This window comes from Cupriavidus sp. 2KB_3, assembly GCF_052115685.1.
Taxonomy (GTDB): Bacteria; Pseudomonadota; Gammaproteobacteria; order Burkholderiales; family Burkholderiaceae; genus Cupriavidus; species Cupriavidus campinensis.
In genome coordinates, this window is sequence record NZ_JBFRHD010000025.1 from 1 (window position 1) to 56,605 (window position 56,605).

Genomic DNA, 56,605 nt, shown 5'->3' on the forward strand with positions numbered 1-56,605 from the left:
CAACACTGACTCAGCAGGGCGCCGCCAAGCTCGCCGAAACCATGCGGGCGCCGCCGGACATGGCCGGCAATATCGGGCTGTCGCTGGATATTGGCGTGGGATTCGGCCTCGCTGGCATGCTGAAGGCCGCGCGGGTGGCGAGTATTACCGCCGGGCGGATTTACTTGGTGCAGCACGAGGCGAAATCGCTGAAAGGTCCCGGTGGGCACACGATTGTGAAGCACGTGGGGAAAACGGAGGCGCAATTGCGAGCGAGGTTGATGCAGGAGCCCCGGTTAACGGCGGCATCATCGTTCACGGACCTGCGCACAGCCGAGTTCGCCATCTCGGAGGCGTTGCGCGCCCATAGTGGCCAGATAAAGACATGGGCGGCGGGCTACGGGGCGGCAAAGCTGCGCTTCGATGCCGCTACGATCAAACCTGTTGGCAAGGTTGTTTTGCGGACGACGGGCAGATTGGAGGATGCTCGCAAAGTTCGCGTGGTGCTATTGCGAGAGCAATACAATGGAATGCCCTACTTCGTACTGACAGCATTTCCGATAAGCTGATTTTATGACTGATTCCCGATACCCGGAGCTATGGCAGTTGATTGGGGCCTATTTCAATCAGGACTTCGATATGGTTGGGAACAGCATCGAGGATCTGATCGCGGTATATATCTCGGAATCCGATCCCGCTACGCGGAAGAGGGTGATTCAGGATATTGAGAGGTTCATGGCTGAAAACCGTGGCGCGATCGAAGAAGCCTATCGCAGGGAGTTTGGTGAAGAGATCGACTGGGGAATCAGCCACGAGGCGTTCCTCCGGAAAGTCGAGCATCTCATTCACATCAGCCTATAAAAAAAGGGCGCCCTTTTCATTCATGGCCATCCAGATTCCGATGGCTCAGGCAGACGAGATGGACGGCGTGCGCGTGGTCATGAGCGCGCCGCAACTGGCGGCGGTGCTGGCGCACCGGTCGATCAGTCCGAGTGAGATGATGTCCAATCGCATATGGGGCGGGTGGGACATCGTCGGCGGCGAGCTGGAGATGGTGGGTGCCGGGGTGCTGTGCATTGCGCCGGAACCGACTGGCGTGACGAAAGCTGGCTGTATCGCGTTCGGCATGCATGGCGCGGACACGGCCTGGCGCGGCATGCGACAAGCCTGGACCGGGCACGACACTGCAACACTGACCCAGCAGGGCGCAACGAAGCTCGCAGAGACCATGCAGGCGCCGCCGGACATGGCCGGCAATATCGGGCTGTCGCTGGATATTGGTGTGGGGTTCGGCCTCGCTGGCATGCTGAAGGCCGCGCGGGTGGCGAGTATTACCGCCGGGCGGATTGATCTAGCGCAGCATGAGGCGAAATCGCTGAAAGGTCCCGGTGGGCACACGATTGCGAAGCACGTGGGGAAAACGGCGGAGGAATTGCGGGCGAGGTTAGTAATGGAGCGACACTTGATCAGTGCCTCATCATTCACCGATTTACGGACAGCAGAAAAAGCGATTTCCGACATGTTGAGTGCCAATCGTAGTCGGATAATGGCATGGTCATTGACTGGGGATCCACGTCTGGAACTACGTCAGAAGTTTTCAAGACCGCTCGGGAAAGTACTGATGCGCAATTCCGGCAAGCTGGACGATGCACGTACCGTTACGGTACGTGCTTCGGAGCGAAGAATATAACCAGATGCCATACTATATTCTGACCGCCTGCGTTGGAGTCTGAGCTTAATGATGAACCGATCGCCTTATCCCCACTTGCAACAGTTTATAGGGTGTTATTTTCATGAGGATTGTGAGGGAGGCAATGCCCATGAAGTTATTCAGGCCTATATTAGGGAGTCAGGGCCGACAGCCCGCGAATTAGTAATGCGGGATATCGATAAATTAAAGGGAAACAACCCGGGCAGGGTGGAAGAGGTCTATAGAAAAGAATTCAGCGACAATATCGACCTGTCATGCTGGGGCTTCACCTACGAAACCTTTCTCGACGAAATTCAAAGATTTCTGAAAAACAGTCTGTAGAAAAGCACTGGCAGTTCCCCTCCATGAGATGGGTGTACCTGACGACGGTCTGACATTTGATTTATGACTGAATCTCAATGCCCGGAGCTGTGGCAGTTGTTTGGGGCCTATTTCAATCGGGATTCCTGATGAAAGCTTTGATGCTCCATGATCGCACTTTTTAGTTATCTGGCTAAAGTGGATAGGACGCGCTACCCTGCACTTCAGCAGCTTATCGGCGGGTATTTTCATGAGGACTACGATCTCATTGGTGATACCTTTAATGAAATTATCCAGGTCTAAATTGAGGGGGCGGACCCGGCAACGCGGAAGCTGGTCGTGAAGGAGATTGAGCGATTCAAGCGGAACGGCGGAGGTGATTTCGATACGGCCTACCGGAAGGAATTTATCGACCACATAAACTTCTCATACTGGGGATTCACCTATGTGATCTTCATTAATGAAGTTAGAAAATCGCTGAAGCGAAGCCTGCGAAAAAAAAGGGCGCCACCCAGGCGCCCTTCCGTTATCCAACCCGGCAGATTCAGGCGGCCAGCCGCTTGGCCAGCTTGTCCTTCGTTTCCACCAGGTCCTGCGGCAGGTTGTGCTGCAGCTGGGTGAACAGTTCGTCGTGCAGTGCCAGTTCCTGCTGCCAGGCGGCGTGGTCGATCGAGGTGACTTGCTGGAATTGCGCTTCCGAGAAGTCCACGCCGCTCCAGTTCAGGTCTGCGTAGCGCGGCGAGGTGCCGAAGACGTGCTCGGCGCCCTGGCCGCGGCCTTCCACGCGGTCGATCATCCACGACAGGACGCGCATGTTCTCGCCGAAGCCCGGCCACACGAAGTTGCCGTCGGCGTCCTTGCGGAACCAGTTCACGCAGTAGAACTTCGGCAGCCTGGCGCCGGCGGCTTCGAGCTTCTTGCCCAGTGCCAGCCAGTGGCCGAAGTAGTCGCTCATGTTGTAGCCGCAGAACGGCAGCATGGCGAACGGGTCGCGGCGTACCACGCCCTGCTGGCCGGCGGCCGCGGCGGTGGTTTCGGAACCCATCGTGGCGGCCATGTAGACGCCTTCGGTCCAGTTGCGGGCCTCGGTCACCAGCGGCACTGTGGTGCTGCGGCGACCGCCGAAGATGAAGGCATCGATGGCCACGCCGGCCGGGTTGTCCCAGTTCTCGTCGATTGACGGGCACTGCGAGGCCGGCGCCGTGAAGCGCGCGTTCGGGTGGGCGGCCTTGGCGCCGGTTTCCTTGGCGATGGCCGGCGTCCAGTCCTTGCCCTGCCAGTCGATCAGGTGCGCCGGGGCTTCCTTGGTCATGCCTTCCCACCACACGTCGCCGTCATCGGTCAGCGCCACGTTGGTGAAGATCACCTTCTCCTTGAGCGTGGCCATGGCGTTGTAGTTGGTCTTCTCGCTCGTGCCCGGGGCCACGCCGAAGTAGCCGGCTTCCGGGTTGATGGCGTAGAGACGGCCGTCCTGGCCCGGCTTGATCCAGGCGATGTCGTCGCCGATGGTGGTGACCTTCCAGCCCTCGAAGCCCTTGGGCGGGATCAGCATGGCGAAGTTGGTCTTGCCGCAGGCCGACGGGAACGCGGCGGCCACGTGGTACTTCTTGCCCTCGGGCGAGGTCACGCCGAGGATCAGCATGTGCTCGGCCAGCCAGCCTTCGTCGCGGCCCATGGTCGAGGCAATGCGCAGCGCAAAGCATTTCTTGCCCAGCAGCGCGTTGCCGCCGTAGCCGGAGCCGAACGACCAGATCTCGCGCGTCTCGGGGAAGTGGACGATGTACTTGGTGGGGTTGCACGGCCACGGCACATCCTTCTCGCCGGCGGCGAGCGGCTTGCCAACCGTGTGCACGCACGGCACGAACTCGCCGTCGGCGCCCAGCACGTCATACACGGCGCGACCCATGCGGGTCATGATGCGCATGTTGACGGCCACGTACGGGGAATCGGACAGTTCCACGCCGATATGGGCGATCGGCGAGCCCAGCGGGCCCATCGAGAACGGCACCACGTACAGCGTGCGGCCGCGCATGCAGCCGTCGAACAGGCCGGACAGCGTCTGGCGCATCTCGCGCGGCGCGGTCCAGTTGTTGGTCGGGCCGGCGTCTTCTTTCTTTTCGGAGCAGATGAAGGTGCGATCCTCCACACGCGCCACATCGGACGGATCGGACAGGGCCAGGAATGAGTTCTTGCGCTTGGCGGGATTCAGGCGGCGCATGGTACCGGCAGCGACCATCTGTTCACACAGGCGGTCGTACTCCTCCTGGGAACCGTCGCACCAGTAGATGCTGTCCGGTTTGGTCAGTGTGGCGATGTCGGTAACCCATGCGACCAGTTTCTGGTTCTTGACCCAGGCCGGTACGTTCAGTGCCGGGGTGCCTTGCATTGTGGGGTGGTTCATACAGCAACTCCAAAGCGAGAAAGAAACCTTGGCAAAGCCCTGCCGGGTACCGCGTCAGGCTCCCGGGGCGGCGCCGTCCATAGCGTGCGGAAATGAGATGTCCCGTGCGCCATGTTCGATATGGGGCACTCGGACACGCAATCGTCACATCCCGTTACAACTACGCAACAAGCAAATCCGCCCAGGGGTCGCAGCGGTCCCTGCGGCTGCGCTACAGTTGCGCTTCGCCCGCATATGGCGGGCGGCAGGGGCCGGTGGGGCTTTGTCCGGCGGCGCGGGGCGGTGGGCGGGAGCGTGGCTCTACCGTCGCATCCGGCCTGCCGCGTCGCAGGAGCGGGCAAGGATACCACCGCAAACTCCGCCTGTTTTTTGCTGCGCAACATTGTGCCGAGGCATCTGGCGCCCCGTTTTGGCGGGTCGGCAAGGGCGCACACGGATGCGGAACGAGCCATGTCTGGATTCAATGTTGCGTCAGGTCGGCCCACAATACTGTCGGGCGCGCGCTGATTCTGTTGCCGTGCGCACCAAGGCGCCGCCCCGATGTCGCTCCTCAAGCCAAAGAGTCACCGATGAAGATTGCCGTACTCGACGATTACCAGGACGCGGTGCGCAAGCTGCCGTGCTTCGCCCTGCTGGAAGGCCACGACGTCAAGGTGTTCAACAACACCGTCAAGGGCGTGGGCCAGCTGGCCGCGCGCCTCTCCGATGTGGAGGCCGTAGTCCTGATCCGCGAGCGCACCCGTGTGACGCGTCAGTTACTTGAAAAGCTGCCGCGGCTGAAGATCATCAGCCAGACCGGTCGTGCCGGCGGCCATGTGGATATCGACGCCTGCACCGACCGCGGCGTGGCGGTGCTGCAAGGGGTGGGCTCGCCCGTGGCCCCGGCCGAGCTGACCTGGGCGCTGATCATGGCGGCCCAGCGCCGTATTCCCCAGTACGTGGCCAGCCTGAAGCACGGCGCCTGGCAGCAGTCGGGGCTGAAATCGACGACGATGCCGCCCAACTTCGGCCTCGGGCAGGTGCTGCGCGGGCAGACGCTGGGCGTCTGGGGCTACGGCAAGATCGGCCGGCTGCTGGCCGGGTACGGCCGGGCGTTCGGCATGAACGTGCTGGTCTGGGGCCGCGAGGCCTCCCAGCAGGCTGCGCGCGAGGACGGCCTGAACGTGGCCGCGTCCGCCGAGCAGCTGTTTGCCGAGAGCGACGTGCTGTCGCTGCACCTGCGCCTGAACGACGAGACGCGCGGCATCGTCAAGCTGGCCGACCTCCAGCGCATGAAGCCCACGGCGCTGTTCGTCAACACCAGCCGGGCCGAGCTGATCGAGGATGGCGCGCTGGTGGCCGCGCTGAACCGGGGCCGCCCCGGCATGGCGGCCGTGGACGTGTTCGAGTCCGAGCCGATCCTGCAGGGCCACGCGCTGCTGCGCATGGAGAACTGCATCTGCACGCCGCACCTGGGCTATGTGGAGCGCGACAGCTACGAGCTGTACTTCCGCACCGCATTCCAGAACATCCTCGACGTGCTGGACGGCAACCACGAGAGCGTGGCCAACCCCAAGGCGCTGACGCCCACCCTGTCGCGCTAATGTCCCGCTGAGTGCCCCCCAGGAGACGCTCCACGAGCGTCTCCTTCCCCACATTGGCGCCGGTCCGAATTGCGCCAAAGCCGCTACACTCGGGGCAATCTGTCGCCCCATCCCCTCACATTTCATGGATCCCAGGCTCCTGGCGCTGTGCGTCGGCAACTTCGTCATCGGCACCGGCGCGATGATCGTCACCGGCATGCTCAACGACATTGCCGCCGATTTCGCGCTCAGCGCCGCCACGGCTGGCCAGCTGATCTCGGTGTTTGCCATCGCCACCTGCGTGGGCGCGCCGCTGTTCGCCACGCTCGGGTCCCGCATCGACCGCCGCCTGCTGCTGGCCGGGGCGCTGCTGGTATACGGGGCGATGCACCTGGCTGCCGCGCTGGCGCCCAGCTTCGCCACGCTGATGGCAATCCGCTTCGTCACCGCCATCGGCGCCGCCATCTATACCCCGCAGGCCGCCGCCACGCTGCCGCTGCTGGTGGATGCCCGCACGCGCGGGCGGGCCATCAGCTTCGTCTTCCTGGGCTGGAGCGTGGCCAGCGTGGTGGGCGTGCCGCTGGGCACCTTCATCTCCAGCACGCTGGGCTGGCGCGTCAGCATGGGGCTGGTGGGCGGGCTGTCCTTGATGGTGTCGATGGCGGTCTGGCGCGCGCTGCCCGCCGGGCTCCAGGTGGCGCCGGTGGGCCGCAAGGCATGGGCCGCCGTGCTGCGCCACAAGCCGATCATGCTGGTGGTGACCACCACGATGATCCAGTCGGCCGGCATGTTTACGATGTTTACCTACATCGCCCCGCTGATGCGGGACCGTTTCGGTATCAGTGGCGGCGCGCTGAGCCTGATGTTCCTGGCCTACGGGATCTGCGGCGTGACCGGCAACGTGGTGGCCGCCGCGCGCATGGACCGCGTGACGCCGAGCCGCATCGTGCAGGTAGCGCTGACCACCTCGCTGGCCGCCATGCTGCTGTGGCCGCTGGCCGGCTGGCATGTCGGGGCGCTGGTGGCGCTGTTCATGCTCTGGGGCGTGGGTGGATTTGCCACCAACAGCGCCCAGCAGGCCCGGCTGGTGCTGCTGGGGCCGGACCAGGCCGCGGCGTCCATCTCGCTCAATTCCTCTTCGATTTACCTGGGCCAGGCGCTGGGCGCCATGGCCGGGGCGGCCATCTACACCGTGGCCGGGCCCGATGCGCTGCACTGGGGTGCGGCGCTGCTGATCGCGCTCGGACTGGCGATTTCGCAGCGGGCGCGGGCGCTTGGCTGCCACTGGACACCGCGCAGCGCGTAGCAGATGTCGTAGCAGTCTCCCAAAGCAGCGCGGGACCACGAGCCCGCGCGGCCCCGCACACGCAAGGAGGGCGTACCGTGGCCGAGACCGATCCCCGTCCCAACCCAGCCGCCTCGGGCGGTGGCGCCACCGGCCGTGTGCTGGCCGTCAATGTCGGCATCCGCCTGCCGCTGGTGGTGGCCGGGGCCGGCACCGAAGCCGTGGTGCTCTCCGCCATCCGCAAGCATCCGCTCAGTACCCTGCACCATCCGATTGCCGTCGGCGTGCACCTGCGCGGGCTGGCGGGCGACGAGCAGGCCGACCTGACCGTCCACGGCGGGCGGGACCGGGCGGTCTACGCCTACCCGATCGAGCATTACACCTGGTGGAACGCACGGCGCCGCGAGGCCGGCGTGGAGGAGGCCGAGCGCCCGCTGGCCTTCGGCGCCATGGGCGAGAACCTGACCCTGCAGGGGCTGCTGGAGTCGTCCCTGTGGATTGGCGACCAGTTGCACGTGGGCGAGGTGGAACTGGTGGTGCGCGCGCCGCGCCAGCCCTGCTACAAGCTCAACGCCATCCTCGGCTATGCCCACGCGGTGCGCGACATGGTGCGCAGCGGCTATTCGGGCGTGTACCTGAGCGTGGCCACGCCGGGGGTGATCCGGGCCGGGGATGCCGCCGTGGTGATCCCGGGGCCGCGCGAAGTGTCGGTGGAAAACATCAATCGGCCCCCCAATCCGTAACGAAATCGACGTTCTGCCCCCCTCAGGCGTTAGTCCCGAGTGGCCCGATCGTGCTTTTCTGCTAATGTTTTAAGTCAGATACAAGCGTCTTCGGGCCAGATCCTCCCTCCTCCGGCCCAACCATCCCCCTGGCGCTGTAACAGGTTGTAATACGACGCGCTGGCCTCGACGGCCAAGGCGCGGTACTAGTAGTGGTTTGCGCGGGCAAACCGGCTCCAAGAAGCCGGTGCCGGGGAGCGGGCGCGCGCCATGCGGAGTTTGAGGGTCCTCACATGAAAACAGACGGGATCGACCGGCCCAAGGGCTTCGTCGATGGCAACTGGAGCGCGTCCACCAGCACGGGGCGCGGCCGCACTTCGCCCTGGATCGCCATCGTGGCGGTGATCGTCATTGCCGGGGCAGGCTGGTTTGGCTACAAGACGTGGTTCGCGCCCAAGCCCACACCCAAGGGCCCCGTTGCCACGACGGTGGCCACGGCCATCGTCCAGCAGGGCGACGTGCCGCTGGAGGTGACCGCCAACGGCACGGTCACCGCCATGCAGACCGTGGAGGTGCGGCCGCAGGTGTCCAGCACCGTCCAGACCGTGCATATCAAGGAAGGCCAGACCGTGAAGCCGGGCGACCTGCTGTTCACGCTCGACACCCGCATGGACGAGGCCAACCTGGCCAAGGCCCGCGCCCAGCTGATGCGCGACCAGGCCGACCTGGCCGATGCGCGCCGCACGCTCTCGCGCAGCCAGGAGCTGCTGGCGCGCAATTTCGTCTCCAAGAGTGCCGTGGATACGGCCCAGGCCAAGCTGGACGGCTTCGAGGCCACCATCCGTGCCGACCAGGCCGCGATCGAGGCCAACCGCGTGGCCATCAGCTACGGCACCATCCGCGCGACGATTGGCGGCCGCACCGGCGTGATCAACGTCTTCCCGGGCTCGCTCGTCACCCCCGCCACGGCGACGCCGATGGTGACCGTGGCGCAGATCTCGCCGGTCACCGTCAGCTTCACCCTGCCCGAGCGCCAGCTCGCCGCGCTGCGCGAGGCGCTGCATGCCGGCCCGGTCGAGGTGACCGCCGTGCCCAACGACGGCAACAAGGCGCCCGTGACCGGCAAGATCACCTTCGTCGACAACACCGTGGATCCGCAGTACGGCAGCATCCGCGTGAAGGCGATGTTCGACAATCAGGCGCAGCGGCTCTGGCCGGGCACCTACGCCAACGTCAGCGCCACGGTGCAGGTGCTCAAGGGCGCCCTCAGCGTGCCACCGCAGGCCGTCATCACCGGCCCGGAAGGCCGCTTCGTCTACACCGTGGGCGCGGACCACACCGTGACGCGCGTGCCGGTGACCGTGGTGGCCACCACCGCCGCCGCCGCCGTGATCGAGGGCGTGCAGCCGGGCGCCCGCGTGGTGACCGAGGGCGCGCAGAACCTGCGCCCCGGCGCGCTGGTGCGCGAGGCCCGCCCGCGCGACGCCTCATCCTCCGCTGCCCCTGCCGCCCCCGCTGCCCCGGCGGCCGTGGCAGAGAAGCACTAGATCATGACGCTGTCCGAACTCTGTATCCGCCGGCCCGTCATGACGGTGCTGCTGTGCCTGGCCGTCATCGTGACGGGCATCGTGCTGTATCCGACGATTCCCATCGCAGCGCTGCCCAGCTTCAACTCGCCGGTGATCCAGGTCACGGCGACGCTGCCCGGGGCGAGCCCCGAGACCATGGCCGCCTCGGTGGCCACGCAGCTGGAGAAGCAGTTCGCCACGATTCCGGGCGTCACCGTCATCAGTTCGTCCAACACGCTGGGTAATTCCAGCATCACGATCGAGTTCAACAGCGACCGCAACATCGACGATGCGGCCGTGGACGTGCAGGCGGCGCTGTTCCGCGCCCAGCGTTCGCTGCCGATCGAGATGACCGTGCCGCCGTCCTACCGCAAGGTGAACCCGGCCGATGCGCCGGTGCTGCTGCTGGCGATCAACTCGCCCGCGATGAGCCTGGCGGAGCTGAACGCGTTCGGCGACAACCTGATCTCCCCGACGCTGGCCACCCTGCCCGGCGTGGCGCAGGTGCAGGTCTTCGGCCAGAAGCGCTTCTCGGTGCGCGTGCGCGCCCACCCGGACGCGCTGGCGGCGCGCGGGCTGACGCTCGACGAGCTGGCCACCGCGCTGAACCGCGCCAACGCCAACACGCCGGTCGGCACGCTGGACGGCGCGCGCCAGACGCTGACGATCCAGGCCAACCGGCAGATGACCAGCGCCGAGGCGTTCCGCAACATCATCGTGGCCAGCCAGCCGAGCGGCGCCGTGGTGCGGCTCTCGGACGTGGCCGATGTGGAAGACAGCGTCGAGACCCTCAAGACCGGCAGCTGGCTCAACAACGAGCGCTCCATCGTGCTGGCCGTGCTGCGCCAGCCGGACGCCAACACCGTGGCCGTGGTGGATGCCATCAAGGCCGCCCTGCCCCGCCTGATCCAGCAGATGCCAGGCTCGGTCAGCGTGAACGTGGTGAACGACCGCTCGCGCTCCATCCGCGAATCGATCCATGACGTGCAGTTCACGCTGGCGCTGACCGTGGCGCTGGTGGTGCTGGTGATCTTCCTGTTCCTGCGCCGCGCCGCCGCCACGCTGATTCCCACGGTGTCCCTGCCGATCTCGCTGATCGGCACGGTGGCGCTGATGAAGGCGTTCGGCTACAGCCTGGACAACGTCTCCCTGCTGGCCATCACCCTGGCCGTGGGGCTGGTGGTGGACGACGCCATCGTGATGCTCGAGAACATCGTGCGGCACATCGAGGAAGGCGTGCCGCCGCTCAAGGCCGCGCTGGTGGGCTCGCGCGAGATGGGCTTCACGATCCTGTCGATCTCGATCTCGCTGGTGGCCGTGTTTATCCCGATCTTCTTCATGCCGGGCGTGATCGGGCTGCTGTTCCACGAGTTCGCGGCGGTGGTGTCGCTGTCGATCCTGGTGTCGGCGCTGGTGTCGCTGACGCTGATCCCGATGCTCTGCGCGCGCTTCCTCTCGGCCGAGAACGTGCCGGTGGACGAGTCCCAGCACGCCTACGGCGACCACGCATCCGGTGCAGCCAGCGCCGCCGCGCCGCACGTGCAGCAGAAGCAGACCATCGGCATGCGCAGCACGCAGTGGTTCGAGGACCTCTTCGAGTGGACGCTCCACAAGTACGCCCGCGGCCTGGACTGGTGCCTGGCGCACCGGCGTTTCGTGCTCGGCGTGGCGGGGCTCACCTTCGTGCTGACCGCCGTGCTGTTCGTCAAGATTCCGAAAGGCTTCTTCCCCGAGGAAGACATCGGCCAGATCCAGGTCAATGCCGAAGGGCCGCAGGACATCTCGTTCGATGCCATGGCCGACCGCCTGCGCGACGCCGCCGAGCGGATTCGCGCCAATCCGGCGGTGAAGAGCGTGGTGGCGTCGATTGGCGGCGGGCCCTCGCCGGCCATCAACACGGGCCGGATGTTCGTGGAACTGAAGCCGCTGGGCGAGCGGCCCAAGATGCCGCAGGTGGTGGAGTCGCTGCGCAAGGATGTGTCCGGCGTGCCGGGGCTGGCGGTGTATTTCTCGCCGGTGCAGAACCTGCGCCTGGGCGGCCGCCAGAGCAAGAGCCGCTACCAGTACACGCTCCAGAGCGTGAAGGCGGGCCAGCTCCAGGAATACAGCGACAAGATCATGGCCAAGATGCGCGCCGAACCGATCTTCCGCGATGTGACCAGCGATTCCCAGCAATCGGGCCTGGAAGCGCAGCTGACCATCGACCGGGACAAGGCCAACGCGCTCGGCGTGCAGATGCAGGACGTACGCACGGCGCTGTACACGGCCTTCGGCGAGCGGCAGGTGTCGACGATCTACACGCCGATCGACAACTACTACGTGATCCTGACCGCCGCCGATGTGGACCGCGTGGACGAGACCGCGTTCTCCAAGCTCTATGTGCGCAGCAAGACCGGGCAGATGGTGCCGGTGTCGGCGTTTGCCACCACCGAGCGCCGGGTCGGGCCGATTGCCGTGAACCACCAGGGGCAGCTGCCGTCGGTGACGGTGTCGTTCAACCTCGCGCCGGGTGCGGCGCTGGGCGAGGCCTCGGCCAAGATCGACCGCTACAAGCGGGAGATCGAGATGCCGTCGGCCATCTTCACCAGCTGGGGCGGTGACGCGGCGGTGTTCCAGTCCTCGCAAGCCACGCAGGTAGTGCTGCTGGTGGCGGCCATCGCCGTGATCTATACGCTGCTGGGCGTGCTGTACGAGAGCTACATCCACCCGCTGACGATTCTGGCCGGGCTGCCGTCGGCGGCCATCGGCGCGTTGCTGACGTTGTTCCTGTTCAACGTGGAGTTGTCGCTGATCGCGACGATTGGCGTGCTGATGCTGATTGGCATCGTCAAGAAGAACGCGATCATGATGATCGACTTTGCGCTCGCGGCGCAGCGCGACCACGGCATGGCGCCGGCCAAGGCGATCCGGCAGGCCTGCCTGCTGCGCTTCCGGCCGATCATGATGACCACGTTCGCGGCCGTGATGGGCGCGCTGCCGCTGGCGCTGGGCCTGGGGGCCGGTGCCGAACTGCGCCAGCCGCTGGGCCTGGCCGTGGTGGGCGGCCTGCTGTTCTCGCAGGTCATTACGCTGTTCATCACGCCGGTGATCTACCTCGCGCTCGACCGGTTCTCCGGCACGGGGCCGTTGCAGATCGATTCGGAAGGCAACCCGCTCGCGCAACGCGAGCCGGCGGCAGTCACGCACTGACGCCGCTAAACACTGGTGGCTTGCGCGATGCACTCGCGTAGCCACTGGTGCGCGGGGTCGCGATGGGCGCGCTCGTGCCACAGCATCGACATCTCATAGCCCGGCACCTCCACCGGCGCCTGCACCACCTCCAGCGTCGCCGTATCGCGCACCAGCCGCTCGGGCAGCATCGCCACGAGGTCCGTGCGCTCCAGCACCGCGCGCACGAACAGGAAGTGCGGCACCGATAACACCACGCGGCGCGTGGCGCCGGCCGCTGCCAGCGCGGTGTCCGTCACGCCGAAGAAGCCGCCGCCATCGGGCGACACCATCACGTGTTCCAACTCGGCAAACTGCGCCAGCGTGGGCCGCCGCTTCAGGCGCGGATGGCCGGCGCGGCCCACCAGCACGTAGCGCTCGGTGAACAGCGCGCGGCGCCGCAGGCCGGGCGGCGCGCCATCGGAGGTGTGAAAGGCGAGGTCGATCTCGCCCTGCTCCGCCTGGCGGGCGATGCTGGCCGGCACCATGTCGAGCACCGCCAGCCGCGTGCCCGGCGCCGCCGCGCGCAGGGCGGCGAGCGCTGGCAGCACGATGGTCGATTCGCCGTAGTCGGTGGCAGCCACGCGCCAGGTGTGGTCCGCCTGCGCGGGATCGAACGGGCTGGATGGGGCCACGGCGGCTTCCAGCGCCGCCAGCGCCTGCCGCAGCGGCTCGCGTAATGACTCGGCGCGGGCCGTGGGCCGCATGCCGCGCGGCCCGGGTAGCAGCAGTGGATCGTCGAAGATCTCGCGCAGCTTGGCCAGATGCACGCTCACCGAGGGCTGCGAGTAATGCAGCCGTTCTGCCGCGCGCGTGACGTTGTGCTCGGCCAGCAGCACGTCGAGCGTCAGCAGCAGGTTCAGGTCCAGGCGCCGGAGATTATTCATCATAATACCGAGGATATTGGAAATTCATTTCCAATATACCGGACGGCTGGCCATCCTTGGGGCATCCCTTCCCTTCCCATCAGGAGAACCGCCATGAACGTGCTGATTGTCTACGCCCACCCCGAACCGACCTCGCTGAACGGTGCCCTCAAGGATTTTGCGATGCAGCGGCTCGCGGCCAACGGCCACACGGTGCAGGTCTCGGACCTCTACGCGATGGGCTGGAAGCCGCAACTGGACGCCGGCGACACGCTCGAGCACCAGGCCGGCACGCCGTTCCATCCCTCGCTCGACTCGAAGCGCGCCTTCGCGGGCGGCTGGCAAAGCCCCGACATCGCCGCCGAGCAGGACAAGCTGCGCTGGGCCGACGCCGTGATCTTCCAGTTCCCGCTCTGGTGGTTTTCAATGCCGGCCATCATGAAAGGCTGGGTCGAGCGCGTGTATGCCTATGGCTTCGCCTACGGCGTGGGCGAGCATTCGGACGCGCGCTGGGGTGACCGCTACGGCGAAGGCTCGATGCAGGGCAAGCGGGCGATGCTGGTGGTGACCACGGGCGGCTGGGACTCGCACTACAGCGCGCGCGGCATCAACGGCCCCATCGACGACTTGCTGTTCCCGATCCAGCACGGCGTGCTGTACTACCCCGGCTTCGACGTGCTGCCGCCGTTTGTCTCCTATCGCAGCGGCAAGATGGACGACGCGCGTTTTGCGTCGATCCGCGAGGCACTGGGCGCGCGGCTCGACGCGCTGTTCGATACCGCGCCGATTCCCTATCGTCCGCAGAACTCGGGGCAATACGAGATCCCCGCCCTGACGCTGCGCAATGACATCGCGCCTGGCCGCACGGGCTTCGCGGCGCACAGGGAATAGGGTGGAGCTTGGCGCCGCTGCCGGTACTATGCGTGGCTTGGCAGCGGCGATCATTGGATAGTCATCGCCATGAAGAATCAACGTATGTAGATTTATCGCTTCATTATTCATCGCGACGATATTTATGACGCCCACCGTCCTCGAAACGCTGATGTATGACATCGGCCAGCTATTCCTGTACCCCACGCTGGCCATGATCGGCCTGCTGTTCCTCTACGCGTTCTGGGCGCTGGGCCAGTTCGCCATGCAGGCGTGGCTGCGCCGCCGGCATGGGATCGAATCCGGGCGCGGCTATCTGCTGGTGGCCTGGGCCCAGACCCACGGGGTCAGCCACCCGGACGCGCTGGACGTGGCCGCGCACCGGCTGCTGGAGCGCCTGCGCATCGCCACCCGCGTGGCGCCGATGCTCGGGCTGGTGGCCACCATGATCCCGATGGGGCCGGCGCTGAAAAGCCTGTCCGGCGGCAACCTCGCCAATGTGGGCGAGAACCTGACCATCGCGTTCTCGGCGGTGATCCTGGCGCTGATCGCGGCGAGCATCACCTTCTGGGTGGTCAACGTGCGCCGCCGCTGGCTGGCCGAGGAACTGGTCTGGCTCGGCCAGGCGCGCGAGGCGGCCCCATGAGATTCCTGGACGAAAGCGAGGCCGACGACCCGATCCTCTCGGTCGTCAACCTGATCGATGTATTCCTGGTGGTGATTGCCGCCCTGCTGGTGGCCATCGCCCAGAATCCCATGAACCCGTTCACGCACGACGACGTAACGGTCATCACCAACCCGGGCAAGCCCAATATGGAAATCGTGTCGCGGCAGGGCGAGAAGATCGTGCGCTATCAGGCCAGCGGGCAGGTAGGCAGCGGCGACGGCATCAAGGCCGGCGTGGCCTACCGGCTGAAGGATGGCTCGATGGTCTACGTGCCGGAGTCCCAGATGTCCCAGATGTCCCAAGAGGTCCCGACAGGAGCGAAGCCATGATGCGCGCGACGATACTCGGCATGGCGCTGGCGATGCTGGCCGGCTGCGCGACGCAACCGCCGTCGCCGGAGGCCATCGGCGCCACCTTCCCCAGCCGCCAGTACGTGCTGCTGGGCGAGGTCCACGACAATGCCGCGGCGCAGGCGGCCCGGCTCCAGGCGCTGACCCGTGCGGTGGAAGCTGGCTGGCGGCCGGCGGTGGCAATGGAACAGTTCGACCGGGAACGGCAGGCCGACATCGACCGCGCCCGCAAGGAACGGCCGGGCGATGCCGACTACCTGATCGCCCAGGCCGGCAGCGCAGCCGGCTGGCAGTGGCCGCTGTACCGGCCCGTGGTGGCGCTGGCGCTCCAATATGACCTGCCGCTGCTGGCCGCGAACCTCTCGCGCGCAGATGCCGCGAAGATCGTGCGCGGCGGGCTGGGCGCGGTCTTCCCGCAGGACCAGCAGGCCGCGCTGGGGCTGGACAGGCCGCTGCCGATGGAAGTCGTGGCCGCGCAGACCGCGACGCTGGACGCCGGCCATTGCGGCAACTTCCCCAAGGCGATGCTGCCCGGCATGCTCAACGCCCAGGCCGCCCGCGATGCCGTGATGGCCCGCACGCTGGCCCCCTACGCCAGCCGCGGCGCCGTCCTGATCGCCGGCAACGGCCACGTGCGGCGCGACCTCGGCGTGCCCCGCTGGATCCGTGGCAACGCCGCGCAGGTGCTCAGCGTGGGCTATCTGGAGGATGACAGCCCCGCCGACGGTTTCGACGAGGTGGTGCGCGTGCCGCCGGTGGAGCGGAAGGACCCTTGCAAGGAGGCGGTGGTGAAGCCGCGGTAGGTCGGCGCAGGAGGGCGGTCAGTCGAAGAATAGGCTGTCGAATCTCTCTGTCACCCGCTTTCGTGCGCACGCATTGATGGCGATGTGCATGGAATGGTCAGGAGAAACCCGGCCAGGAGTAGCCAGTACCAGGCCTCAGACCCGCCCTCCGTGCTGCGTGATCGAAGCGCATCTACGCGGCGTCAGCCATCGGCAATCTCAATTCCGCCCGCACCCCCCTGCCCTGCACGCCTTCGCGCAGCACCACGGTGCCGCCGAAGCGTGCGGCCATCTCCCGCGAGATGGCGAGGCCGAGCCCCGATCCTGGCTCGGTGTTTTCCAACCGGCGATAGAAGCGCGCGAACACCTTCTCGCGTTCGGCTTCGGGAATGCCGGGGCCATCGTCCTCCACCACCAGCAGCGCGTCGCTGCCTACGCGTGCGGCGGATAACGTGATGCGGCTGCCCCGCCCCGAGTACTGGATTGCGTTGTGCACCAGGTTGGCCAGTGCCTCGCGCAGTAGTGCGGCGTCGGCGCGCACCGGCAGGGTCAGGCCCGCCGGCCGTTCCCAGCCGAAGTCCTGCTGCTTGCCGCGTGCCAGCGGCAGGTAGTCGAGCGCCACCTGTTCCGCCACGGTCACCGCGTCGATCTCGCCCACGACTTCGGCCGGGCCGCCGCCCTCGCGCATCGGTTGCCGCGCGCGGGCCAGCGCCAGTAGCTGGTTGGTCAGCCGCGCGGCCTGCTCCAGTTGCGTGACGATGCCGCCCACCGCTTCGCCGGCGGCCTCGCGCGCGGCCTCGCCGCCGGGCGCCGCCAGTTGCCGTTGGGCGAACTCGGCCTGCGTCTTGAGGATGGCCAGCGGCGTGCGCAGCTGGTGCGCGGCATCGGCGATGAACTGCGCCTGCGACTGCGCCATGGCCTCGGAGCGCGAGACGTGCAGGTTCACCGCGTCTACCAGCGGGCGCACCTCCACCGGCACGCGGTCGAATTCGAGCGGCGTCAGGTCTTCGGGCGAGCGCGCGCGCACATCGTCGCGCACGCGTTGCAGCGGCCGCAGCACATAGGTCACGCCGCCTACGAGAATCAGGGCCGACAGTACGATCAGCGCGAGGTCGCGCAGCAGCGCGCTGCGCCAGACATTGGCGATCAGCGCCGAACGCGGTTCGGCGGTCTCGGCCACCTGGATGATCACGCGGATGCGCGCGTCGGGCCGGTAGACCGGTCGCGCCATCGCGGCAATGCGCACCGGCTCGCCGCGATAGGTGGCGTCGTAGAAGCGGGTCTGGTTGTTGACGAGCGCGCCGGCCGGCAGCGGCAGGTCGTCGTAGCCGGTCACGGTCTCCACGCGCCCGGCCCGTTCCATCGACACCCGGTAGAACACGTGGGTCTGCGCGGCGGTCTCGAACATCTCCATCGCGGCGTCCGGCAGCGTCAGCTGCACGCTTTCGCCGGCCATGCCGATGGCGTTGTCGATGGTGCGCACGGAGCCGTACAGCGAGCGGTCGTAGGCGGTATTGGCGGCGTGGCGCAGCGTGCCGTAGGTGAACCAGGAATCGACCGCCATCATCAGCGCCAGCGCCGGCACGAGCAGGATCAGCAGCTGGCGGCGCAGGCTGCCGCGCAGCCAGGGCCGCGCCGGCGTTGGCGTGCGCGGGCGGCGGCGCCTCATGTCAGGCCTCGGCCTCGGGTTCCAGCAGGTAGCCGAAGCCGCGCAGCGTGACGATGGTCACGCCATGGCCGGTCAGCTTCTTGCGCAGGCGGTAGACCAGCACCTCGATGGCGTCCGGGCTCACGTCGGCATCGAGCGAGAAGACCTTGTCGAGCAGCTGCGCCTTGGTCAGCGGCTGGCCGCTGCGGGCCAGCAGCGCGCCGAGCAGCGTGGATTCGCGTGGCGTGAGCGCCAGCGGGGCGCCGCCGAGCGTGAAGCTGCGCGTCTCGCCATCGAATACCAGCGTGCCGCATTGCAGGCGGGGATGGGCGCGGCCGCGGCTGCGGCGGATCAGCGCCAGGATGCGCGCCTCCAGTTCGGCGATGGCGAAGGGCTTGGGCAGGTAGTCGTCGGCGCCAAGGTTCAGGCCGCGCACGCGTTCGTCGAGGGTGTCCTGGGCGGTCAGGATCAGCACCGGCGTGCGGTCGTCGCGGCCGCGCATGGCCTTGAGCACGGCCAGGCCGTCCTTGCCGGGCAGGCGCAGGTCGAGCACCACGGCGTCGTATTCCTCGGCCATCAACCGGGCTTCGGCCTGCAGGCCGTCCGCCACGTGCTCGATGACGAAGCCGCCCTGCTCCAGCGCGCGGGCCACCCAGCGGGCCAGTTCCACCTCATCTTCTACCAGCAGGATACGCATGCCGGACCTCCTCCGCCGGATCGGGAATCGAGGGCGCGGGCGCGTCCCGAGGGCGCCTATAATACCTCCGCCCTGCCCGCCGGTGTCGGCGGCCTGTCCCTCATCGCCCTCCGTTCCGCCTTGCCGAATCGCGTCCTGACATCGTCCCTGCCGACGCCATCCTCCGCGCCCGCGTCGCCGGCGCGCCGGCACCTGCTGCGCGCGGGCGCCGCGCTGGCCGCCCTGCCCGCGCTGGCCCAGGCCGCGCCGCGCGTGCCGGCCGGCTATCCGCCCGAGTACGCCGGCATCATCGAACGGGCCCAGCGTGAGGGCGCGGTGTCAGTCTACGCGTCCACGGATCTCTCCGTGGTGCAGCCGCTGATCGCGGCCTTTGAAGCGCGCTACCCCGGCGTGCGCGTGCGCTATGCAGACCTGAACACGCTGGAGCTGAACGATCGCTTCCTGGCCGAGAGTGCTGCGCTGGGCACCACGCGCGCGCCGCGCGACGCGGCCTTCGCCGATGTGCTGTGGAGCACGGCGATGGACCTCCAGATCAAGCTCGTCAACGATGGCTATGCCCAGCGCTACGAATCGCCCGAGCGCGCCGGCCTGCCAAGCTGGGCGGTCTGGCGTGACGAGGCCTGGGGCACGACCTTCGAGCCGGCCGTGATCGTCTACAACCGCAAGCATTTCGATGGTGCGCATGTGCCCGGCAGCCGCAGCGGGCTGGCGCGGCTGCTGCAGGAGCGCGGGCCGCAGTGGCGTGGGCGCATCGTGACCTATGACGTGGAGCGTTCGGGCGTGGGCTACCTGCTGGCGCAGCAGGACGCGCGCATGGGCAGCGAGTTCTGGTATCTGGCGCAGGCGCTGGGCCGCGCCGGCGTGAAGCTCTCGGCCTCGACCGCGGACATGATCGAAGGCATCGCCAGCGGGGAACTGGTGCTGGGCTACAACCTGCTGGGGTCGTACGCGTTGTCGCTGATGGAGCGCGGCGCCAGCATCGGGGTGATCGCGCCGCGCGACTACACGCTGGTGATGTCCCGCGTGGCGTTCATCGCCCGGCAGGCGCCGCGGCCCAACGCAGCGCGGCTGTGGCTGGACTTCGTGCTGTCGCGCGAGGGGCAGGCGCAGCTCGGCAAGTCGACTTCCCAGCTTTACACGATCCGCACCGATACCGACAGCGCCTACACGGCGCAGACGCTGGCGGAGCGGCTGGGTTATGCGCTCAAGCCGATCAGCGTGGGCCCCGGCCTGCTGGCCGCGCAGGACGCCCTGCGCAAGCGGGCGTTCCTGGCGCGCTGGCGCGAGGCGCTGCGGGGATAACGGGAGTCAGTCTGCCAGGGCTGGCGGGGCGGACGCACTGCAGAGCGTGGCCATCTCGGCGTCGATCGGCGCCATCGGGCGCGGCACGTAGCCTTTCCGGAGTGCGGTGGAGAAGCGCAGCATGTCGATCATGGCGTCGGCCAGCCGCTCGGCTTCGTTGTTGAGTTCGAAATCCTCGGGCGAGAACAGCCAGTGCGCCAGCACGCCGCCAACCGCCGCGTGGAAGGCATTCACGGCCAGCGGGATGTCGAGGTCCGCCGGCAGCTGGCCGCATTCCACGGCCATGCGCAGGTGCTCGTGCATCTTGACCAGCCCTTCCTTGTGCGACTGGCGCTGGCGCTCGAAGATCGCGCCGTTGTCCTGCACCATCTCGCACTTGTGGAAGATGATCTCGAACACGCGGCGCCACTGTGGGTTCACCACGGTCTGCTTGAACACGAAGGCGCAGATGTCGCGGATGCTGTTGAGCGGATCTTCGCGCAGCGCCCGCCGCTCGGGGGCGATCAGCGCCTCCACGGGCAGGTTCACGCGGTCGCACATGGCCGCGAAGACATCGCTCTTGTTCTTGAAGTGCCAATAGATGGCGCCGCGCGTAACGCCGGCAGCCTCGGCAATATCGGCAAGTGACGGGCGCGCCACGCCGCGGGCGTGGAACACCGCCTCGGCGGCATCCAGGATCCGGTTGCGGGTTTCCTGCGCTTCTTCCTTGGTACGTCTGACCATTTCCTCTTTCCTGCCAGCGGACGCTTAGCCGCCCAGGTCTCCGTTGTGCCACGAAATTGTGACGACAACCTCTCAATTATTCATGGCGCCACCGCCAATCAGCGGGGCGCATCCTAACCTGCCCGCAATATTCGTGCTCACTGTTGACGCAAATCGTCAAGATCGCATCAAAAGGGCCGCGCTTCTGAGTGTTGTAAAAGGCGCTGTTTGCGGGCGGGGCTTAACATACATGCTTGAATGTATATATACTACGCGCTTGCTCGATCGCCGGCCAGCCCAAGATCCAGTGACGCCCTGCACGCAAAGTGACGTCACGGCCGGTGCCCCGGGCTCCAACCTGCCAGTTGTACCGCACCAACGCCGCCAGCCATGCCCCCCTCAAGGGAGCCGGCTTGCGGTGCGTATTACGCTTTTCCGCACTCGCCACCACAGGTGGCGCGCCCGTCCGGCTGTCACATGCGGCCAGTGCGGCAGATCTCAAACATCATCATGGGGTTATCGATGAGGAAGTCCCAACGTATCCATTGCGTTGCCGCCGCTGTGGCGGTCCTGGCGTTGTCCGCCTGCGGCCAGAAGGCTCCGCAGGGCGGCGCCATGCCGCCGGCGGAAGTGGGTGTGGTTACCGTCACACCATCCGCCGTTGCCGTCGTCAATGAATTGCCGGGCCGCCTGGAAGGCGTGCGGACCGCCGAAGTGCGCGCCCGCGTGGAAGGCATCGTACTGTCCCGCAACTACACCGAAGGCGGCGAAGTGAAGGCTGGCCAGGTGCTGTTCCGCATCGATCCGGCCCCGTACCAGGCGCAGCTGGCGTCCGCCAAGGCGCAGCTGGAGCGGGCCGAGGCCAATGCCGTCTCCGCGCGCCAGAAGGCCGAGCGCTACAAGCCGCTGGTGGCTGCCAATGCGGTCAGCAAGCAGGAGTTCGACGACGCCGTGGCCGCTGCCGGCCAGGCCAATGCCGACATCGCCGCCGCCAAGGCTGCCGTGACCACGGCCCAGATCAACCTGGGCTACACCACGGTCACCGCGCCGATCTCCGGCCGCGTGGGCCGCGCGCTGGTCACGGAAGGCGCGCTGGTCGGCAAGGGCGAAGCGACCAAGCTGACGGTGGTGGAGCAGGTCGACCCGATCTGGGTGACGTTCACGCAACCTGCCGCCGAAGTGGCGCGCCTGCGCCGGGCCATCGAGAACGGCCAGGTGAAGGGTGTGAACGGCGGTGCACGCGTGCATCTGTTCCCCGAAGCCGGAGACCGCGAGTACGCCCAGACCGGCAAGCTGCTGTTCACCGACATGACCGTGGACCCGACCACCGGCTCGATCACGCTGCGCGCGGAGTTCCCGAACGCCAAGCGCGAACTGCTCTCGGGCACCTTCGTGCGCGTGAAGATCGAGCAGGGCGTGGACGAGAATGCCCTGACCGTGCCGCAGCGCGCGCTGATCCGCACGGCCCAGGGCGCCAGCGTGATGGTGGTCGGCGCCGACGGCAAGGTGGCCGTGGTGCCGGTCAAGGCACCGCAGGCGATCGACGACCGCTGGATCATCACCGAGGGCCTGAAGGGCGGCGAGAAGGTGATCGTGGAAGGGCTGCAGAAGGTGCAGCCGGGTGCGCCCGCCAAGGCCGTGCCGTTCCAGGCGCCGAAGACCGCGTCGAACCCGGCCACCCAGGGCTGAACCCGCGCCCATCGCCCCATCAAGCAATAACTAGGGAGCCAGATTCATGGCCAAGTTTTTTATCGACCGGCCGGTGTTCGCGTGGGTGCTCGCGCTGATCATCGCGCTCGGCGGGGTGCTGGCGATCCTGCAGCTGCCGATCGCCCAGTACCCCAACATCGCCCCGCCGATCATTTCGGTGACCACGACTTACCCCGGTGCGTCCGCCAAGACCATCGAGGACTCGGTGGTGTCCGTGATCGAGCAGGAACTCAACGGCGCGCCGAACCTGCTGTACTACGAGTCGCAAAGCGAGGCGTCCGGGCTGGCGTCGATCAACATCGCGTTCGCGCCGGGCTCGAACGTCGACCTGAACTCCGTGGAGGTGCAGAACCGCCTCAAGCGCGTGGAAGCGCGCCTGCCGGCGGAGGTGCGCCAGCAGGGCGTGAAGGTGGACAAGGCCGGCAACAACTACATGATGTTCATCACGGTCTCGTCCAAGTCCGGCAATACGGATGCGATCGCGCTCGGTAACTTCGTCTCCGCGCAGGTGGTGGACTCCATCCGCCGCGTGCCCGGCGTGGGCTCGGCCGACCTGTTCGGTACCGAGTACGCCATGCGCATCTGGCTGGACCCGGCCAAGCTGACCGGCTACAACCTGACGCCGCTGGACGTGACCGCCGCGGTCTCCGAGCAGAACATCCAGGTCGCCGTGGGCGAGCTGGGCGGCACGCCGTCGCCCCGGGGCACCGAGCTGAACGCCACGGTCAGCACGGAAAGCCGGCTGACCACGCCGGAGCAGTTCGCCAACATCCTGCTGCGCACGAACCCGGACGGGTCGTCGGTGCGCATCAAGGACGTGGGCCGCGTGGAACTGGGCGGCGCGGACTACTCCACGCTGGCGCGCATCAACGGCAAGCCGGCGTCGGCCATCGCCATCAAGCTCGCGCCTACGGGTAACGCGCTGGCCACGGCCACCGCCGTGCGCGCGAAGATGGAAGAGCTGCAACGCTACTTCCCGCCGGACTACGAGTTCAGCGTGCCGTACGACACCTCCGCCTTCGTGAAGATCTCGATCGAGGAAGTGGTCAAGACGCTGCTCGAGGCTGTGGTGCTGGTGTTCCTGGTGATGTACCTGTTCCTCCAGAACTTCCGCGCCACGCTGATCCCGACGCTGGTGGTGCCGGTGGCGCTGCTCGGCACGTTCGGGGCAATGCTGGCCTTCGGCTTCTCCATCAACGTGCTGACGATGTTCGGCATGGTGCTGGCCATCGGTATCCTGGTGGACGATGCCATCGTGGTCGTGGAGAACGTCGAGCGGATCATGAGCGAGGAGGGGCTCTCGCCCCGCCAGGCCACCCGCAAGGCCATGGGCCAGATCACCGGCGCCATCGTCGGCATTACGCTGGTGCTGACCGCCGTGTTCATCCCGATGGCGTTCTTCTCGGGCTCGGTCGGCAATATCTACCGCCAGTTCTCGCTGTCGCTGATCGCCTCGATGGGGTTCTCGGCCGTGCTGGCGCTGACGCTGACCCCGGCGCTGTGCGCCACGCTGCTCAAGCCGGTCGAGGCCGGCCATCACGAGGAGAAGAAGGGCTTCTTCGGCTGGTTCAACCGCACGTTCGCCACGGCGTCCACCGGTTACCAGGGCATCGTCGCGCGCATCCTGAAGCGCTCGGGCCGCTACCTGATCATCTACGCGGTGATCATCGCCGGCGTGGTGCTGCTGTTCCAGCGCCTGCCGTCGTCGTTCCTGCCCGATGAGGACCAGGGCTACATGATCACGGTCGTGCAGCTGCCGCAGGGCGCCACGCAGGAGCGCACCATCGGCGTGCTCAAGCAGATCGAGGACTACTACCTGCAGAAGGAATCGAAGGTCGTCGACCAGATGATCACGGTGGCAGGCTTCTCGTTCTTCGGCCGCGGCCAGAACGGCGGTATCGCCTTCGTCCGGCTCAAGGACTGGAAGGATCGCACCGGCGCGGACCAGACCGCGCAGGCACTGGTAGGCCGGGCGTTCGGCGCGCTGTCGTTCATCAAGGACGCGATCATCTTCCCGCTGAACCCGCCGGCGATCTCGGAACTCGGCAATTCCTCGGGCTTCGACTTCCGCCTGCAGGACCGCACGGGGCAGGGCCACGCCAAGCTGATGGAAGCGCGTAACCAGATGCTCGGCATGGCGGCGAAGAATCCGGTGCTCCAGGGCGTGCGCCCGGAGGGCCAGGAAGACGCACCGCAGCTGCGCATCGACATCGACCGCGAAAAGGCGCGGGCGCTGGGCGTGACGGTGGCAGACATCAACAACACGCTGACCATCGCCTTCGGTTCCTCGTATGTGAACGACTTCATCTACGAAGGCCGCGTGCGCCGGGTGATTGTGCAGGCCGAGGGCGCCGACCGCCAGCTGCCGGACGACCTGACCAAGCTGCGTGTGCGCAACGCCAACGGCGACATGGTGGCCTTTGCCTCGTTCGCCACGTCGCAGTGGATCATGGGTTCGCCGCGCCTGGAGCGCTACAACGGCATGCCGGCCGTGAAGCTGGCCGGCCAGGCCGCGCCGGGCAAGTCCACGGGCGAGGCCATGCGTGTGATGGAGGAGAACTTCGCCAAGCTGCCGCCGGGCTTCGGCTTCGAGTGGTCGGGCCAGTCGTACGAAGAGCGCCTGGCCGGTTCGCAGGAGCCGATTCTCTACACGCTGTCGCTGGTGATCGTGTTCCTGTGCCTGGCCGCGCTCTATGAGAGCTGGTCGATCCCGGTGGCGGTGCTGCTGGTGGTGCCGCTGGGCGTGCTCGGTGCGCTGCTCGGCGTGACGCTGCGCGGCATGCCCAATGACGTGTACTTCAAGGTGGGTCTGATCGCGACGATCGGTCTCTCGGCGAAGAACGCCATTCTGATCGTGGAATTCGCCAAGGACCTGCAGGCCCAGGGCAAGGGGCTGGTCGAGGCGACGCTCGAGGCGGTGCACCTGCGCTTCCGGCCGATCCTGATGACGTCGTTCGCATTTATCCTGGGCGTGCTGCCGCTGGCGATTGCCACCGGCGCGGGCTCGGGCAGCCAGCGCGCCATCGGTACGGGCGTGATGGGTGGGATGATCACGGCCACGGTGCTGGCGATCTTCCTGGTGCCGGTATTCTTCGTGGTGGTGCGCGGCCGCTTCAAGGGCAGCGCGAGCCAGCACGAGCGGGAACGCGCGCGCCTGGAAGAAGCCCAGGAGAAAAACTGACATGACCAAGACACTGACCACACTGCTGCTGGTGGCCGGCGTGCTGACGGGCTGCACGCTGGCGCCGCACTATGACCGTCCGGCCGCGCCGGTGGCGGCCGGCTTTCCGGCGGCCCCGGAGGGCTATGCGTCCGCCGAAGTGAAGAGCGGCGAGACCCGCCGCGCCACGGAGATCGGCTGGCGCGATTTCTTTACCGATCCGCGCCTGCAGGGGCTGATCGCCACGGCGCTGGAGAACAACCGCGACCTGCGCACGGCTGCCTTGCGCATCGAGGAAGCACGCGCCCAGTACCGGATCCAGCGCGCGGACCTGCTGCCGACCCTGAACGGCAACGCGAGCTTCCAGCGCGGCCGATTCTCGGGGGCGACCTCGGGCGTCAATCAATCGTTCACGGGCAACATCTACCAGGTGGGCCTGTCGGTAAGCCAGTGGGAGCTGGACTTCTTCGGGCGTGTGCGCAGCCTGTCGAACGCCGCGCTGGCGCAGTACCTGAGCACCGAGGAGGCGCATCGCGCCGCCTATATCTTGCTGGTGTCCGAAGTGGCCAAGGCTTATCTGGCCGAGCGCGCGGCGGCCGAGCAGTACGACCTGGCCCGCAACACGCTGGAAGCGCGCCAGAGCACGTTCGAGCTGGCGAAGCGGCGTTTCGATGCGGGGGCCACCTCGGCCCTGGATCTGCGCGACAACGAATCGCTGGTGGCGCAGGCCCGCGTGGCCGCCGCGCAGCTGGCGCGCCAGCGCGCGCAGGCGCAGAACGCGCTGGAAGTGCTGGTGGGCAAGCCGATTGGCGAGATCGCCAACCTGCCGGCGCCGATGCAACTGTCGGACGAGCACATCATCAGCGACATCCCGGAAGGGCTGCCGTCCGATCTGCTCACGCAGCGTCCGGATATCCGCCAGGCCGAACAGGCCCTGCTGTCGGCCAACGCGAACATTGGCGCGGCGCGGGCGGCGTTCTTCCCGCGCATCACGATGACGGCCAGTGCCGGCAACATCAGCACGTCGTTCACCAACCTGTTCGACTCCGGCGCCAACATCTGGTCATTCTCGCCGCAGCTGGTGCTGCCGATCTTCGACTATGGCCGCAACCTGTCGAACCTCGACCTGGCCAACGTGCGCAAGAACATCCAGGTGGCGAACTACGAGAAGACCATCCAGGTGGCCTTCAGCGAAGTGGCCGACGCCCTGGTGGCACGCGGCACGCTGGAAGAGCAGGTGGCCGGCCAGCAGCAGCAGCGCGACGCGGAATCGGCGCGCTATGAGCTGTCGCGGCTGCGCTTCCGCAGCGGCGTGGCGAGCTATCTGGACGAACTCGACGCGCAGCGCCAGCTGTTCTCCGCCGAGCAGGCGCTGATCCAGGCGCGGCAGTTGCGGCTGGTCAACTCGATCGACCTGTACCGCGCACTGGGCGGCGGGCTGACCGAGACGGGCGCGGTGGCGCAAACCACCACGCCGCCGACGGGCACCTCGGCACAGTAACCACTGCGGCCACGCAGGAAGCAAAAAGGGCGAAGCGCGAGCTTCGCCCTTTTTGTTTGGCACCGCCGGATCAGAACTTGTACGTCGCCGCCAGGAAGAAGATGATCGGATTCGGCTCGAGCTTCGTCTTCGAGGTGGACAGCGTGGTGCCGTCGGACGCCTTGATGGTCATCGTCGACGTGGTCTTCAGCGGGATGTAGGTCACCGCCGCCGTCACCCCCCAGTGCTCGTTGAAGTTGTAGGTGCCGCCAACGTTGAACACCGGGGCCCACGACGACGAGGCATCGGCATGGACCGAGGTTGGCCCCGGGATGCCGGCGCCGGCCGCCAAAACCGCGCCGAGGTTGTTGTTGACCGATTCCGCGAAGGCCGGATTCACGCGGATATCGGTGAAGAAGTTGTACGACACGCCCACCCCCAGGAACGGCCGGAAGCGCGTGCCGGGCTCCAGGAAGTGGTACTGGACCATCGCGGCAGGGCTCCACTGGCGGGCGCGCGTGATGATCGGGTTCAGCGACGGGTCGCCCAGGCTTTGCCGCCCCAGCGCGCCGGCCGGCCCCGGCGGGATCAGCTCGCCATGGCCGTACAGCTTGAACTCGGGCGGAATGCCGCCGACGGCCGTCACGGCGATGTGGTCCGTGACGAAGTGGCTGAAGGTCAGGCCCAACGTATCGGCGTTCGACGACGACAGGCCGCTGCCTGGCGCGGTGAACGTGGAGGGCAGGCCGAGCGGGTAATTGATCGGCACGTCCACCACGCTGGTGGTCAGCGGCGGGCTGCTGCCATGGGTCTGGATATGGAACCAGCCGGCCGAGACGACATTGTCCCCGGCTTTCTGAGCGTGGGCGGTCGGCATGGCAACCCACGCGACAAGCGCGGTGATGATGGCAAGCAGGCGTTGCATGGACAGGCGTTGCAGCGTCATCTGAGATCTCCTGTCCGTTATTCGACGAACGCGCCGACGGTGAAGTAGGGCGAGCCGTTGCGATCCTCGACGAAGCCGAACACGCCGCGGGGGCCGGTGAACATGAACTTGCCCTTGGGCCCGCTGGCGCCGACGTCCTTGCGGGTGGTGGTGACCACGCCGGGCACCGTTTGAGAGAAATCGAGCTTCAGCGCCGTGGCCAGCGTGGCGTCCGAGGCGCGGAACGGGTCGAGCATGGCCGCGTCGCCATCGACCAGTGCCGTCACGCGGTACTCGAAATTGCTGTCCACGCCCACGTACTCGGCGTTGTAGGTGCCTTGCGGCGCGGAAACCGCCTGCGCCATCATGCCGATGCCGATCTCGTCGTCGGCGCCCACCGGCAACTGGGTGAAGTCGTCATTGGCGAAGCCCACCCGGATCATGATCGGCACGAGGTGCCCGGCCAGCTTGCCGACGATCAGGTAGGCGCGGCCCAGCACGGCGCCCAGCGTTGGCGGCAATTCGCCCTCATAGCGCGTGGAGAGCAGGGTGCCGTTGTCCTGCGGCACGAACTTGTCGCCGCGCTGTTTGCAGGTGCCGCCAGCCTTGTTGTCGCACACCGTGAATGAGCCATCGGCCGCCAGCGCCATGCGGTAGTCCTGCGCCACCATCTGGAACTTCTTCGATGGCACCTCATGGAAGCCGGAGCCGTTGTAGGTGCCGGCAATCTTGGTCAGGTCGGTCTCGGTCTGCGCGAAGCCGATGAACTGGAAGAACGGGAAGGTGGTGTCCGGCACCGAACCCGCGCCGGCGATGCCGTTGAACTGGATGCGCGCGCCCGGGATGGTGCCGCCCATCACGCCCTGGCCGACGAACAGCCGCGCCGGCCGGGTCGGGTCCAGGCTGGCGCCGAGCAGCTGGAATGCGCACTGGTTGAGCTTCTCGGTCGGCAAGCCGGTTTCCTTGGCCAGCGTGCCGGTCATCACGTTCTTGCCGCCGGTGGGGTCGGAGCGAGTGGGCTTGATCGTACCCGTGGTGCGCGGCACTGACGAATCGAGGAAGGTGACGGCCCAGGTGCGCTGGGTGGTGTCGATCTGCACCTTGACCAGTTCGCCCGAGCCCGTGCCGCCGATGTAGGGTGTGGAATAGTCGATGGCGCTCGGGCACAGCCGCACTGGCGCGGCGGCCGGCGTGGCGGTGCCACCGCCGCCGTCCCCGCCGCCACCGCAGGCGGCGAGCAGGGCGGTGGCGCCGAGTACCAACGCAACGCGGCCCAGCCACGGTTGGCGGCGGGTGTTGCTTGCGGGGCGCGAGTCAGGAAGCGGGGCGGGCAGTTGGGGCATGAGGCGTCTCCTTGGTCTTTCTTATGGTGTGGGGTGCGGAATCAGCGGCTGGCCAGCGCGCTCACGCGGAACGTGGGGCTCGTGGCGGGGCCGAACAGGTGCGCGTAGACCGGGCCGGTGGTGATCAGCTTGCCGGTGACGCCGCTGTTGTCGGTGGTGGCCACAACGCCGGGCTGGGTGGCCTGCGTGAAGTCCATCTGGAAGCCGCCCACCGGCTTGAGCGACGAATCCTGCGGATCGATCAGCGCGACGAGGTTGTCGTGGACGATCGACGACAGGTACTTGAAGTCGCTGCCGGAGCCGATGTAGCTGCCCTGCATCGCTGCCTGCGTGGTGGCAGTAGTGGGCGAGAGCAGCGCCAGGCCCGATTCGTCATCCACGCTGAGGATGTTCGCCGCGAGGTCGATGCGGGCATAGCCGACGCGGATCAGCAGCGGCACCTGCGCGCCGTCGAGCTTGCCGACCACCAGCACGCCCTTGGCGAGGCTGTTGTTGTCCTGCAGGAAGGCCTTGTCGAAGAAGTGCGGGTAGGGCTGGCTGCTGTTGGCGTTGTCGCTGTCGAACGCGCCGTCGGTGCCCGCGCGCAGCTTCCACGGCTGGCCCGTGGTCACGCAGTTGCCGCTCGATGCGTGACAGGTGCCATCGGCATTGAGCGTCTCCACGGTCTGCGCCGTGGCAGGCAGGAAGTAGCCGGCCGGGAACAGCTCGCCGCCGGACGGCACGAGGTGGTAGCCGAGCACGTTGTAGGTGCCGGCCACCTTGGCGAAGTCGGTCTCGGTCTGGGCGAAGGCCAGCACCGGGTACATCGGGAAGGTGGTCTTGGGGATCGCGCCGATGCCGAAGATGCCGGCGTACTCGATCGTCGCCCCGGGGATGCCGCCGCCGGCCACGCCATTGCCGACAAAGATGATCGGCGGGTTGGCCGGGTCGATCAACGCCTGCGAGACGCCATCGGAGGCCGTAGCCGTCTTCAGCTCGTACGCGCACTGGTTCTGCGCCGGGGTGGGCAGCGGGCGCGTGGGATGCGCCATCGTGCCGGTCAGCGTCACGCCGGCGCGCGTGGGGTAGATGTCGTTGGTAGCCTTCGGCACGGCGGATTCGAGGATCTGGATGCGGTACGTGCCCTGCGTGGAGTCGAACTGCATCTTCACGAGTTCGCCGGCGCCGGAGCCGCCCGTGTAGGTGGTGTTGTAGTCGAGCGTGTCCGGGCACAGCGCGGCCACGGGCTGGTTCTGCGTGGGGCCGGTGGCCGGGCAGCTGTGGGTGGCGCCGCACTGCTGCGCGGCGGCGGGCGCGGCGGTGCCCGGGTCATCGCCACCGCCGCCGCAAGCGGCCAGCGTGAGCGTCAGGCTTACCCCAGCCAGGATGGCGGCGAAGCAAAAGGCGCGATGTGGCGCGCGCCGAAGATGCAGCTCGGACATGACTTGTCTCCATGTTGTTATGACCGACGGTCCGCTTGTTGTGGATCTGTTTGGGATCTGTTTGGGATCTGTTGCGGATCTGTCGCGGTGGGTCGGACTCTCGCGTCTGGCGCGTTTGAGCGTCAATAGAGCGGTCGTTCCAAACAACGGCGGCCGGCCTGTCAGCGTTGCCGTGCAAGCGCGCGGGGGCCAGCGTTCAAACCGTGCGCGGAGGCTTCCGCGTCCACATTCAAACGCCCGGCGCGCGCGCTTGCGCGGCGGTCAGAACTTGTATTCGCTGTTGGCGGGGTCGAACGCGGAGGCGTCGAAGGCCTTCTTCACCGCACGCTCGAACACGATCTTCTCGACCATGTTGCCGTCCGCGTCCCACGCGGTTTCCACACGCGGCCACGGGTGCTTGAGGTCCAGCATCAGCTGCACCTTCTTGGCGTAGTACTTGGGCGCGCCCTCGGGCAGGTCCCAGGTCAGCGCCACCATGCGCACACCCTGCTCGCGCACGATCTCGGCGCGGTTGTACTTCTCGGAGAGGCCGGCAGCGCGCAGCGAGCGCGCGTCGCGCTCCAGCATCGACAGCACGTACTGGAAGCCCAGGTCGCGCACCGTATGGTTCGACTGAGACCTGGCGAGCGTGCCATCGAGCGAGATCCACATCGACGTGAAGCCCATGATGCCGCCCAGGTGGCCGTACATCTCGTCCTTGCGGCGGGTCTCGTCGTAGATGATTTCCTGCCCCGACTGCACGCCGTTAGGCAGCCACTTGGCATAGAGCTGGCGCGGCTGGTGGCGGTAGCGGATCATCATGCGCGCCGGGGTGTCCTGCCACTGGCCGTTGAGGCGCTCCTGGCGGGCCATCCAGTATTCGTATTCGGGATAGCGGTTCATCTCGGCGCGCGCCCACATCAGCAGGGTCTCGGGCTGCAGGGCGTCGAAGGTGGCCAGCAGTTGGGCATCGGGCAGCGCGGCCAGCTCGCCGCTGGCGGTCTGCTTCGAGAACAGCGCCGACTGCTGGGCGGCGGGCAAGCCGTCATAGGGCGTGGCGGTGCGCGTACCCGGTGCTGCGGATTGGGCGGCGGATTGGGCGGCGGATTGGGGGGCGGATTGGGGGGCGGCCGGGGGCGCGGTCTGGGCACGGGCCACCGGCAGGCCAATGTGTTGGGTGGCCAGCAGGCCGATGACGGCGCCGATGGCGGCGACCAGATGCAATGGCTTCATCGCGTGTCTCCTTGTCTGTCCCGCAAGGCGTGGCCACATTCAGGGCAGCAGGGGGCCGTGCGTGGCGCGCAGGGCGTCACGCCTCGCGGTGGCGTGGCGAAAAGAATCGATCTCGAATCAGGGCAATCCCGGCGCGACGTGGGTCGTCGCGCGCCCGGTGCCAGGGCGGCGGTCCCGGTGGAGACCGCCGCGCGCGGCTAGTTCCTGGAGCGGGTGCGCATCCAGTCGTCGAGCGGATTGCTGGGGAAGGCGGGACACATCTCGCGGCGTACCGCCAGGCTGGCGGTGGCCGCGCGTGCGGTCCCTTCGTTGCGTACCGTGCGCGTGCCGCGTCGGGCACGGCTCACGGCGGCGGCCGTGGCGACGGCGGCCTGGTGGGCCTCGTCCTCCACGGTGGCGGCCAGGGCCTCCATATGAGCCTGTTCGTCGGCCTGCTGGGCATCGCCGATGTCGAACACGTCCTGCAGCGCGCCCAGTTCCTGCGTCTCGGGCGAGGGCGCCTTGAGGGCCGCCACCACCATCGACGTGAGCTGGGCCAGCACGTGCGCATCGCTCATGCTCTTGCCCTGCGTGAACGCCGGCATCAGGTTGCCGAGTTCATCGCCGGCCAGCACGCCGGCCAGCGCCTTGAGAGCGAAATGCAGGCGCCAGCCGAGTTCCTGGCGTGGCACGTCCGGCAGCGCCCGGGCGAAGGCTTCGAAGAAGCGCCCGAACACCGGAGCGTAGTGCCCCATCAGGTAGGACTGGATGAATGGCGAGGTGTCCGAATACACCCGCCCGAGCAGGCGCAGGAAGGACGGACCGCCGATCTCTGGCTGGCGTGCCATCTGCAGTGCGGGCACAAACAGCGCGCCCATCACGTGTTCGCAGCGGATGGCGTGGCCGGGCCAACGGGCCTCGCAGGCATCGAGGAGCGCCAGCCGCCGCGTGTTGAGTGGATCCAGCCGGCGCCCGAGCACCGCCTGCATCATCATCTCCTTGCTGCGGAAGTGGTAGTTGACGGCTGCGAGATTGACGATCGCCCGCGACGTGACTTGCCGCAGGGAGGTCGCTTCGTAGCCCACTTCGATGAACAGCTTCTCGGTCGCATCCAGGATCCGCGCCTTGGTATCGCCTGCCGTGCTTTTGCCGGTCTTCATGGGGTGTCTCTCGCAAAATTACTGCTGTGGACCCCTGCAAATATCCACTACCACTGTCGCTCCGTTGCTCTGCTGGCGTACGGATGCTTGAAACGGTTGTACGAAGCCTATTTCACCGCCTCGACTGTTTCACAAGTGCAATTTTCGAAGAGTTCCTCTAGACCGCGAGTACCGATCCGCCAGGCAGAAAACCTACGCGAATCCGTAGGGTCGCCACAGTCGCCGGGCCCCCGCCATGCCTTGTGATGCCAAGCCTGGCGGCGGTTTGCCTGCGCTGCGCGATCCCCAACCCAACGACTACCGCCCCCCCGAGCGGGCCGCCGCCAGTCTCATCACGCCGTGATGCGAGCTGACAGCGACGTAACATTTTGCGCCGTCAATGCGAAAACTGACAACTGGGGGTTCGCCCCGATGCTGGTCGGAAACACTGACCCGTCCAACACAGACAAATTGGACAGATGGTGATGCCGGCCCTGGCTGTCCACCACGCCGCGCGCCGGATCGTCGCTCATCGCGCAGCCGCCCATCAGGTGGGCGGTGAACAGCAGGGCGCGGAACGGCTTCAGGGGCAGGGTCTGGATGGCATCCCGCGCCTGCGGCCAACTGGTGTACCAGGCGGCGTCCAGGTGGGCCGGGCGCACCCGTTTGGCGCCGGCCGCGAACTGGGCCTCGGCCATGCTCAGCCAGGCGCGGCGCACGCCGTCCCAGACGTAGTCGCTCAGGGCGTACTCCAGCACCGGGCTGCCATCGTCGGCCACGCGCACCCGCCCGCCCGGGCTGTCCGGCACGAAGCCGTCGCGCAACAGCGCCAGCATGGCGTTGGTATGGGGCAACGCGGCCATCTCGCGGCGCAGCGCATCGCCAAAGTTGTTGAGCACGCCGGCGCTGATGCCCGGGAACATCGGCGGCACCTCCAGCTTGTAGCCCATCGGGCCGGTGGCGCCATTGCGCCATTGAAATTCGTCCGAGGCGATGGATTGGGGCGCGCCATAGTACGGTTCAATAAGCTCAGGCATTTCTGCGATGCTCAAATTCACCGGATGAATAAACGTGCGACGGCCGACAAGATCGTGCGGGTCCGGCACCCCCGAGCGCAGCAGCAGCGCTGGCGAGTTGATGGCCCCGCCCGCCACCACCACATGGCGCGCCCGCACGCTCAGCGTGACGCCGGTCGGCGTATAGCCGTCGAAGCCAAGCGCCTCGCCAGTCAGCCCGTGCACGGCCTTGCCGTCGTGGTCGAGCTTGCGCACCCGCACCCGGTGCACCAGCGTGGCGCCATGGGCGAGCGCGTTGGGAATCGTCGACACCAGCATCGACTGCTTGGCGTTGACCGGGCAGCCGAAGCCGCAATAGCCCGAGTTCCAGCAGCCCTTCACATTGCGCGGAATCACGTGCGACTCCCAGCCGAGCTGGTCGCAGCCGCGCTTGAGCACCGCGTTGTTCGGATTCGGCGCCATCGCCCACGGCGCCATGCCGAGCCGGGCCTCGATGCGGGCGAACCACGGCGCCATGTCCGCCTCGCTGTGGCCTGTCACCGCGTGCTCGCTGGCCCAGTGCGCAAGCGTGCGGGGCGGCGTGCGGAAGCTGGACGACCAGTTGACCGTGGTGCTGCCGCCCACCGAGCGGCCCTGCAGCACCGCGATGGCACCGTCCGCCGTCGCCCGGGCGGCCGCCTCCTGGTAGAGGTCGCGATAGGCGCGCGCCTCATCCATATCGCGGAAGCTGTTCGAGGTATGCAGCCCGCCTTCCTCGAGCAGCAGCACCCGCAGGCCCGCCTCGCTGAGGATTTCGGCGGCGATGCCGCCGCCCGCACCCGTGCCGATGATCGCCACATCGGCGTCGAGCGTGCGCGGCGCGGTGAACGTGGCGGCGTCCAGCACCTTCCAGCCGGACGCGATGCCGGCACTGTAAATATCGTCGATGGCCATGAGCGGGAGCCTTAGCTGTGGAGGGCGCGATAGACCGCGGGATTCGGGCCGGGATAGCCGCTCGCGGCCCAGGTGCCCGGCAGCACGAAATAGGCGACGCTGGCCAGCTTGACCAGCACCACGCCGCCCGCGTTGAGCGTCTCGAAGCGGCTGGCGCGCCAGCGCGCGAGGAAGGCGCGGACCGCATCTGGCGTGGCCTGCGCCCACGGCGTGCGCACGCCCGCCACGGCCCAGCGCAGCGGCGTGCTGGCCAACAGATCGAGCAGCTTGCGCAGTTCCCCGCGCCCGTTCTGGTCCATCGCGGCGATGGTCCCGTCGATGTTCTTTACGGCGGCGGCCAGCCGCGTCTCGCGCGTGCCGGCGTCCGCCGCGGCCAGGTCGCTGGCGATGGCGGGCAGCAGGGCGCGGAACAGGGTCACATCGGCGGGGCGCAGGAACGCCATGCCGACCTGCGGCGGCGCATCGGCGGGCGTGCAGCCGGTCAGCGTGGGGAACAGCGCCGAGCAGGCGATGGCCGCCGAGAAGCCGGCGCCAACCTTCAGGAACGCGCGGCGAGAGGGGCGTGAGGGCCGTTGGGGACGGGGTGGGGCGGTGGTCGCCGGTCGGGGCATGCGGTGTCTCCGGTTGTTCTTGTTGTCGCTGCGTTGCGATTCTGCCGAAGCGGCCGAAAATAATTTCGACTTCCCCTTCGGTTTCAAACGCGCGGCTGACAGCCGTACCCACTGCTGCGCCCGTCGCTACGCCCTTGTTTTATGTGGCGCCCAAGACACTGGAAATCCCCCAAAAATAGAGCAATCCTTCAAGCCATCGGATTGACCCGGCTCGGAAGCGGTACCTATGATGACATCGATCAATGTCACAATAAACGGTGTCGCTAACGACCCGCCGCCAGCCGGCGCCGCCAGCGCACCCACCGGAACGCCCCTTATGAACGCACCCGTGGATCTGCCGGCCGGCCTTGGCACCGAAGTCACCTGCGACATCGCCATCATCGGCAGCGGCTTTGCCGGCCTGGGCATGGCCATTCGCCTCAAGCAGTCCGGCGAGGAAGATTTCCTGATCTTCGAGCAGGCGGGGGCGGTGGGCGGCACCTGGCGCGACAACCACTACCCCGGCTGCGCCTGCGACGTGCAATCGCACCTCTATTCGTTCTCGTTCGCCCCGAACCCGGACTGGTCGCGCATGTTCTCGACCCAGCCGGAAATCCGCGCCTACCTCGAACACTGCACGGACCGCTTCGGCCTGCGTCCTCACCTGCGCCTTGGGCACGCGCTCCAGCAGGCCGCCTGGGACGCCCCGGCAGGCTGCTGGCGCCTGCGCATGGCCGATGGCCGGCGCGTGCGGGCGCGCGTGCTGGTGTCGGGGATGGGCGGCCTGAGCCGGCCGTCGATCCCGGATATTCCCGGCCTCGATAGCTTTGCGGGCGCGATGTTCCACTCGCAGCAGTGGCGCCACGACTATCCGCTGGCCGGCAAGCGCGTTGCCGTGATCGGCACCGGCGCCAGCGCAATCCAGTTCGTGCCGCAGATCGCGCCGCTCGTCGATCAGCTCGACCTCTATCAGCGCACCCCGCCGTGGATCATGCCGAAGCCGGACCGCCCGGTCTCCGCCGGCGAGCGCTGGCTGTTCCGCCACCTGCCGTTCACGCAGGCGCTGGCCCGCACGGGGATCTACTGGATGCTCGAATCGCGCGTGCTCGGTTTCGTGCTCCATCCCAAGCTGATGAAGGCGGTGGAGCGCATCGCGCGCCGCCACCTCCGCCGGCAGGTGCCGGACCCGGTGCTGCGCGCCACGCTGACGCCGGACTACACCATCGGCTGCAAGCGCGTGCTGATTTCGAACGATTACTACCCGGCGCTGACGCGGCCCAACGTGGACGTGGTGACCACCGGCATCGACCACGTCGAGGCGGACGCCATCGTCATGCGCGACGGCACGCGCCGCCCGGCGGACTGCATCATCCTCGGCACCGGCTTCCACGCCACGGACCCGCTGCCGCGCGGCGTGATCGTGGGCCGTGACGGCGAAGACCTGCTCGACGCCTGGCGCGACGGCGCGCAGGCCTACCTCGGCACCACCGTGGCCGGATTCCCGAACCTGTTCCTGATCGTCGGCCCGAACACCGGGCTGGGCCACAGCTCGATGGTGTTCATGATCGAGTCACAGGTGAACTACGTGCTCGACGCCCTGCGCCACATGCGCCAGGCCCGCCTCCAGGCCGTGGACGTGCGCCCGCCCGTGCAGGCCGCGTTCAACCGCAACATCCAGCAGAAGCTTGGCCACGCCATCTGGAGCGCCGGCGGCTGCGCCAGTTGGTACATCGACCCGCGCAACGGCAAGAACACCACGCTGTGGCCGGGCTTCACCTGGCAGTTCCGCCGCGCCACGCAGTCTTTCCAGCCGGCCGACTACGAGCGCTGGCCCGCGCGGCAGCCAGCCGGGGTGCCGCAGCCCGAAGACGCCGACGCGATCCGCGTCTAGCCACCCACGCAAAAAGAAGAGGAGACCCGCATGAAGGTGTTTCGAAACAAGGTGGCCGCCATCACCGGCGCCGGTTCGGGCATGGGCCGATGCCTGGCGATCCAGCTCGCGCAGGAAGGCTGCCACGTGGCCATTTCCGACTGCAACGAGGCCGGGCTGGCGGAAACCGCCGCCCAGGTCGCGCGCCGGGCGCCGGGCGTGACGGTAACGTCGCACATCGTCGATGTCGCGGACCGCGCCGCCGTCCATGCCTGGGCGGACGACGTGGCCGCCGCGCATGGCCGCGTCAACCTGATCTTCAACAACGCCGGCGTGGCGCTGTCCAGCACCGTGGACGGCATGCAGTACGACGACCTCGACTGGATCATCGGCATCAACTTCTGGGGGGTGGTCCATGGCACGAAGGCCTTCCTGCCGCATCTCAAGGCCAGCGGCGAGGGCCACATCGTCAATACCTCGAGCGTGTTCGGGCTGTTCGCGCAGCCCGGCATGGGCGCGTACAACGCCAGCAAGTACGCGGTGCGCGGCTTCACGGAGTCGCTGCGGCAGGAACTCGACCTGATGGACTGCGGCGTCTCGGCCACCACGGTGCACCCGGGCGGCATCAAGACCAATATCGCGCGCGCCAGCCGCGTCTCGCCGAGCGTGAACGGCCTGCTCGTGCGCGACGCCCAGCAGGGGCGCGAGGAGTTCGAGAAGTTCTTCATCACCACGCCGGAGAAGGCCGCCGGCATCATCCTGGATGGCGTGCGCGCCAACAAGCGGCGCGTGCTGGTGGGGCCCGATGCCTACGCGGCAGACGCCATGGCGCGCCTGCTGCCGGCGGCGTACCAGTCGCTGGTGGTGCGCGAGACGCGCCGCAAGCGCAAGGCGCTGATGCCGGACGGCACGCCGGCGGCGGCCAGCGAAGGAGAGCGCGCATGACCCGCGCCGCGTTGCCGCGGGAAGCCGCGCTGCAGGCGCCGCCGGGCGCGTTCACACGCTGGTTCGGGCAGGGGCGGGTGGGTTTCTTCAGCCTCTCCCGCGCCACGCTGGCGCGCCGCTACGCGCTGCCGGCCTCGCGCTGGGTGCAGGTGATGGGCGCGCTGGTTCATTACACCGAGGAGGGCGTGCCCGAGGGCGAGCCGCTGGTGCTGATCCATGGCTTCGGCGCGTCCCTGCACACCTGGGAAGGGCTGATGCCGGCGCTGCGCCAGCGCTACCGCGTGCTGCGGCTCGACATCGCCCCGTTCGGCCTGACCGGCCCGCTGCGCGATGCGCGCGGCCGCGTGGTGACGATGGATATCCACCTCTACCGCGACTTCATCGATGCCTTCCTGGCTGCCGTGCAGGTCTCGCGCGCCACGCTGATCGGCAACTCGCTGGGCGGGCTGATCGCCTGGGACCTGGCCGTGCGCCGCCCGTCGCTGGTCAACCGGCTGGTGCTGATCGACGCCGCCGGGTTCCCGATGCAACTGCCTATCTATATAGATCTGTTCCGCCACGCGCTGGTGCGCTGGTCGGCGCCGCGCCTGCTGCCCGAGTGGATCATCCGGGCGGCCACGCGCGATGTGTACGGTGATGCCTCCCGCGTGCCCGAGGCCACCTTCCGGCGCTATGTCGACTTCTTCTATGCGGAGGGCAGCCGCGAGGCCATCGGCCGGATGGTGCCGAAGCTCGACTTCGCCGACCTCGCCACCGACCTGCTGGCCGGCGTGCGCGCGCCGACGCTGGTGCTGTGGGGCGAGCGCGACCGCTGGATTCCGCCCACGCACGCCGACGCCTTCCTGGCGCGGCTGCCCAACGCCACCCTGCGCCGCTACGCCGGCCTGGGCCATATCCCGATGGAGGAAGACCCGCAGCGCGTGGCGGCCGACCTCCTGCCCTTCCTGGACGCCGCCGGCGCAGGCCGTCCGCTTTCGATCAAGGAGCTCACATCATGATGCCAGTCCGCCGCGACGTGCATCCGCACCTCCCGCCAGCCCGCATCAGCGACTGGCACGAGCGCGGCCCCCACGTCACCCACTTCATCAACGCGCTGTCGATCTTCTTCCCGGCCGGCGAGCGCTTCTTCATGGACAGCGTGCGCCACTACCGCGACCGGCTCACCGACCCGGAGCTGAAACGCGCCGTGGCGGGCTTCATCGGCCAGGAGGCCATGCACACGCGCGAGCACATCCTCTATAACCGGCTGCTCGACGATGCGGGCCTGCCGGCAAGCCAGCTCGACAACTTTGTAGCAACACTGTTGAATTTGCTGCGCAAGATCCTGCCGCACTCGTGGCAGCTGGCGCACACCATCGCGCTGGAGCACTACACGGCGATGCTGGCCGGCGGCATGTTGTCCGACCCGCGCCACATGGGCCGCTCGGAGCCCGGCTACCGGCAGGTGTGGACCTGGCACGCGCTGGAGGAAACCGAGCACAAGGCCGTGGCCTACGATGTCTGGAATGCGGTGATGAAGCCCGGCCCGTACCGCTACCTGCTGCGCGCGTTCACCATGCTGACCACCACGGTCACGTTCTGGGCGCTGGTGTTCGTGTTCCATGTGCGGCTGGTGATGGCGGACAAGACCTGCCGTCACAAGCTGCTCGGCTTCGGCAGGGTGGTCAACTTCCTGTGGGGGGCGCCGGGCGTGCTGCGCAAGATGATCCCGGAATGGTTCGACTACTTTCGGCCGGGTTTCCATCCATGGGACGAGGACAACCGGGCCGAGCTGAGCCGGATCGGCCCGCTGATCGAGGAAATCGAGCAGACGGCGCTGCAGGCCGGCGCCAGCACGCGGGCGCCGTCGATCCGCAGCGCAGCCTAGTTGCGGGGCTTGCTGGGCGGCTCGCTGGGTGGCTCGGTGGGTGGCTCGGTGGGCGGGGAGGAGGGATCGTGCAGGTGTTCGAGGATCGCGGCGACGCGGTCCCCGAGGTACTTGTTGGCCGAGATCTCCAGCGCGCGCATCATCTCGGTCTCCACGGCCACCATCGCCAGCGGGCGGATGCGCCAGAGGATGTCCACCAGCCGGGGCACCTCCGCCGGGGGCGGCAGCTTGCCTTCGCCAAAGCGGTCCAGCTCGCGCACCACCATGCCGACGATGCGGTCGGACACGGCCTGGAAGTGGCTGCGCGAATGCTCGATGATGTCCAGCACGTCTTCCAGCGCAAAGCCGGCCCGGGCGATCTCCGCGCCGGCCGTCAGCGCGCGCGGGCTGCGCGCGAGGTAGCCGAAGCCGTCCGGCTCCAGCAGCCCCAGCGCGATGGCCTTGGCCAGCGCCGGGCGCGACACCGCGCGGCCGAACAGCCGGGCCAGCGCGAGGTAGGAATAGTGGCGCGGCGCCTCGCTGTTCCACGGGCTGCTGATGGCCGTCTCCAGGCCGAGGATGGAGCGCAGGTCGTGGCCTTCGACGATGGCCTTGAGCAGCTCCATGATGTTGGCGAGCGTGTAGCCGCGCGCCAGCAGGTGATGGATCAGGCGAAGGCGCCCGAGATGGGTTTGCGTGTAGATGCCGACCCGGCCGCGGCGCTCGGGCGGATCGATCAGGCCGCGATCCTGGTACGAGCGGATATTGCGCACCGTGGTGCCGGCTGCACGCGCCAGTTCATCGATGGTGTATTCGGGAAAGGGCGGCTTGGCGCCGCGCGGTTCGGTGGCCATGGGGGAAAATTCTAACCGAGTCGCGCAGGGGCCGGCGCTACAATGCCCCGATCTCCCGCCCGCCCCGCCCGCCGCCCCCATGCACATCCGTTGGCTCGAAGACTTCGTCTGCCTGGCGCAGGCCGGCAGCCTGGCGCGCGCGGCCGAGTTGCGCAATGTCACGCCACCGGCGTTTGGCCGGCGCATGCAGGCGCTGGAGGTCTGGGCCGGCGCGCCGCTGATCGACCGCAGCGCGTTTCCGGTGCGCCTGACCGCCGAGGGCCGCCAGTTCCTCGAAGCCGCCGAAGCCGCGCTGCGCACGCTCGACGGAGCCCGCCTGTCGCTGCGCGCCGCGCATCGCGCCGATGCCAGCACGCTGACCATCGCCACCGGCAAGACGCTGGCCCGCTCGATGGTGCCGGCGTGGCTGGCCGGCCTGCGCCATGCGCTGCGCGACGACCCCGCCGGCGCCGGCTTCCGCACGCGCATCTCCACCCACGCCACGCACGATGCGCTGGCGCTGTTCACCGAAGGCGACGTCGATTTCCTGCTCTGCTACAGCCCGCACGACCTGCCGGTGATGCTGGACGACGCGCGCTACACCTTCCACCCGGTGGGCGTGGAGCGGCTGGTCTGCGTGGCCGCCGCCGATGCGCGCGGCGGTCCGGCCTATCGTCTGCATCGTCTGCATCGACAGCATCGCCTGGATCGGGCCAAGACCGCCCCGCGCCCCGCGCCCGTGCCGATGATCGCCTACGCCGAGACGTTGACCATGGGCCGCATGGTCAACCAGGAAATCGCACGCCGGAAGCTGGCTGCGCGGCTCGATGTGATCGCCGTGAGCGATTTCGCCGAATCGGTGCATGAGATGGTGCGCCAGTCGATGGGACTGGCCTGGCTGCCGGCCCGGCTGATCGCCGACGACCTGCGGGCGGGCCGCCTGGTGCGCGCCGATCTGGACGGCGGCGATGCCTCCGACCTGGCCCTCGACATCCGCCTCTACCGGCCCCGGGCGTCGATGCGCGGGCTGGCCGAGGCGTTCTGGCGCGCGGCCTCGCAGCGCGCGGATTAGGATGCGTCCGAGCTGCCGCTTCGGCGCAGAATCGGGATCGAATCACACCGGCTTATGACCCATTGCATGACCCAAGTTTGTGCGTGCCCCTGCACCATCGCGGCCCATTGCCGAAATGGCAACCCGCATTGCCAAAGCCGCATGCCGGCGCGCCCGGCGCTCACTACCATCGCCGGACAACACCCACACCTGCCGGAAGAGAAATCACCATGAAGACCCTGCTGCGCGCGGCCGCTGCCGCCTCCCTGAGTTGTTGTGCCCTGGCTGCCACTGTCGCCCATGCGGCGGGTGCCTATCCCACCAAGCCCATCACGCTGGTGGTGGGCTACACCGCCGGGGGCAGCGTCGATCTGGTCGCGCGCACCGTGGCGCCGGAGCTGGGCAAGCGGCTGGGCCAGAGCGTGGTGATCGAGAACCTCGGCGGCGCCGGCGGCACGATCGGCGCGTCGAAGGTGGTCAAGGCGGAAGCGGATGGCTACACGCTGCTGCTGGGCTCGGGCAGCGAGGTGTCCATCGCCCGCCTGACCAACCCGGCCGTGCGCTATGACGGCGAGAAGGATCTGGCACCGATCACCTTCGTCGGCACGCAGCCGATGGTGCTGGTCGGCAAGCTGCAGCTGCCGGCCAAGGACGCCAGCGAACTGATGGCGCTGGCCAGGTCGCAGCCGGGCAAGCTGTCTTACGCTTCCTCGGGCGTGGGCACGCCGCTGAACCTGGCGGGCGAGCTGATCAAGCAGCAGGGCAAGGTCAACATCACGCACGTGCCGTACAAGGGCGCCTCCGCGATGGCCACGGACCTGCTGGGCGGCCAGATCGACCTCGCCGTGATGGTGCTGTCGTCGGCGCTGCCCCATATCCAGGCCGGCCGCGTGCGCGCCTATGGGGTGACCGAGGCCAAGCGCGCCAGCGTGGCGCCGAACGTGCCGGCGCTGGCCGAGACGCCGTCGCTCAAGGGCGTGGACATGGGCGTCTGGTTCGGCCTGATGGCGCCCGCCGCCACGCCGCGCCCGGTGATCGACCGCCTGAACACCGAAATGCAGGCCGTGCTGGCCCAGCCGGACGTCCGCAAGAAGCTGGCCGAAGCCGGCGTGGAGGTGGCGCCGGCCAATCCGGCCCAGTTCGGCACCTTCATCAAGCGCGAGACGGCCCGCTACCGCACCATCGTGCAGACCGCCGAAATCCGCGAATAACGCGTGAATCACGCTTGAATGATCAGATGATTGCCATGACGCAGACGCCTCCCGCCTTCGCCGCCTATCCGGTGGAGGTCAGCTTTCCCGATATCCGCCCCTACGCCGCCGGCAACACCGGCATCGCCTACGTCCACACCTTCGATTCCGGCCTGCCGGGCCCGCATGTGATGGTCAACGCGCTGACGCACGGCAACGAGGTCTGCGGCGCCATCGCCGTGGCCGGCCTGCTCGACCACGGCCTGCGGCCGCGCCGGGGGCGGCTGACGCTGGCGTTCGCCAACGTGGACGCCTACGCCACCTTCGACGCCGCCCGGCCCGATGCCTCGCGCTTCGTCGACCAGGACTTCAACCGCGTCTGGACCGCCGCCGTGCTCGACGATACCACGCGCGATTCCAGCGAATTGCGACGCGCCCGCGCCATGCGCCCCGTGATCGACACCGTGGACCTGCTGCTCGACCTGCACTCGATGCACGAGAAAAGCCGGCCGCTGATCGTCTCGGGCCCGCTCGACAAGGGCATCGCGCTGTCGAAAGCGCTCGGCGCCCCGGCGGACATCATCGTCGACGAAGGCCACCCCGAGGGCCGCCGCATGCGCGACTACGCCGGCTTCGGCGACCCGGCCAGCGCGCGCAACGCGCTGCTGGTGGAGTGCGGCCAGCACTGGGAGACCGCCGCCGTGGACGTGGCGCGCGACTGCGCGGCGCGCTTCCTGCTGCACGCGGGCGTCGTCGAGGAAGCGGACCTGCCGGCCGGCTGGCTGCGCCCGCTGCCGGCAGCGCAGCGCGTGGTGCGCGTGACCGAGCCGGTGGTGGCGGCCAGCATGGACTTCCGCTTCGCGGGCCCGTACACCGGGCTGGAAACCTTCGACCAGGCCGGCACCGTGATCGGCTGGCGCGATGGCGAGCCGGTGACCACGCCGTACGATCATTGCGTGCTGGTAATGCCGTCGCTGCGCCAGCTGCGGCCCGGCGTGACCGTGGTCCGGCTCGGCAGGCTGGACGTTTGAGCAGAGAGGTCCACATCGATTCTATGCAACCCGTTGCATCGCAGTGTGATCTATTAGAGTAAGCGTTCAGTCCATTCAAGCCGGGGGTTGGGCGATCCGTTATTGACGCTGTGACGACCTGCCGTCAGAGCGGGCGTTGCCCGCGCGCCATAAAGGTGCGTGGAATAGCCACGGAGCGCCCCCTTTGACTTCTCTCTTACTCTCCCGACCCGCGTCGGCCGGCCGCGCGCGCGCGCTGGCCGGCAGCTGGAGCATCGGCACCCGCATCGCGCTGGTGGTGCTGGTCGTCCAGATCGTCGCGTTTGGCGCCTATGCGCTGGCGCTGTCCCTGAGCAGCATGCGCCAGCTCGAGGACCAGGCCCGCGAGGCCATCTATGCCGAAAGCCAGACCCTTAGCGAACTGGTCGGCCAGCTCGACGACACCATCCTCCAGGAAGCCGACCGCTTCATGCTGAGCTTCGCGGCCGTGCTGCCCGGCCCGTACAGCGTGGATCCGGCGCAGACCGTGGAAGTGGCCGGCAAGGCCACGCCGACGTTCCGCAGCGGCGACCTCGTGCTCAATAACAGCTTCGACGTGCCCGACCGCTTCCTCGCCACCACCGGCGGCGTGGTGGCGACGGTGTTCGCGCGCACCGGCGACGACTACATCCGCGTGACCACCTCGCTCAAGAAGCAGGACGGCCAGCGCGCCATCGGCACGCTGCTGGACCGCGCCGGCGCCGCCTACACGGCCGTGGCGGCGGGCAAGTCCTACCGCGCGCTGACGTGGCTGTTCGGCAAGCCCTATATGAGCAAGTACGAGCCGGTGCGCGACGCCGGCGGCAAGATCGTCGGCGCGCTCTACGTGGGGGTGAACGTGGAGGCCGAGCTGGCGATGCTGAAGAACCGCATCCGCCGCAAGGCCATCGGCAGCGACGGCCACTTCATGGTGTTCGATGCCCGGCCGGGCGCGGACCAGGGCAAGGTGCTGGTGGACCGTGCCGGCGGCGAGGGTTCGGTGCGGATCGACGCCAAGGATGCGGACGGCAAGCCCTGGGTGCGCGACATGATCGCCGCCAAGGAGGGCTCGATGGTGCACACGGTGAGCATGGGCAATGGCCCGACTGCCGAGCGCCTGACCGCGTTCGCGACCTACCCCGAGTGGCAGTGGGTGATCGCCGGCACGGTGCCGATGGATTCCCTGCGTGGCGAACTGGTGGCGAGCCGCAACCGCTTCCTGGCCGCCGGCCTGCTGGTGGCGCTGGCGGTGTCCGCCGCGTTCTGGTGGCTGCTGCGCCGCATGGTCAGCCAGCCGCTGACGCACGCGGCCGGCGCGGCCTCCCGGCTGGCCGAGGGCGACCTGACCGCCCGCCTGGACAGCCCGCGCAATGACGAGATCGGCCAGCTGATGCGCGCCATCGACGGCGTGGGGCAGGGGCTGACCGGCATCGTGGACAAGGTGCGCGGCAGCGTGGCGGCCATCGCCGGCAGCACGAGCCAGATCGCCAGCGGCAACGCGGACCTGTCGTCGCGCACGGCCTCGCAGGCGGGCAGCCTGGAGCGCACCGTGGCCAGCATCGAACAGCTCTCCGCCACCGTGAAGCAGAACGCCGACAACGCGCACGACGCCAACGCCGCCGTGGCCAGCGCCGCCGAGGCGGCCCGCGCGGGCGGGATGACGGTGGGCAAGGTGGTGGATACGATGGCCGAGATCCACCGCAACGCGCAGCAGGTGGTGGACATCATCGGCATGATCGACGGCATCGCCTTCCAGACCAATATCCTGGCGCTGAACGCCGCCGTGGAAGCCGCCCGGGCGGGCGAGCACGGGCGCGGCTTTGCCGTGGTGGCCGGCGAGGTGCGCAGCCTGGCGCAGCGCAGCGCCAACGCGGCAGGCGAAATCAAGGGGCTGATCGAGCGGACCGTGACGGACCTGAAGTCCGGCAACGAGGCCGTGCAGCAGGCTGGCTCCGCCATCGACGACATGGTGCGGCGCGTGGAAGGCATGGCGGCGTTGATGAGCGACATCAGCGTGGCCTCCCGCGAGCAGGCGCAGGGGCTGGCGCAGGTCAGCGGCGCCGTGGCGGAGATGGATACCACCACGCAGCAGAACGCCGCGCTGGTGGAAGAGGCCGCCGCAGCCGCCGAGAGCCTGCATCACCAGGCGCAGGAGCTGCGCCAGGCGGTGGAGGTGTTCCGGCTGGCCTGATCGCGTCGATCAGGCGGCGGGTGCCGGTGCCGGGGCTGCCTCGGGCGCCGGTGCCGGGGCGGGCGCTGCCTGGGCCGGCTGCGGCTGGGGCTTCAGCCCCGGGAAGAGCTGGTCTACCAGTTCCTCGATCTTGGACGCCGGCGGGATCAGGTGGCTCAGGTTCACGCCGCCCGCGCTGCGGTTGGCGTTGAACAGCGCCTTGCCCACGCGCTCGCCGTTGCGGTAGATGGTGATGTCCGCCGAGGTCAGGAACGGCGTCAGGTAGGTCTGGCGCTGGGCCGTGTAGCTGGCCGTCATCGGGCACGAGGCGATCGACGCGTACGGCGGCAGCATCTTCACCTCGAAGTTGCGCGCGCGCAGCGAGGCCGCGAAATCCTCCACATAGGCATTGCCGTTCACCTGATTGGTGATGATGCAGAACAGCGCGCCATCGGCGCCGATCACCTGGTTGCCATCGACACGGAATTCGGCCGGGCCGCCAAAGGCACCGGACTGGTAGCCGGCGATGGGGTCGTTCATGACCGGCCGGTCGACCGGGGTGACGGCCTGGTAGGTGGAACAGCCGGTGGCCAGCAGGGCCAGCGCGGCGGCAAGGGTTGCTCTCTTCATGGTGTGTCCTGGATCGCGTCGGCGAGGGCGCCGGCCGCCCGGGCTCACAACAACAAGCGAGGGACGCAGTGCCGGCAGCATGCCTGCGTACTGTAGGCGTGCGGCGCGGCGGTCAATGCGGGGAACAGAGGGGGAAAATCGGCCCAGCCGTGCTGTCGGGCGGAAAAGCGGCCTTGGGGGCCGCCCGGTGGGGATCTAGTTGGCGCCGCCGCGTACCAGGCACTCGTTCAGCAGCGGCGTGCCGCCCTCGGCCAGCCCGGCGCCGGTGCATTCCACGGCCACCTTCTGGCCGCGCCGGACCATGGTGGCACGCGCTTCCACCTCGCACCGGCGCCCGGCCGGGCCGCAGATCTGTTCCGGCAGCAGCACGGCGCGGACCACCTGGCCCGGCGCATCGGTGCGGATCTCCAGGAACACGTCGGTCCCTTCGCGGCGAATGCCGCTGGCCACACCTTCCACAATGAAGTACTTGCCCCGATAGCGGTCGTCGGCTGCCCCGGTGTTGTCGCGATAGTCGTTGAGCAGGGCGGCCGCCGCGTACTCGGGCAACCGGTCGGCGGGACGGTTCTCGTCGATGCTGATCGGATCGAGCGTGCCGTCGTGCGGAATGCCGCGCGGCACGCTGGCCGGCGCCACTTCGGCCGTCTCGGTGGGGGCGGGCCCGGTCGGCACGATCTCTCCGGTGTCATTGCCGACAAACCACAGGATGCCAATGATCGCCACGAAGACGATGATGAGAAGGGTTTGCCGGAGACGGGACATCTTGGAGGGGGGCTGAGGAGGAAAAGCGGCAGTTTACCCCGTCGGCCCGCCCGACACCCCATCGGCGTTTCCAACCTGCGCCAGCAGCTGCGCCTTGGCCGCCGCCAGCACCTCGTTGGCCAGCCCGGTACCCAGCGTGGCACGCGACAGCACGAGTGCGCCGACCATCGTCGACATCTGCGCGATGGCCGCCGCGCGCCGCGCCGCCGGGTCATCGCCCGGCTGCACGCCCTCGAGGATCTCGAGCAGGTCCCGGATACCGTCGACAAAGGCCGCGCGCACGGGCTTCTCCTCGCCCTCGCGGGCGACGTCATTGGCCAGCGCCGCCGCCGCGCAGCCGGTGCCGGCGGCGTTGCGGTTGCGCGCCGACAGGTAGTTTTCGATCAGCGCGGCGAGGGCCGTGGCCTTGTCCGGGGATTCCTCCACCCGCTTGCGCCAGCGCGCGCCCGATTCCTCGAACGCCCGCGTGCAGGCGATGGCCGCCAGCGCGTCCTTCGACGCGAAATGGCCATAGAACCCGCCATGCGTCAGCCCGGCCGCACCCATGAGGTCCGCCACGCTGATGCCATGAAACCCCTGCTCGCGAAACAGCCGCGAGGAGACCTGCTCGATAGTGGCGCGGTGCCGTTCGGCTTCCGCCTTGGAGACGCGGGGCATGTGTAACTCCGGTTCAGGGATGTGCGGGCCGGGCAGGGCCTACTTCCCGATACAAAACCGCGTGAAGATGGTCCCCAGCAGGTCGTCGCTCGTGAACTCGCCGGTGATGCTGTTGAGGTGGTCCTGCGCCAGCCGCAGTTCCTCGGCGAACAGGTCGAGCGCCTGGGCCTGCTGCTGCGCGCGCTCCGTGGCCACGTCGAGGTGGGACTGGGCGCTGCGCAGCGCGGTGAGGTGCCGCTCGCGCGCGAGGAAGGTGCCTTCGCTGCCGGACTGCCAGCCGATCAGCCGCAGCAGCTCGCGGCGCATGAGGTCGATGCCCGCGCCCGTGCGCGCCGAAATCCAGATCTCGGTCGGATTCGGCCCGTTGGCGGCCACCACGTGCGGGCGGTTGCCGCCGAACATCATCTCGCCGGCGGCGGGCGCCATGTCGATCTTGTTCACCACGCGCACGATGGGCGCGCCCGGCGGCAGGCGGCCGCTGAGCTGGTCGTCGATGTGATCGTCAACCTCGGACAGGCCATGCTCGATGTAGTCGGGCGCATCCACCAGATGCAGCACGATGTCGGCGCGCCCGATGGCCTCCCAGGTGCGCTCGATGCCGATGCGCTCGACCTCGTCGGCGGCATCCTCGCGCAGGCCGGCGGTGTCGATGATGTGGAGCGGAATGCCGTCGATCTGGATCGTCTCGCGCACGCGGTCGCGCGTGGTGCCGGCAATCGGCGTGACGATGGCCAGCTCGGCGCCGGCCAGTGCGTTGAGCAGCGACGACTTGCCCACGTTCGGCTGCCCGGCGAGCACCACCGACAGCCCCTCGCGCAGCAGCGCGCCCTGGCGCGCCTGCTTCAGCACGCCCGCGAGGTCGCTGCGGATGCGGGCCAGCTGGCCGCGCGCGTCGGAGGCTTCGAGGAAATCGATTTCTTCCTCGGGGAAGTCGAGCGTGGCCTCCACCAGCATGCGCAGGTGGATGACCTTCTCGACCAGCGCGTGGATGGCCTTGGAGAATTCGCCCTCCATGGAGCGTGCGGCGGAGCGCGCCGCGGCTTCGGTGCTGGCCTCGATGAGGTCGGCCACCGCTTCGGCCTGGGCAAGGTCGAGCTTGTCGTTCAGGAAGGCGCGCCGGGTGAACTCGCCGGGCTCGGCCACGCGCAGGCCGATCTCGCGCCCGGATTCCAGGCAGCGCGACAGCAGCATCTGCATGACCACCGGACCGCCGTGGCCCTGCAGCTCGAACACCTCTTCGCCGGTGTACGAGTTCGGCGCAGGGAAGTACAGCGCGAGGCCGTGGTCGATCACGCCGCCGCGCGCATCGAGGAAGGGCAGGTAAGTGGCATGGCGCGGCTTGAGCGTCTGGCCGCAGACCGCGCGCATCACGGTGCCCACATCGGGGCCGGAGACGCGCACGACGCCAATGCCGCCCCGGCCCGGTGCGGTAGCGATGGCGGCGATAGGAAGCTGGGGAGCAGTCATGGGCACTATTGTCGCAGAACGGGATGGGCGCGGCGCATGCCGGCGGTCAGGGCGGGGTGGCCGTGGGTGTCGATTCAGGCGTCGATTCAGGCGGCGACTCGGCCGTCGATACCCCGAGGCATTCCGCCATCAGCCTGCGCGCCACCGAGGCGTCGATCACGGCGCCCAACTCCCCTTGCTGCGCCTCAAGCTGCTTGCGCAGCCGTTTGCGATAGCGCTTCGGCAGGACATCGGACAGCGCTTCGATGGCATAGCGCAGCCGCTTGTTGCCGATGCGGAGCTTGTGCACGTGGTCGATTCGGCCGTCGCGCGCCGTGCGGGTGAGGTCGCGCACCCGGTTGCGCGCCTTGCGGATGCGCTTGCGGGCGAACGCGCCCAGCTTGCCGCGCGACTTGCGCCCGGCAAGGTGCAGCAGGTCTCGGTGCAGTGTAGGCAAAGGCGCCTGCCGATACCGTGACAATCGTGTAACCATGGCTTCCCGCGCGGTCGCCCGGCGTGCCTGCACGGTCTCGATCAGCGCCATCAGCACGGGATCGCCGGGCTGGTCGGCCAGAGCCGGGGCCAGCGTCTCGGTGACGAACACGTCCCAGTCGCGCACGGCGCTGGCGGCGTCCGCCACATCGCGCAGCGCCTGCTTCCAGCGCGCCTTGACGCGCGCGGGCTGGATCGGCCCGAAGGCCCAGGCGACGGCGCGCAGGTGTCGCAATGCCACGCGCAACGCGTGGACGTCCTCCGCCTGATCGCGGCGCAAGACCAGGTCCAGCCCGTCCCCCACGGCGCTCAGGCCCTGGGTGGCCAGGTCCAAGAAGGCCTGGGCCGGACGCATGTTCCGGTGCAGGGCGGGAGCGGCAGGCGTTGGCAACCTCTGACCTCCACGACAATGACGGGTCATTGCAGTGTAGGCGACAGCGCACGCATCGCTGCAGTCGTTGTGACCGCTGCGCCGCACAAGGGCGCCCCGGGAAGCGATGCTAGCGCGTGGCGACGATGAACACGCGCGGGAATGGCAGCAGCACCGTGCCGTCGGCCATCGCCGGGAAGACCTTGGCCAGCGCGGCTTCGTACTGGCGCAGGTAGTCGGCCTGCTCGGCGGCGTCCAGCGGGGCCAGGAACGGCCGCAGGCCGCTGCCCTTGAACCACTCCACCACGGCTGCGGGGCCGCCCTTGAGCGGATGCTGGTAGATGGTGCGCCAGATATCCACACGCGAGCAATGCGGCTTGAGCAGTTCGTAGTACCAGCGCTCGGACGCCAGCGGCGTGCGCGCCTGGGCCGCCGCCGTGAGCTTGGGCGACCACGGCCCGTTGATGGCCGTCTCGCGCATCAGCAGGTGCGGCGGTTCGTCGAGGTTGTCCGGCATCTGCACGGCCAGGCTGCCGCCGGGCGCGAGCTTGCTCACCAGCGACGGAAACAGCGTGGCGTGATCGGGCACCCACTGGAACACCGCGTTGGCGAGGATCACGTCATAGGGGCCGGCGTCGGTCCAGGTGGTGGCGTCGGCGAGGGCGAAGTCGATGTCCGGCAGGCGCTTGCGCGCGGCCGTCACCATGTCGGCATCGCTGTCCAGGCCGGTGACCTGGGCATCGGCATAGCGCGCCGCGAGCACCTCGGTCGAATTGCCCGGCCCGCAGCCGATGTCGACCACGCGCCGCGCCTCACGGGTGGGAATCGCCTGCACGAGGTCACGCACCGGGCGCGTGCGCTCATCCTCGAACTGTACGTACTGGCTGGCCGACCATGTCATCTTGCGTCCTCTTCGTCGTGGCTGGAACAGGGCACAAGCATACGCCGCCGCCGCACCAAAAAAGAAGCCCGGCGCGAGGCCGGGCTTACTTTCAGATTCGTCTCAGGCGAATGTCAGTGCGATCAGCCCTTGGCCACCGCCGCTGCCTTGCCCTTGCCGAGCATCCGGTTGATCTGCCATTGCTGGGCGATCGACAGGATGTTGTTCACTACCCAGTACAGCACCAGGCCGGCCGGGAAGAAGAAGAACATGAACGAGAACACCAGCGGCATGATCATCATGACCTTGGCCTGCACGGGGTCCGGCGGGGTCGGGTTCAGCTTGGTCTGCACGAACATCGACACGGCCATCACTACCGGCAGGATGTAGAACGGATCCGGCACCGACAGGTCGTGGATCCAGCCCAGCCACGGCGCGCCGCGCATTTCCACGGACGAGAGCAGCACCCAGTACAGCGCGATGAACACCGGGATCTGGATCACGATGGGCAGGCAGCCGCCCAGCGGATTGACCTTCTCGGTCTTGTACAGCCCCATCATCTCCTGGTTCATCTTCTGCGGATCGCCCTTGTGGCGTTCGCGGATGGCGGTCATGCGCGGCTGCAGGTCCTTCATCTTGCCCATGGACTTGTAGCTCGCCGCAGACAGCGGGAAGAACACCAGCTTGATCAGCACCGTCAGCGCGATGATCGACCAGCCCCAGTTGGCCAGCACGCCATGCAGCTTCTCGAGCAACCAGAACAGCGGCTTGGCGAGGATGGTCAGCCAGCCATAGTCCTTCACCAGCTCCAGGCCCGGCGTGATCTGCTCGAGCATGCGCTCTTCCTGCGGACCGGCGAACAGGCGGGCATCGGTGGTCACCGAGGCGCCCGGCGCAATCTGGCCCAGCGGCTGCTGGATGCCCACGCGGTACAGGTTCGGATCGATCTGCTCGGCGTAGAAGCTGTGCTGCTTGCCGGCCTGCGGAATCCAGGCGGAGGCGAAGTAATGCTGCACCATCGCCACCCAGCCGTTGGTGGTGGCAGCCGGCACGGTGGCCTTGCCCTTGGCGATGTCTTCGAAGCTCAGCTTGTGGTACTTGTCGGCATCGGTGTAGATGGCCGGGCCGGTGAAGGTGCTGTAGAACTGCGACTGCTCGACCTTGCTGCCGTCGCGCGCCAGTTCCAGGTACAGCGTCGGCGAGACAGGCGCCGTGCCGGCGTTGGTCACGTCGAAGCGCCCATCCACCACGTAGCTGCCCTTGTGGAAGATGTAAGTCTTCACAAACTTCACGCCGCTCTTCTCGGCGGTCAGCACCACTTCGAGCTTGTCCTTACCGTCCAGCGTACGCGGACCCGGCGCAACCGTGAACACCGTGGTGTGGTTGGGCAGGTCGCCGCCGATCAGGCCCGAACGCGCCATGTAGGTGCGGGTGGCGTCACGTTCGAACAGCACGACCGGCTTGCCGTCCTTCTCGTGGTGCTTGAGCATCTCCAGGCGGGACAGGATGCCGCCGGCCGTGTCGATCTCGGCACGCAGATCGTCGGTGGTGACCACCACCTTCTCGCCCGTGGGCTGGGCGGCGGCCTGCGGGGCAGCCGGCACCGCGCCCGGCGCCGAGGCACCCGGGGTGGCCGATGCGTTCGCCTTGGGCACGTCGCCCTGCGCCGCGGCGCCGCTCGCGCCGCCGGCCGGGGCGGCCTGCTGCTGCGTGTTGGCGCTCGGGAAGAACATCGACGCGTGGCCGTTGGCGCGCTGCCAGTTGTCGTAGAGCAGCACGAGGGACATCGAGAAGATGACCCACAGGATGGTGCGTTTGATATCCATGTCTCGCTATGGTCGGAGGAAATCAGGGTCTCGGGAGCCGGACCGTGACAGGCGGGCGGCCTGGCGCGGCGGAGGCAGGAGTCGCCGCGGCGGCATTCCCGTGTTTCGTGGGGTCGGGCACGGGATCATACCCGCCCTGCGTGAAAGGATGGCAGCGGCAGAGCCTGCACGCGGCCATCCAGCTGCCCCGGGCTGGCCCGTGCAGCACGATGGCGTCACGGGCGTACTCGGAGCAGGTGGGCAGGAAGCGGCACCGCGAGCCCAGGTACGGACTCAATGCGATCTTGTAGATGCGCAGCAGGGCAAGCAGGATTCGCTTCATGGTGGATATCAGGCAGGCGCGTTGGGCGTGGCAGGCGCCGCCGGGCCGGCCGTATCGACGGCGGGCGGGGCGGTGGGCAAGGGCCTGGCCGCCACCTCGAGCAGGCCGGTGATCTCCGCAAGGCACGCCCGCCGGACCGCAGTCCGGCTGGCGAAGTCCGCGCGCGGAAACTTGGCCTGCAGCCGCAACAGGATGTCGCGGCCCGCGAGTTGGGCTTGCTGGCCCCGGAACAGTTCCCGCGCCATGCGCTTCACGAGGTTGCGCTCGGCGGCGCGCGGCGCGAACTTCTTGCCGACGACGATGCCCAGCCGGGCCTGTGCCTGGCCGTTGGCTCGCACGTACAGCACGAAGTGTGCGCTGCGACGCCGTGGCCGCAAAGCAAAAACGGATGAAAATTCATCCGTCTTTGTGAGCCTCGCGGCTTTGGGAAAGGCATGGGTAGACACGCTGTGCAAAGCTAGCGGGATCGCTGGGCTTGCGGCGGCTGCCCCTGGCTGACCTGAGTGCGAGGCGGTGGCGGGGACGGTCAGTGGGCGGTGCGATGGCGGGCCATCGCGGCGCTCTGCCGTCCGGGCCGGTCGCCCGGCGCTCAGATGGCCAGGCGCTTGCGGCCCTTGGCGCGACGAGCGTTGATGACGGCACGGCCGCCACGGGTCTTCATGCGCACGCGGAAACCATGGGTACGCTTGCGGCGGGTAACGGAAGGTTGGTAGGTACGTTTCATGTTGCACTCTCTGGTTGATCCGGGCTTTCCGGGCGCCGGCCGATGCCGGGGCGCCTTGGCCGCCGCGTATGGTTCGCATGGGGCCGCCGCAATTCCGATCGGGTTTGCTGCGGTCTGCCGACGATTCTGGTTCTGTCTTGCTGCCGGCCGCCGCTGGCCTGGCCGGAGGCCGAGGCGCTGGCGGGGGATCAGGCCGCTTGCCTGATGCCGCACATGTTTACACGTGGCGGAACGGGCCAGACCCGGCGATGCGCATACGTGATCCCCTGCCGCATCGCAGAACCCGCCATTTAACCGATATTCGCGCGAACTGTCAAGGCAACCGATGGCCAGTGCCGCCGACGCCGCCACAATGGCAGTCGCATGCGACGGTGCGCCATTGTCCACAATAGCCGGTGGGTAACCTTGTGGGTATCCGGGGTCACCTATATGCGGTAGCAAAGATGTCCAACTCTTTGTTTCCGATGGATTATCAGCCGCCCAGGCCCCTTTCCGGGCCGCAGTCCTTTATAGGTTGTGCACAGCAATCCACTGAATTTTCACAACTTGTCCACAGGGTTATCCTTTGTGGATAACTTAAGGCGGGGGGTACAATCCCGGTCCAAACACTACACGGGCCGCGTGGCGCACGCACAACCCGGTCTTCCTGCCTTGGTATACCGCTTGATCGGGCGATGCTTGCCGCACGCCGATGGGGTGGCATTGCCGCGTCGTGCCGGCCCCCGAGGGGCTGCGCGACAGGAAGCCGGACGGATTGGCGGGCACCCCGATACTCGTGACGCGCTGCGGGCTGGCGCGATCACCAAACAAGAACACATGCAAGATTTCTGGCAGGCGGCAGCCGCGCAACTTGAGCGCGAACTGACGCCGCAACAGTTCAAGACCTGGATCAAGCCGTTGGCGCCCGTCGCCTTCGACGAGGAGGCGCATGCGCTGCGGATTGCCGCGCCCAACCGCTTCAAGCTCGACTGGGTCAAGAGCCAATTCTCGGGCCGCATCACGGCTCTCGCCTGCGAGTATTGGGAAGCGCAGGTTAGCGTTCACTTCGTCCTCGACCCCGCTGCCTCGGGGCGCGCGGCCGCCTATACCCAGCAGGCCACGGCCCAGATGGGCGACAACGCCGGCGCGCACGCTGCAATGGGTACGCCGATGGGCGCGCCGGGCAACGGCTATCCGGGTGCACAACACGGCGCTTCCCATGCGCCGCAGGCGGCAGGCTATCCCGACTATCAGAACCCGGGCGCGCCGAGCGGCTATCCCGGCATGGCCGCCCTGAACCCGCAAGGCGGCTACCCGGCGCGGCCGCAGACGCCGCACACCGGCCATCCGCTGCAGGGCAATGCCGGCGGCCACGGCGCGGACATGGCTGACATCGACGTGGCCCAGATGGACCCGTCCGAAGCCAGCGCGCGTTCGTACCGCGTGCAGCCCCAGCATCCGCAGCATGGCCAGCAGCACCCGCAGCATCAACAACATCAACAGCACCCGCAGCACCAGTCCCATCCGGGTCAGCCGCAGCCGATGGGCGGCGCCCAGCCCAGCGACACGGTGCACGAGCGCTCGCGCCTGAACCCGATCCTGACGTTCGACAATTTCGTCACCGGCAAGGCCAACCAGCTGGCGCGCGCCGCCGCGATCCAGGTGGCCAACAATCCGGGCAAGTCGTACAACCCGCTCTATCTCTATGGCGGCGTGGGCCTGGGCAAGACCCACTTGATCCATGCGATCGGCAATTTCATGCTGATGGAGAACCCGCGCGCGCGGATCCGCTACATCCATGCGGAGCAGTATGTGTCCGACGTGGTGAAGGCGTACCAGCGCAAGGCGTTCGACGAGTTCAAGCGGTACTACCACTCGCTGGACCTGCTGCTGATCGACGATATCCAGTTCTTCTCCGGCAAGAACCGCACGCAGGAAGAGTTCTTCTACGCGTTCGAGGCGCTGATCGCCAACCGCGCGCAGGTGATCATCACCAGCGACACGTATCCGAAGGAAATCACCGGCATCGACGACCGGCTGATCTCGCGCTTCGACTC

Annotated in this window: 50 protein-coding genes (1 of these 50 cut by a window edge); 27 read left to right on the forward strand and 23 right to left on the reverse strand. The window is 67.9% G+C overall.

Annotated features, from left to right (window positions below; all coding sequences use genetic code 11):
• The 5 genes from AB4120_RS23390 to AB4120_RS23410 form a co-directional block, all read left to right on the forward strand.
• A partial coding sequence (locus AB4120_RS23390) for an RNase A-like domain-containing protein (protein WP_441642909.1) occupies positions 1 to 548 on the forward strand: 548 nt, incomplete at its 5' end.
• A 4-nt stretch (positions 549 to 552) separates the two neighbouring features.
• Positions 553 to 840, forward strand: coding sequence for a contact-dependent growth inhibition system immunity protein (locus AB4120_RS23395; protein WP_149137034.1), 288 nt, complete (start codon positions 553 to 555; stop codon positions 838 to 840).
• A gap of 22 nt (positions 841 to 862) precedes the next feature.
• Positions 863 to 1,669 carry an RNase A-like domain-containing protein gene (locus AB4120_RS23400; protein ID WP_316248480.1) on the forward strand — a complete coding sequence of 269 codons (807 nt, stop codon included), beginning with the start codon at positions 863 to 865 and terminating at the stop codon, positions 1,667 to 1,669.
• A 48-nt stretch (positions 1,670 to 1,717) separates the two neighbouring features.
• A complete protein-coding gene (locus AB4120_RS23405; RefSeq protein WP_441642910.1) occupies positions 1,718 to 2,011 on the forward strand; it encodes a contact-dependent growth inhibition system immunity protein in 294 nt (97 codons plus the stop codon).
• A 147-nt stretch (positions 2,012 to 2,158) separates the two neighbouring features.
• The gene (locus tag AB4120_RS23410) at positions 2,159 to 2,293 is read left to right on the forward strand and encodes a contact-dependent growth inhibition system immunity protein (RefSeq protein WP_187645098.1); all 135 of its coding nucleotides are present in this window, start codon (positions 2,159 to 2,161) and stop codon (positions 2,291 to 2,293) included.
• Positions 2,294 to 2,534: 241 nt separating this feature from the next.
• Here the strand turns inward: AB4120_RS23410 and AB4120_RS23415 are convergent, their stop codons facing one another.
• The gene (locus AB4120_RS23415) at positions 2,535 to 4,391 is read right to left on the reverse strand and encodes a phosphoenolpyruvate carboxykinase (GTP) (RefSeq protein ID WP_149137032.1); all 1,857 of its coding nucleotides are present in this window, start codon (positions 4,389 to 4,391) and stop codon (positions 2,535 to 2,537) included.
• Between the two features lie 569 nt (positions 4,392 to 4,960).
• Here AB4120_RS23415 and AB4120_RS23420 point away from each other — a divergent pair.
• From AB4120_RS23420 to AB4120_RS23440, 5 genes are all read left to right on the forward strand, one after another.
• Entirely contained in the window at positions 4,961 to 5,974 is a 1,014-nt protein-coding gene (locus AB4120_RS23420; protein WP_092291026.1) for a D-2-hydroxyacid dehydrogenase family protein, read from the forward strand.
• Positions 5,975 to 6,098: 124 nt separating this feature from the next.
• Positions 6,099 to 7,259 carry an MFS transporter gene (locus AB4120_RS23425; protein WP_149137031.1) on the forward strand — a complete coding sequence of 387 codons (1,161 nt, stop codon included), beginning with the start codon at positions 6,099 to 6,101 and terminating at the stop codon, positions 7,257 to 7,259.
• A gap of 77 nt (positions 7,260 to 7,336) precedes the next feature.
• Entirely contained in the window at positions 7,337 to 7,981 is a 645-nt protein-coding gene (locus AB4120_RS23430; protein ID WP_149137030.1) for an MOSC domain-containing protein, read from the forward strand.
• 272 nt (positions 7,982 to 8,253) lie between these two features.
• On the forward strand, positions 8,254 to 9,507 hold the full coding sequence (locus AB4120_RS23435; RefSeq protein ID WP_149137029.1) for an efflux RND transporter periplasmic adaptor subunit: 1,254 nt from the start codon (positions 8,254 to 8,256) through the stop codon (positions 9,505 to 9,507).
• 3 nt (positions 9,508 to 9,510) lie between these two features.
• Positions 9,511 to 12,717: an efflux RND transporter permease subunit gene (locus AB4120_RS23440; protein ID WP_149137028.1), complete on the forward strand. Its 3,207-nt coding sequence runs from the start codon at positions 9,511 to 9,513 to the stop codon at positions 12,715 to 12,717.
• Between the two features lie 5 nt (positions 12,718 to 12,722).
• Here AB4120_RS23440 and AB4120_RS23445 read toward each other — a convergent pair whose 3' ends face one another.
• Positions 12,723 to 13,622 carry a LysR family transcriptional regulator gene (locus AB4120_RS23445; protein ID WP_149137619.1) on the reverse strand — a complete coding sequence of 300 codons (900 nt, stop codon included), beginning with the start codon at positions 13,620 to 13,622 and terminating at the stop codon, positions 12,723 to 12,725.
• Between the two features lie 93 nt (positions 13,623 to 13,715).
• On the opposite strand from AB4120_RS23445, the gene AB4120_RS23450 reads away from it, so the two are divergent.
• The 4 genes from AB4120_RS23450 (at position 13,716) to AB4120_RS23465 (ending at position 16,291) form a co-directional block, all read left to right on the forward strand.
• Positions 13,716 to 14,492: an NAD(P)H-dependent oxidoreductase gene (locus tag AB4120_RS23450; RefSeq protein WP_149137027.1), complete on the forward strand. Its 777-nt coding sequence runs from the start codon at positions 13,716 to 13,718 to the stop codon at positions 14,490 to 14,492.
• A 124-nt stretch (positions 14,493 to 14,616) separates the two neighbouring features.
• Positions 14,617 to 15,117, forward strand: a complete 501-nt coding sequence (locus AB4120_RS23455; protein ID WP_244845111.1) for a MotA/TolQ/ExbB proton channel family protein — start codon at positions 14,617 to 14,619, stop codon at positions 15,115 to 15,117.
• Complete coding sequence (locus AB4120_RS23460; RefSeq protein WP_144203594.1) at positions 15,114 to 15,467, forward strand: DUF2149 domain-containing protein; 354 nt, start codon at positions 15,114 to 15,116, stop codon at positions 15,465 to 15,467. Before AB4120_RS23455 ends, AB4120_RS23460 begins: the two co-directional genes overlap by 4 nt.
• The gene (locus AB4120_RS23465) at positions 15,464 to 16,291 is read left to right on the forward strand and encodes a ChaN family lipoprotein (protein WP_262389506.1); all 828 of its coding nucleotides are present in this window, start codon (positions 15,464 to 15,466) and stop codon (positions 16,289 to 16,291) included. The genes AB4120_RS23460 and AB4120_RS23465 overlap by 4 nt, the downstream gene beginning before the upstream one ends.
• A 172-nt stretch (positions 16,292 to 16,463) precedes the next feature.
• On the opposite strand, the gene AB4120_RS23470 is transcribed toward AB4120_RS23465, so the two are convergent.
• Together AB4120_RS23470 and AB4120_RS23475 are read right to left on the reverse strand one after the other, a co-directional pair.
• Complete coding sequence (locus AB4120_RS23470; RefSeq protein ID WP_149137026.1) at positions 16,464 to 17,939, reverse strand: sensor histidine kinase; 1,476 nt, start codon at positions 17,937 to 17,939, stop codon at positions 16,464 to 16,466.
• A 1-nt stretch (position 17,940) separates the two neighbouring features.
• A complete protein-coding gene (locus AB4120_RS23475; protein WP_092291052.1) occupies positions 17,941 to 18,615 on the reverse strand; it encodes a response regulator in 675 nt (224 codons plus the stop codon).
• A 195-nt stretch (positions 18,616 to 18,810) separates the two neighbouring features.
• Between AB4120_RS23475 and AB4120_RS23480 the strand changes: the two genes are divergently transcribed.
• Positions 18,811 to 19,917: an ABC transporter substrate-binding protein gene (locus AB4120_RS23480; protein ID WP_441642920.1), complete on the forward strand. Its 1,107-nt coding sequence runs from the start codon at positions 18,811 to 18,813 to the stop codon at positions 19,915 to 19,917.
• 6 nt (positions 19,918 to 19,923) lie between these two features.
• Here AB4120_RS23480 and AB4120_RS23485 read toward each other — a convergent pair whose 3' ends face one another.
• Positions 19,924 to 20,640: a TetR family transcriptional regulator gene (locus AB4120_RS23485; protein WP_149137025.1), complete on the reverse strand. Its 717-nt coding sequence runs from the start codon at positions 20,638 to 20,640 to the stop codon at positions 19,924 to 19,926.
• A gap of 501 nt (positions 20,641 to 21,141) precedes the next feature.
• Between AB4120_RS23485 and AB4120_RS23490 the strand changes: the two genes are divergently transcribed.
• From AB4120_RS23490 to AB4120_RS23500, 3 genes are read left to right on the forward strand one after another with little or no spacing between them, the layout of a single operon-like run.
• Positions 21,142 to 22,308: an efflux RND transporter periplasmic adaptor subunit gene (locus AB4120_RS23490; RefSeq protein ID WP_149137024.1), complete on the forward strand. Its 1,167-nt coding sequence runs from the start codon at positions 21,142 to 21,144 to the stop codon at positions 22,306 to 22,308.
• Between the two features lie 46 nt (positions 22,309 to 22,354).
• Entirely contained in the window at positions 22,355 to 25,510 is a 3,156-nt protein-coding gene (locus AB4120_RS23495; RefSeq protein WP_149137023.1) for an efflux RND transporter permease subunit, read from the forward strand.
• A gap of 1 nt (position 25,511) precedes the next feature.
• On the forward strand, positions 25,512 to 26,990 hold the full coding sequence (locus AB4120_RS23500) for an efflux transporter outer membrane subunit (RefSeq protein ID WP_149137022.1): 1,479 nt from the start codon (positions 25,512 to 25,514) through the stop codon (positions 26,988 to 26,990).
• 70 nt (positions 26,991 to 27,060) lie between these two features.
• Here the strand turns inward: AB4120_RS23500 and AB4120_RS23505 are convergent, their stop codons facing one another.
• The 7 genes from AB4120_RS23505 to AB4120_RS23535 form a co-directional block, all read right to left on the reverse strand.
• Positions 27,061 to 27,894, reverse strand: a complete 834-nt coding sequence (locus tag AB4120_RS23505) for an OmpW/AlkL family protein (RefSeq protein WP_392388519.1) — start codon at positions 27,892 to 27,894, stop codon at positions 27,061 to 27,063.
• 38 nt (positions 27,895 to 27,932) lie between these two features.
• Positions 27,933 to 29,237 (reverse strand): DUF2957 domain-containing protein, encoded by a 1,305-nt coding sequence (locus AB4120_RS23510; protein ID WP_149137020.1) that lies wholly within the window; start codon positions 29,235 to 29,237, stop codon positions 27,933 to 27,935.
• A 41-nt stretch (positions 29,238 to 29,278) separates the two neighbouring features.
• Positions 29,279 to 30,658, reverse strand: coding sequence for a DUF2957 domain-containing protein (locus AB4120_RS23515; RefSeq protein ID WP_149137019.1), 1,380 nt, complete (start codon positions 30,656 to 30,658; stop codon positions 29,279 to 29,281).
• A 261-nt stretch (positions 30,659 to 30,919) separates the two neighbouring features.
• Positions 30,920 to 31,870 (reverse strand): DUF1571 domain-containing protein, encoded by a 951-nt coding sequence (locus AB4120_RS23520; protein ID WP_441642911.1) that lies wholly within the window; start codon positions 31,868 to 31,870, stop codon positions 30,920 to 30,922.
• Between the two features lie 197 nt (positions 31,871 to 32,067).
• Positions 32,068 to 33,009: a TetR/AcrR family transcriptional regulator gene (locus tag AB4120_RS23525; protein ID WP_149137018.1), complete on the reverse strand. Its 942-nt coding sequence runs from the start codon at positions 33,007 to 33,009 to the stop codon at positions 32,068 to 32,070.
• 332 nt (positions 33,010 to 33,341) lie between these two features.
• Positions 33,342 to 34,937: a GMC family oxidoreductase gene (locus AB4120_RS23530; protein WP_149137017.1), complete on the reverse strand. Its 1,596-nt coding sequence runs from the start codon at positions 34,935 to 34,937 to the stop codon at positions 33,342 to 33,344.
• Positions 34,938 to 34,948: 11 nt separating this feature from the next.
• Complete coding sequence (locus AB4120_RS23535) at positions 34,949 to 35,548, reverse strand: hypothetical protein (RefSeq protein WP_149137016.1); 600 nt, start codon at positions 35,546 to 35,548, stop codon at positions 34,949 to 34,951.
• A gap of 316 nt (positions 35,549 to 35,864) precedes the next feature.
• Between AB4120_RS23535 and AB4120_RS23540 the strand changes: the two genes are divergently transcribed.
• From AB4120_RS23540 to AB4120_RS23555, 4 genes are read left to right on the forward strand one after another with little or no spacing between them, the layout of a single operon-like run.
• Positions 35,865 to 37,418, forward strand: coding sequence for a flavin-containing monooxygenase (locus AB4120_RS23540; protein WP_149137015.1), 1,554 nt, complete (start codon positions 35,865 to 35,867; stop codon positions 37,416 to 37,418).
• 30 nt (positions 37,419 to 37,448) lie between these two features.
• On the forward strand, positions 37,449 to 38,342 hold the full coding sequence (locus AB4120_RS23545) for an SDR family NAD(P)-dependent oxidoreductase (RefSeq protein ID WP_149137014.1): 894 nt from the start codon (positions 37,449 to 37,451) through the stop codon (positions 38,340 to 38,342).
• The gene (locus AB4120_RS23550) at positions 38,339 to 39,340 is read left to right on the forward strand and encodes an alpha/beta fold hydrolase (protein ID WP_149137013.1); all 1,002 of its coding nucleotides are present in this window, start codon (positions 38,339 to 38,341) and stop codon (positions 39,338 to 39,340) included. Before AB4120_RS23545 ends, AB4120_RS23550 begins: the two co-directional genes overlap by 4 nt.
• Positions 39,337 to 40,209: a metal-dependent hydrolase gene (locus AB4120_RS23555; protein ID WP_441642912.1), complete on the forward strand. Its 873-nt coding sequence runs from the start codon at positions 39,337 to 39,339 to the stop codon at positions 40,207 to 40,209. The genes AB4120_RS23550 and AB4120_RS23555 overlap by 4 nt, the downstream gene beginning before the upstream one ends.
• Here the strand turns inward: AB4120_RS23555 and AB4120_RS23560 are convergent.
• A complete protein-coding gene (locus tag AB4120_RS23560) occupies positions 40,206 to 41,042 on the reverse strand; it encodes a MerR family transcriptional regulator (RefSeq protein ID WP_441642913.1) in 837 nt (278 codons plus the stop codon). The two genes, AB4120_RS23555 and AB4120_RS23560, sit on opposite strands and share 4 nt — an antisense overlap.
• A gap of 79 nt (positions 41,043 to 41,121) precedes the next feature.
• Here AB4120_RS23560 and AB4120_RS23565 point away from each other — a divergent pair, with 79 nt between their 5' ends.
• From AB4120_RS23565 to AB4120_RS23580, 4 genes are all read left to right on the forward strand, one after another.
• Positions 41,122 to 42,093, forward strand: coding sequence for a LysR family transcriptional regulator (locus tag AB4120_RS23565; protein ID WP_149137011.1), 972 nt, complete (start codon positions 41,122 to 41,124; stop codon positions 42,091 to 42,093).
• Positions 42,094 to 42,302: 209 nt separating this feature from the next.
• On the forward strand, positions 42,303 to 43,283 hold the full coding sequence (locus AB4120_RS23570) for a Bug family tripartite tricarboxylate transporter substrate binding protein (RefSeq protein ID WP_149137010.1): 981 nt from the start codon (positions 42,303 to 42,305) through the stop codon (positions 43,281 to 43,283).
• Positions 43,284 to 43,318: 35 nt separating this feature from the next.
• Positions 43,319 to 44,293, forward strand: a complete 975-nt coding sequence (locus tag AB4120_RS23575) for a M14 family metallopeptidase (protein ID WP_149137009.1) — start codon at positions 43,319 to 43,321, stop codon at positions 44,291 to 44,293.
• 184 nt (positions 44,294 to 44,477) lie between these two features.
• Entirely contained in the window at positions 44,478 to 46,481 is a 2,004-nt protein-coding gene (locus AB4120_RS23580) for a methyl-accepting chemotaxis protein (RefSeq protein WP_262389504.1), read from the forward strand.
• Between the two features lie 9 nt (positions 46,482 to 46,490).
• On the opposite strand, the gene AB4120_RS23585 is transcribed toward AB4120_RS23580, so the two are convergent.
• The 10 genes from AB4120_RS23585 to rpmH all read right to left on the reverse strand — a co-directional run bounded on the left by AB4120_RS23585 (position 46,491) and on the right by rpmH (position 54,569).
• The gene (locus AB4120_RS23585) at positions 46,491 to 47,090 is read right to left on the reverse strand and encodes an Sbal_3080 family lipoprotein (RefSeq protein WP_149137008.1); all 600 of its coding nucleotides are present in this window, start codon (positions 47,088 to 47,090) and stop codon (positions 46,491 to 46,493) included.
• Positions 47,091 to 47,285: 195 nt separating this feature from the next.
• Positions 47,286 to 47,852: an OB-fold putative lipoprotein gene (locus tag AB4120_RS23590; RefSeq protein WP_149137007.1), complete on the reverse strand. Its 567-nt coding sequence runs from the start codon at positions 47,850 to 47,852 to the stop codon at positions 47,286 to 47,288.
• A gap of 33 nt (positions 47,853 to 47,885) precedes the next feature.
• A complete protein-coding gene (locus AB4120_RS23595) occupies positions 47,886 to 48,509 on the reverse strand; it encodes a TetR/AcrR family transcriptional regulator (protein ID WP_149137006.1) in 624 nt (207 codons plus the stop codon).
• Between the two features lie 39 nt (positions 48,510 to 48,548).
• Entirely contained in the window at positions 48,549 to 49,976 is a 1,428-nt protein-coding gene (mnmE, locus tag AB4120_RS23600; protein WP_149137005.1) for a tRNA uridine-5-carboxymethylaminomethyl(34) synthesis GTPase MnmE, read from the reverse strand.
• A gap of 46 nt (positions 49,977 to 50,022) precedes the next feature.
• Positions 50,023 to 50,802, reverse strand: coding sequence for a CHAD domain-containing protein (locus AB4120_RS23605; RefSeq protein ID WP_262389503.1), 780 nt, complete (start codon positions 50,800 to 50,802; stop codon positions 50,023 to 50,025).
• Positions 50,803 to 50,947: 145 nt separating this feature from the next.
• Positions 50,948 to 51,718, reverse strand: coding sequence for a trans-aconitate 2-methyltransferase (tam, locus tag AB4120_RS23610; protein WP_441642914.1), 771 nt, complete (start codon positions 51,716 to 51,718; stop codon positions 50,948 to 50,950).
• 122 nt (positions 51,719 to 51,840) lie between these two features.
• Positions 51,841 to 53,523 (reverse strand): membrane protein insertase YidC, encoded by a 1,683-nt coding sequence (yidC, locus tag AB4120_RS23615; RefSeq protein ID WP_441642915.1) that lies wholly within the window; start codon positions 53,521 to 53,523, stop codon positions 51,841 to 51,843.
• 22 nt (positions 53,524 to 53,545) lie between these two features.
• Positions 53,546 to 53,845 (reverse strand): membrane protein insertion efficiency factor YidD, encoded by a 300-nt coding sequence (yidD, locus tag AB4120_RS23620; RefSeq protein ID WP_092291108.1) that lies wholly within the window; start codon positions 53,843 to 53,845, stop codon positions 53,546 to 53,548.
• Between the two features lie 8 nt (positions 53,846 to 53,853).
• The gene (gene rnpA, locus AB4120_RS23625) at positions 53,854 to 54,291 is read right to left on the reverse strand and encodes a ribonuclease P protein component (RefSeq protein ID WP_149137001.1); all 438 of its coding nucleotides are present in this window, start codon (positions 54,289 to 54,291) and stop codon (positions 53,854 to 53,856) included.
• Between the two features lie 143 nt (positions 54,292 to 54,434).
• Positions 54,435 to 54,569: a 50S ribosomal protein L34 gene (rpmH, locus tag AB4120_RS23630; RefSeq protein WP_008650850.1), complete on the reverse strand. Its 135-nt coding sequence runs from the start codon at positions 54,567 to 54,569 to the stop codon at positions 54,435 to 54,437.
• An 816-nt stretch (positions 54,570 to 55,385) separates the two neighbouring features.
• Here rpmH and dnaA point away from each other — a divergent pair.
• Positions 55,386 to 56,605, forward strand: partial view of a chromosomal replication initiator protein DnaA gene (dnaA, locus tag AB4120_RS23635; RefSeq protein WP_149137000.1) — the 5' portion only. 541 nt of this gene lie beyond the right edge of the window; 1,220 of the gene's 1,761 nt are visible here — the first part of the coding sequence; it begins with the start codon at positions 55,386 to 55,388; the stop codon falls past the right edge of the window.

Excerpts from the sequence above, each read along its gene's own strand:
- AB4120_RS23405 (WP_441642910.1), top strand. The coding sequence starts at position 1,718 with ATGATGAACCGATCGCCTTATCCCCACTTGCAACAGTTTATAGGGTGT.
- AB4120_RS23410 (WP_187645098.1), top strand. The coding sequence starts at position 2,159 with ATGATCGCACTTTTTAGTTATCTGGCTAAAGTGGATAGGACGCGCTAC.
- AB4120_RS23420 (WP_092291026.1), top strand. The coding sequence starts at position 4,961 with ATGAAGATTGCCGTACTCGACGATTACCAGGACGCGGTGCGCAAGCTG.
- AB4120_RS23515 (WP_149137019.1), bottom strand. The coding sequence starts at position 30,658 with ATGTCCGAGCTGCATCTTCGGCGCGCGCCACATCGCGCCTTTTGCTTC.
- AB4120_RS23475 (WP_092291052.1), bottom strand. The coding sequence starts at position 18,615 with ATGCGTATCCTGCTGGTAGAAGATGAGGTGGAACTGGCCCGCTGGGTG.
- yidC (WP_441642915.1), bottom strand. The coding sequence starts at position 53,523 with ATGGATATCAAACGCACCATCCTGTGGGTCATCTTCTCGATGTCCCTC.
- AB4120_RS23400 (WP_316248480.1), top strand. The coding sequence starts at position 863 with ATGGCCATCCAGATTCCGATGGCTCAGGCAGACGAGATGGACGGCGTG.
- tam (WP_441642914.1), bottom strand. The coding sequence starts at position 51,718 with ATGACATGGTCGGCCAGCCAGTACGTACAGTTCGAGGATGAGCGCACG.
- AB4120_RS23605 (WP_262389503.1), bottom strand. The coding sequence starts at position 50,802 with ATGCGTCCGGCCCAGGCCTTCTTGGACCTGGCCACCCAGGGCCTGAGC.
- AB4120_RS23415 (WP_149137032.1), bottom strand. The coding sequence starts at position 4,391 with ATGAACCACCCCACAATGCAAGGCACCCCGGCACTGAACGTACCGGCC.
- AB4120_RS23525 (WP_149137018.1), bottom strand. The coding sequence starts at position 33,009 with ATGAAGACCGGCAAAAGCACGGCAGGCGATACCAAGGCGCGGATCCTG.
- AB4120_RS23550 (WP_149137013.1), top strand. The coding sequence starts at position 38,339 with ATGACCCGCGCCGCGTTGCCGCGGGAAGCCGCGCTGCAGGCGCCGCCG.
- AB4120_RS23540 (WP_149137015.1), top strand. The coding sequence starts at position 35,865 with ATGAACGCACCCGTGGATCTGCCGGCCGGCCTTGGCACCGAAGTCACC.
- AB4120_RS23590 (WP_149137007.1), bottom strand. The coding sequence starts at position 47,852 with ATGTCCCGTCTCCGGCAAACCCTTCTCATCATCGTCTTCGTGGCGATC.
- AB4120_RS23585 (WP_149137008.1), bottom strand. The coding sequence starts at position 47,090 with ATGAAGAGAGCAACCCTTGCCGCCGCGCTGGCCCTGCTGGCCACCGGC.
- AB4120_RS23530 (WP_149137017.1), bottom strand. The coding sequence starts at position 34,937 with ATGGCCATCGACGATATTTACAGTGCCGGCATCGCGTCCGGCTGGAAG.
- AB4120_RS23485 (WP_149137025.1), bottom strand. The coding sequence starts at position 20,640 with ATGGTCAGACGTACCAAGGAAGAAGCGCAGGAAACCCGCAACCGGATC.
- AB4120_RS23465 (WP_262389506.1), top strand. The coding sequence starts at position 15,464 with ATGATGCGCGCGACGATACTCGGCATGGCGCTGGCGATGCTGGCCGGC.
- AB4120_RS23595 (WP_149137006.1), bottom strand. The coding sequence starts at position 48,509 with ATGCCCCGCGTCTCCAAGGCGGAAGCCGAACGGCACCGCGCCACTATC.
- AB4120_RS23445 (WP_149137619.1), bottom strand. The coding sequence starts at position 13,622 with ATGAATAATCTCCGGCGCCTGGACCTGAACCTGCTGCTGACGCTCGAC.
- AB4120_RS23565 (WP_149137011.1), top strand. The coding sequence starts at position 41,122 with ATGCACATCCGTTGGCTCGAAGACTTCGTCTGCCTGGCGCAGGCCGGC.
- AB4120_RS23435 (WP_149137029.1), top strand. The coding sequence starts at position 8,254 with ATGAAAACAGACGGGATCGACCGGCCCAAGGGCTTCGTCGATGGCAAC.
- AB4120_RS23520 (WP_441642911.1), bottom strand. The coding sequence starts at position 31,870 with ATGAAGCCATTGCATCTGGTCGCCGCCATCGGCGCCGTCATCGGCCTG.
- AB4120_RS23510 (WP_149137020.1), bottom strand. The coding sequence starts at position 29,237 with ATGCCCCAACTGCCCGCCCCGCTTCCTGACTCGCGCCCCGCAAGCAAC.
- AB4120_RS23440 (WP_149137028.1), top strand. The coding sequence starts at position 9,511 with ATGACGCTGTCCGAACTCTGTATCCGCCGGCCCGTCATGACGGTGCTG.
- AB4120_RS23490 (WP_149137024.1), top strand. The coding sequence starts at position 21,142 with ATGAGGAAGTCCCAACGTATCCATTGCGTTGCCGCCGCTGTGGCGGTC.
- AB4120_RS23470 (WP_149137026.1), bottom strand. The coding sequence starts at position 17,939 with ATGAGGCGCCGCCGCCCGCGCACGCCAACGCCGGCGCGGCCCTGGCTG.
- AB4120_RS23450 (WP_149137027.1), top strand. The coding sequence starts at position 13,716 with ATGAACGTGCTGATTGTCTACGCCCACCCCGAACCGACCTCGCTGAAC.
- yidD (WP_092291108.1), bottom strand. The coding sequence starts at position 53,845 with ATGAAGCGAATCCTGCTTGCCCTGCTGCGCATCTACAAGATCGCATTG.
- AB4120_RS23395 (WP_149137034.1), top strand. The coding sequence starts at position 553 with ATGACTGATTCCCGATACCCGGAGCTATGGCAGTTGATTGGGGCCTAT.
- rpmH (WP_008650850.1), bottom strand. The coding sequence starts at position 54,569 with ATGAAACGTACCTACCAACCTTCCGTTACCCGCCGCAAGCGTACCCAT.
- AB4120_RS23500 (WP_149137022.1), top strand. The coding sequence starts at position 25,512 with ATGACCAAGACACTGACCACACTGCTGCTGGTGGCCGGCGTGCTGACG.
- mnmE (WP_149137005.1), bottom strand. The coding sequence starts at position 49,976 with ATGACTGCTCCCCAGCTTCCTATCGCCGCCATCGCTACCGCACCGGGC.
- AB4120_RS23535 (WP_149137016.1), bottom strand. The coding sequence starts at position 35,548 with ATGCCCCGACCGGCGACCACCGCCCCACCCCGTCCCCAACGGCCCTCA.
- AB4120_RS23460 (WP_144203594.1), top strand. The coding sequence starts at position 15,114 with ATGAGATTCCTGGACGAAAGCGAGGCCGACGACCCGATCCTCTCGGTC.
- AB4120_RS23560 (WP_441642913.1), bottom strand. The coding sequence starts at position 41,042 with ATGGCCACCGAACCGCGCGGCGCCAAGCCGCCCTTTCCCGAATACACC.
- AB4120_RS23555 (WP_441642912.1), top strand. The coding sequence starts at position 39,337 with ATGATGCCAGTCCGCCGCGACGTGCATCCGCACCTCCCGCCAGCCCGC.
- AB4120_RS23570 (WP_149137010.1), top strand. The coding sequence starts at position 42,303 with ATGAAGACCCTGCTGCGCGCGGCCGCTGCCGCCTCCCTGAGTTGTTGT.
- AB4120_RS23425 (WP_149137031.1), top strand. The coding sequence starts at position 6,099 with ATGGATCCCAGGCTCCTGGCGCTGTGCGTCGGCAACTTCGTCATCGGC.
- AB4120_RS23495 (WP_149137023.1), top strand. The coding sequence starts at position 22,355 with ATGGCCAAGTTTTTTATCGACCGGCCGGTGTTCGCGTGGGTGCTCGCG.
- AB4120_RS23545 (WP_149137014.1), top strand. The coding sequence starts at position 37,449 with ATGAAGGTGTTTCGAAACAAGGTGGCCGCCATCACCGGCGCCGGTTCG.
- AB4120_RS23505 (WP_392388519.1), bottom strand. The coding sequence starts at position 27,894 with ATGCAACGCCTGCTTGCCATCATCACCGCGCTTGTCGCGTGGGTTGCC.
- AB4120_RS23575 (WP_149137009.1), top strand. The coding sequence starts at position 43,319 with ATGACGCAGACGCCTCCCGCCTTCGCCGCCTATCCGGTGGAGGTCAGC.
- AB4120_RS23455 (WP_244845111.1), top strand. The coding sequence starts at position 14,617 with ATGACGCCCACCGTCCTCGAAACGCTGATGTATGACATCGGCCAGCTA.